Source organism: Streptomyces californicus, assembly GCF_000717645.1.
GTDB lineage: Bacteria > Actinomycetota > Actinomycetes > Streptomycetales > Streptomycetaceae > Streptomyces > Streptomyces californicus.
Window position 1 is genome coordinate 284,646 of sequence record NZ_JNZZ01000003.1, and the last position, 57,671, is coordinate 342,316.

A 57,671-nucleotide genomic window follows, 5' to 3' on the forward strand; every position below is an offset into this window, starting at 1 on the left:
AGACCGCGTTGAGCGCGTCTCCCAGGTTGTTCTCGAAGACGATCTTCGAGCCGTAGGAGGCGGCGACCTTGCGCAGCAGCGGGTAGTTCTGGTTGCCACCGCGCGTGTACACCGGCTCGATGTAGAGGAAGCCGCCCTCCAGCGGAACCGTCAGCAGGTTGCCGTACTCGATGTCCGAGTCGGTGCCCTTCAGGTTCCTCACGAACTCGGCGACGTCGTCGTTGCCGTTGAGCTCACTCTGCACCTGGCCGGGGCCCTTCACCGTGGAGGTGACCCTCAGCAGGCGCATCGTGCCGTAGTCCTTGCTGGCCGCGTCCGCGTTCACCGCCATGAAGGCCCCCAGGTTGGGGCGGCCCCGTGGGGTGAACGTGGTGGTCAGCGAGAACTGCTGCGCGTCCTGGCCCGGCATCTTCATGCTCAGGTAGTACGGCGGAACGGAGCCCGGCTCCTTGTTGGTCGGGTCGTCCGGCACCTGCCACGCGTCGGAACCGCTGTAGAACTGCGCGGGGTCCTCGACGTGGTAGCGGGTCAGCAGCTCGCGCTGGACCTTGAACAGGTCCTGCGGGTAGCGCAGGTGGTCCATCAGCGCCTTGGGGATGTCGCCGCGGGCCTCGACCGTGCCCGGGAACGCCTTGCGCCAGGTCTTGAGGACCGGGTCCTCGGTGTCCCACTCGTACAGCTTGACCTTGCCGTCGTACGCGTCGACGGTGGCCTTCACCGAGTTGCGGATGTAGTTGACCTGGTTCTGCTGGGCGACGACCGCGCGCTGGTTGGTGGTCAGCGAGTCGGCCGTGGTGTCGCCGAGCGTCGTCCGGGACGCGTACGGATAGCCGTTGCTCGTGGTGTACGCGTCGACGATCCACTGGATCCGGCCGTCCACGACCGCCGGGTAGGCGTCGCCGTCGATGGTCAGCCACGGGGCGACCGCCTCGACGCGCTCCTTGGGCGTGCGGTTGTACAGGATCCGCGAGCCCTCGCCGATGGCTCCCGAGTACATGATCTGCGGCTCGCTGAACGAGACCGCGTACGCGGCACGGTTGAAGGTGTTGGAGAGACTGACCCCGCTGTCACCCTTGTAACTGGTGGTCTTCTCGCCGTCCTCCTCGTAGTCGAGCTCCTTCTGGGGCCCGCCGACGATGGAGTACTGCTCGGTCTTCTCGCCGTAGTAGATCCGCTGCTCGTACTTGCCGAACTCACCCGTGGAGGGCAGACCCGACTCGGTGAAGTCCGGGGACCCCGTCGGGTTGGTGCCGGTGGTGGTGCCGCGGGCCGCGATGGCGCCGTAGCCGTGGGTGTACGTGAAGTGGTCGTTGATCCAGTTCCGCTTCGGGATGCCCTCGATGTTCAGCTCACGCAGGCCGATGACCGTGTCCTGCTCCTTGCCGTCCTTGTCCTTGTAGCGGTCGACGTCGAGCGTCCTGGGGAACTGGTAGTAGTTCCTCCGCTGCTGGAGCTGCTGGAAGGCCGGGGAGACGACGTTGGGGTCCATCACGCGGTAGCTGGCGGCGGTGTTGGCCGCGGCCCGCAGCTTGGTGTCGTCCTCGGTGGTCGCCTGCCCGTCGTAGTCGTCCACCTTGGCGTCATCGATGTCGTACGCGTCGCGCGTGGCGTCGATGTTCTTCTGGATGAACGGCGCTTCCTTGGCCTGCTCGTTCGGCTGGACCTGGAACTTCTGGACGATCGCCGGGTAGAGCCCGCCGATCAGGATCGCCGAGAGCACCATCAGGCCGAAACCGATGACGGGGAGCTGCCAGGTGCGGCGCCACAGCGTCGCGAAGAACAGCACCGCGCAGATCACGGCGATGCAGAACAGGATGGTCTTCGCCGGGAGATAGGCGTTGGCGTCGACGTACCGCAGGCCCGTCCAGTTGTCGGTGGCCTTGAAGTCGCTCGACTTCACGGCCAGCCCGTACCGGTCGAGCCAGTACGCCACGGCCTTCAGGGAGACGAAGACCCCGAGCAGCACCGAGAGGTGGCCGGTGGCCGCACCGGTGGCGCGCGCGCCCGGGCTGGTGATGCGCAGCCCGCCGTACAGGTAGTGCGTCAGCGCGGCGGCGATCAGCGAGAGCACGGTCGCCGCGAAGCCGAAGCCCAGCAGGAAGCGGTACCACGGCAGGTCGAACGCGTAGAAGGCGACGTCCAGCTTGAACTGGGGGTCCTTCTGGTTGAACGGCACGCCGTTGACGTACATCAGCCAGGTGCGCCACTGGCCGGAGGAGGAGGCCCCGGCGATCAGTCCGACGAGCGCCGTGACGGCGAGCAGCACCCACTTCTTGTAGGGGGCGATGCTCATGCGGTAGCGGTCCAGGCTCTGCTGTTCCAGGGACATCGCGCTCAGCGGCGGCCGGAGCCGGTGCGCGAGCCAGATGTTCACACCGATGGCCACGGCCATCAGCAGTCCGAAGACGAGGAACAGCCCGATCTTGGTCCACAGGGTGGTGGTGAAGACGGATGAATACGCGACCGACCTGTACCAGAGCCAGTCCGTCCAGAACCCCGCGAACATGACGAAGGCCATGGCGAGGACCGCCAGGACACCCAAAGTCATGAGCAGGGTTCGGGCACGCCGGGACGGGCGGCCGACTCTGATCCGTGGCCCGGTCGGGCCTCCGCCGCGGTCCGGCATCTGGAAAGCCAACGTGCGCACCTCGAAGTTCGCGGTCGTGTGGAACAGGCCCAGGGAACGTAGAGCCCACCTATGCAACTTACTGAGGCTTTACCTAGTTCCCGTTCCCGGGGCGGAAGGAGGCAGGATATTGCCCATGCCCAATGTTTCCCCCGCAGGACCCCCGATGGCCGCGAGTCCACTCACCGTCGCCGTCCTCGAAATCGACGCCTACGCCTCCAACCTCGGCTGGGACCAGCCGGCCCGGCTGTTCGCCCTGGTCGACACCGACCGGCTGCGGGTCCAGGAGCCCGGCCTCGCCGCCCAGCTCGGCCTGGAGGACCCCGGCTCCTCCGTCGCCGCGCTCACCCCGATCGAACAGGACGAGCTGCCCCCGGGCACCGCGCTCGACGAATTCCTCGCGACCATCGCCTGGCCCGACGCCGTCGTCGGCTGCGCGATGACGGTGGAGCGGCTGATGCTGCCGCCGTCCGCCGAGGCGTCCGTCCCAGACGACCTGAGCGACCGGCAGCTGACGAAGTGGGTGGCCAAGCACCCCGACCGGCAGGAGGTGCGGATGACCGTGGCCGTCCTGCGCGACGGGGCCCGCGAGTCCGCCGTACGGCTGCGCGAGAAGGACTCCCCCACCGAGGTGCTGACCGGCGCCGGCCTGGTGCCCGGTCTCGCCGAGGCGCTCGCGGCGACGTTCGAGTCCTGATCGCCGTCACGTTCGCGTCGTGAGCGCGGCGATCTCCGCGCTCTGTGTCGCGGTGACGTCCGCGTGCTGTGGCGCGGTGACGTCCGCGTCCTGATCCGGTCGCTGCCCGGGAGCCGTCCACGGCTCCCGGGCAGCGCTGCGTCAGCCGGTCGAGCAGCTCGCCAGGCCGGCGGTCTTCCCGGAACGGATCTGCTCCAGCGCCTTCGTGGCGTCCTCGATGGTCTTGACCCGTACGAGGGTGAGTCCGTCCGGCGTGTCGGCGGCCGCCGAAGCGCAGTTCTCGTCGGGGGTGAGGAAGTAGCGGGCCCCGGCCTCACGGGCGCCGACCAGCTTCATGTTGATGCCGCCGATCGGGCCGACCTTGCCCGCGTCGTCGATGGTTCCGGTGCCCGCGACGAACTCGCCGCCCGTCAGGTCGCCCGGGGTGAGCTTGTCGATGATGCCCAGGGAGAACATCAGCCCGGCGCTCGGCCCGCCGACGTCGGCGAGCTTGATGTCGATCTCGAACGGGAACGTGTGGTCGGTCCCGGCCCTGATGCCGACGATCGCCCGGTCCTTCCCGCCCTCCTCGCCCTCGGCGGCGGGGGCCTTCACCGTCTTGACGGTGACCTTCTCGCCGCCCTCGGGGGCGCGGCCGGCCTTCTCGGCGGCCGCGGCCTCCTTCTCCGGGACGATGGTGAAGACGACGTTCTCGCCGGGGCGGTGCTCGGTGACGAGCTTCGCCACGTCACCGGGCTCCTCGACCGCCGTGCCGTCGACGGCCTTGATCACGTCGCCCGCGTGCAGCTTGCCCTCGGACGGGCTGCCCTTGACCACGCTGGAGACCACGATCTGGGTGGCGACCGGGATGTCCAGCTCCTTGAGGGCCGCCACCTTGGCGCTCTCCTGGGACTGGCTGAACTCCTCGGCGTTCTCCTGGGTGGACTGCTCCTCGGTCTTGCCGTCGGGGTAGAGCGTGTCGTGCGGCACCACGACGCTGTCGTGGGTGAGCCATCCGTAGACGGCCTCGACGATGTTCATCCGGTACTCCGCCCCGGTGACACGGACCGTCGTCATGTTGAGATGACCGGAAGGCGGGTACGTCTTGCGACCGGAGATCTGCAGGACGGGCTCGCCGCGCGCGTCGCCCAGGGTGTTCACCGTCGGTCCCGGGGACATCTCCGAGTAAGGGACTTTGATCAGCACGCCTGCGCAGAGCAGCGCGATGAGGACGAGAGTGGAGGCGAGCATCGTCGCGGTGCGGCGTGGCATGGAACGACAGTACGGGAAGGGCCTGTCAGTGCACTGCCGGGGCCGGTCCGTACGGGGCGACCGGAGCGCGGCGGAAGGCGGTCACGCGGCGTGCTCCGGCTCTCGGGAGTCCTCGGAACCGGAATGCGATTTCGCCATCGCGTCGCGGAACCGGGCGTAGCCGGCGAGTTCGGTGACATCGCCGGTCGTGCGGTTGCGGGCTGCCCAGCCCGCCCATATCGCGCCGCCGACCGCGGCGATAACGGGAATCAACAGCCAAGCGAGTGCCGCCATCACGACCTCCCTACCATGAGCGACCGGGTACCCCGATCAGCAGATTAACGATCTGGAAGACCAACGCTCATGGCGGGGGTGCGGTTACGCAAATCGGGGCTGATGCGCCTCCGTCCGGTTTGCGATCAGCAGGCTCCGACCCATTCCTCCGTACCGTCCGAGAACCGCTGGTGCTTCCAGATCGGAACCTCGTGCTTGAGGTCGTCGATGAGCTTGCGGCAGGCGTCGAACGCCTCGGCGCGGTGGGGGCAGGCGACGGCGACGACGACGGCCAGGTCGCCCACCGCCAGTTCACCCACTCGGTGGACGGCCGCCAGTGCGCGGACCGGGAAGTCGGCGACGACCTTCTCCGCCACCTTGCGCAGTTCGTCCTCGGCGGAGGGGTGGCAGGAGTACCCGAGGGCGCCGACGTCCTGTCCGCCGTCGTGGTTGCGCACGGTGCCGACGAAGAGGGCGATGCCGCCCGCCGCGTCGTCGCCGACGGCGCGGAACACCTCGTCGACGGAGAGCGGGGTGTCCCGGATCGCCAGCAGCCGGACGGGGTCGTCCGCCGCGTATTCGCCGGGGTGGTCGTGGGTGGGTGCCATGCCTCCATCGTGCCGTACGGCTCCGACAACCCGGAATTGCCTCATCCACCGGCGGCGGGTCGCCCCGTTTGGAGTCTCCTACAGGGCCGCCGGAGGCTCCGGGGACGGTCAGATGCGGCGGCGGGCCTTGCGGGCCCGGCGGACGACGGCGGCGGCGCCGAGCAGGGCGACCGTGGCCCCGGCGGCTCCGGCGGCGGTGGCGTCCTTGCGGCCGAGGCGGCGGCCGGCGACGGTGTGGCGGCCCTCGACCTCTTCGAGCAGCGCGCCGAGCACTGCCTCGTTGGTCCATTTCGGACGCCATCCCGCGTCGTGCAGCCGGCTGACGCTGACCACCCAGGGGTGCATCGTGTACGCCAGGTCGCCCGCCGGGGACGGGGTGAGCCCGATCCGGTGGAGCCGGGCCGCGGCGCCGAGCGCGACGGCGGAGGGCAGCTCCATCCGGCGTACGCCGCTGAGCTCCTCGACCTCGTCCTGTTCCAGCCAGCCGTCGCAGCCCACCGCGAACTCGCCGTCGATCTTCTCCAGGGCGGCGTACTCCAGCGCCGTCACCAGGTCCTCGACGTGGCAGAACTGCCAGGTCGGGCGCGATCCGGCGACCACCAGGAGACGCGGGGACTCGAAGTAGCGGGTCAGGGCGGTGTCGGTGCCGCCGACCAGGATGGTGGGGCGCACGACGGTGACATTGAGCCCGGGGTGGGCGCGCGGGGCGCGTCGGCCGAGCCGCTCGATCTCCAGGAGGTCGCCGACGCCGGTGGCCTCCGCGGTGGCGCGCAGCTCCGCGTCCTCGGAGAGCGGCACGTCGTTGTCGGCGAGCGCTCCGTAGACCATCGCCGAAGTGCACAGGACGACCCGGTGGACCCCGGCCGCAGCCGCTGCCGTGAGCACGGTCTGGGTGCCGCGTACGTTGTACGCGGTGCGGGCGGCGGGGTCTGTCTCCAGGTCGAGGTCGAGGGCGAGGTGGACGACGACGTCCGCGCCGCGCAGCTTCTCGGCGATGGCCGGGTCGCGGACGTCCAGGATGTGCCAGGTCGCCTCGGAGACCTCGCCGCGGCGCTCGTCGATGGCGATGACCTGCTTGACCTCGTCGGACGCGGCGAGGTGGGCGGTCAGCAGTTCGCCGATCCCGGTGGCGGCGCCGGTGACCGCGACGACGGGGCCCCGGTTTCTGCGGCCCCGGGGGCGTTTCTCCTCGGTCGTGCTCGCGGGCGAGGGGTCGGTCAGGTTTCGCGCTGCGCGAACCTGCGGATCTGGGGAACTCACCGGGCGTCTCCAGCGGTTGTCTTCAGTACGTACCCGACGTGACGCGTACGTACCAGGTGGCGTCCATCCTGCCGCAGGCCGGGAGTCGGCGGAGCACTGAGGCCCGAAGCGGGCGTGGTGTCTACGCTGGATGGTGATGTCGGGCAGTCGCCGTCGGTTCGAGCCGGCGGCCCTACGAGCCGAGGAAACCCGTGAGTGACACCCCATTCGGATTCGGCCTTCCGCCGGAGGAGCCGGAGAACGGCGACGAGGGCAAGAAGAAGGACCCCACCGAGAGTGGGCAGAGCGCGGGCGGGCCCGGAAACCCGTTCGGATTCGGGCCGGGCGCGGGCGGGGACAACCCGTTCGCCGCGATGTTCGGCGCGATGAACCCGAACGATCTCGGCGCCGCCTTCCAGCAGCTCGGCCAGATGCTGAGCTACGAGGGCGGTCCCGTGAACTGGGACATGGCCAAGCAGATCGCCCGCCAGACGGTCTCGCAGGGCACGGCGGACGGCTCCAAGGACGCCAGCGTCGGCCCGTCCGAGCGCACGGCGGTCGACGAGGCGCTGCGGCTGGCGGACCTCTGGCTGGACGGCGTCACGTCGATGCCCTCCGGTTCGGTCTCCACCGTGGCGTGGAGCCGGGCGGAGTGGGTCGAGGCGTCGCTGCCCGCGTGGCGGCAGCTGGTCGACCCGGTGGCCGAGCGGGTGGGCCTGGCGATGGGCGATGTGCTGCCCGAGGAGATGCAGGCCATGGCGGGCCCGCTGATCGGCATGATGCGCTCCATGGGCGGCGCCATGTTCGGCCAGCAGATCGGCCAGGCCGTGGGCACGCTGGCCGGTGAGGTGGTCGGTTCCACCGACATCGGGCTGCCGCTGGGCCCGGCGGGCAAGGCCGCGCTCCTCCCGCTGAACGTGGAGAAGTTCGGCAAAGACCTCAGCGTCCCGCAGGACGAGGTCCGGCTGTATCTGGCCCTGCGCGAGGCCGCCCACCAGCGGCTCTTCGCCCATGTGCCGTGGCTGCGGTCGCATCTGTTCGGCGCGGTCGAGGCGTACGCCCGGGGGATCAAGGTCGACACCAGCAAGCTGGAGGACGTCGTCGGCCAGTTCGACCCCTCGCAGCCGGAGCAGCTTCAGGACGCCTTGCAGCAAGGCATGTTCCAGCCGGAGGACACGCCCGAGCAGAAGGCGTCCCTGGCCCGTCTGGAGACGGCGCTCGCGCTGGTGGAGGGCTGGGTGGACGCGGTGGTCCACGAGGCCGCGAAGTCCCGCCTGACCTCGGCGGACGCGCTGCGCGAGACGATGCGCAGGCGCCGTGCGTCCGGGGGCCCGGCCGAGCAGACGTTCGCCACGCTCATCGGCCTCCAGCTGCGCCCGCGCCGGCTCCGGGACGCCTCGCGGCTGTGGGCCTCGCTCACGGACGCGCGGGGGCTGGAGGGCCGCGACGCGCTCTGGGAGCACCCGGACATGCTGCCGACCGCGGGCGACCTGGACGACCCGGACGGATTCGTCCACCACGAGCAGGCCGACTTCTCCGAGCTGGACAGGATGCTCGGCGAGGCCGCGCAGGGTTCGGGGACGGCCGCGCCGGAGAAGTCGAAGCCGGCCGAGGGTGAGGACGGCGAGAACGACAGCGCCGAGGACGGGACGGACGAGGGCAAGGACGGCCGCGACCGGTGACCCTGCACGACGACGCCGTCCGCGTACTGAAGGAGTACGCCCCCGAGGGCGCGGACGGGGACCAGGCCGAGCTGCGCCGGGTCTATCTGGACCATCTGGCCGGGCACCCCGACGGCATGTGGAAGGCGTGCGGGGCCGGGCATGTGACGGCCAGCGCCCTGGTGATCGACCCGTCGCGGGAGAAGGTTCTCCTGACCCTGCACCGGAAGCTGCGGATGTGGCTCCAGATGGGCGGCCACTGCGAGCCGGAGGACACCTCGTTGGAGACCGCCGCGCTGCGTGAGGCCACGGAGGAGTCCGGCGTGACGGGGCTGGCCCTGCTGCCCGGCGGACCGGTCCGGCTGGACCGTCACGCGATCCCGTCCCCGTGCAACTGGCACCTGGACGTGCAGTATGCGGCCCTGGCCCCGGCCGGGGCGGCGGAGCGGATCAGCGAGGAGTCCCTGGAGCTGCGCTGGTTCGCGTACGAGGATGTGCCCGGCGTGGCCGACGCCTCCGTCGTACGGCTGCTGGAGGCGACGAGGGCCCGGCTGTAACGGCCGACCGAGTGGACATGTGTAAGGGGCGGCCTCCCTTGAGGCCGCTCCTTACCGTCGTGTTCCGCGGGTGCCGGTCAGTTCCAGGCGTTGTTCTGGTTCTGGCCGTGGGAGCCGTGCTGGCCCATGCCGAACTGGGCGCGGGCGCCCTGGCCGATCTGGGCGTTCTGCGGGGGCATGACCTCACTCGGCTGGACCAGCGCGAAGCCCTGGCCGAGGAAGCTCAGCTCCCAGCCCTCCCCCGTGTTGCCACGACGCCGGAAGACGCCCGAGGAGTGGGTCTGCGCCTGCATCTGCACGCGCAGGGAGCTGGACCAGGCGACGATCGCGTCCGCGTCGACGTTCACGTACTTCTCGGGCGTGACCTGCATCATCAGCGGCTGGCCCGAGGTCATGAGGGCGACCTTGCCCGTACCGGAGATGTTGAGCTGGTACTTGCCGCTCCCGGAGATGCCGTACTGGCTGTCCACCGCGATGACCTCGGTGTGCAGCGAGGAGTCGAGCGCCAGGACGTAGGAGCTGTCCACGGTCATCCCCTCGCGGTCGACGTCCACGACGTGGATGTACTGCGCGAGGTTGGCGAGGTAGACGGTGCCCTGGCCGGACACGCGCATCAGGTCGAGGCCCTCGCCGGTGCGCGCGCGGGCGTTGCGCTGGCTCCGCGACTGGTACTCCCCGTCGAAGTCCATCAGGCCCTGGTAGGCGACCATCGCGCCCTTGCGAGCGAGGACGTCGTCGTGGCCGTTCAGCGAGAGCCGCAGGAGCTGCGGGTTCTGGATCGCGTACCGGTCCTGGGTCTGCTGCTCGGTGTGGCTGAAAAGCGGACTCTGCATGATGTGTTCTCCCTCCCCGTCAGTTCCGGATCCGCAGACGGTCCGTGCTGTCCTCGCTCGGCTGGACGACGACGATGCCCTGGCCGGAGAAGGCCATCTGGTACGCCTCGCCGCTGCCCCGGCCGATCAGCGAGCCCGCCTTGAAGCTGCGCTTGCCCTTCACCTTGAGGTTCGGCGACCAGGCGACGAGGGCGTCCGGGTCGACGTACGTCTCGTCCTCGCCGCGTCCGCAGTCGACGACGATCGGGGTGCCCCGGGAGGTGATGGCGACCCATCCGGTGCCCTGGACGACGACGTTCCACAGGCCCTGCCCGGCGAACTTGGCGAGCCCCTTGACCTTCTCGACGCCCCAGGTGAGGTGGGCGTCGAAGGCGAGGAGGTTGGTGCCGTTGACCGAGATGGAGTCGTTGTCGAGGTTGATGACGACCACGTCGGCGCCGTAGTCGGCGAGGTAGAGCAGCCCGTCGCCGGAGCACTTCATGACGGGGGCGCCCTCGCCGGTGATCCACTGGGAGGCGATCTGCCGCGCGGCGGGCGGGTTGGGTTCGTACTGGATGAAGCCCTCGTACGCCACCATCGAGCCGGTGCGCGCGTAGAGGTCCTGCCCCGAGGCCATGGCGACCTTGAGCATGGTCCTGCCGTGGTTCTCCATCCGGGCCGTGACGGGGGTCGGGGCGAAGCCCGCGAGTTGCTGGTTCATGACGGGCTCCCTCAGACCTCGTAGGGCTGGACGACGATGAAGTTGCCGGGGGCTCCCCGGAACTGGAGGTTCACGGTCTCGCCGCTGTGCCCGGGGTACGCGTTGCGGCGCAGCCGGACCTGGCTGGAGACGATCACCTGGGAGGCGGCCGACCAGGCGACGACCGCGTTGCAGTCGGCGAACGTGGTGGGCGTGACCGGCAGGACCACCGGGGTGCCGTGCGTCTTCACGACCACGGTGCCGGTGCCCTGGAACAGCATGGTGAACAGCGCGCCGCCGGGGATGCCGTGGCCCTCGACCCTGCGCACCTCGTACTGGAGGGACTCGTCGAAGGCGAGGACGTTCTCGGCGGAGACACAGATGCCGTCGCCCTGCAGCTCGATCGGGTGCAGGTGCGAGCCCTCCTCGGCGAGGAACACCTGGCCGCGGCCGGTACAGCGCATCAACTGCATCTCCTGGCCGGTGGCGTTGCCCACGGCGCGGCCGACGAATCCGGCGCCCTTGTAGCCGAAGTCCACCTTGCCCTGGTACATCACCATGCTGCCCTGGCGGGCCAGGACCCCGGCACCGCCCATGGTCAGGTCGACCCGCATGAGCTGCTGGTTCTGCGGGGTCCAGCGCTGACCGGTCGCGGTCTCCTTGTACGGCTGCAGCGCCGCTCGGAGCCCGGCGCCCGTGGCCGGAACTCCCTGGGGAACGCCCTGCGGGACGCCCGGGGGCTGCTGGCCGTACGGGGACGGAGCCTGCTGACCGAAGGGCGCGGCGGGCGGAACGCCCTGGCCCGGGACCTGGCCGAACTGCGGCTGCTGCGGCTGGCCGTACGGGGACGGAGCCTGCGGGGCCGCGGGGGGCTGCGGGGCCAGGGGGGCCGCGATCGTCGGGGCCGCGTGCATCGGCTGCTGCGGCGCGGGCGGCGGCGTCGGGGCAGCCGGGGCGCCGAAGGACGGTGCCGGCTGCGGGGCCCGGGGCGCGGACGGGGCGCCGAAGGCGGGCGCGGGCTGCGGGGCGGGCGGGGCGCCGAAGGCCGGGGGCGCGGCGGCCTGGGCCGGCGGGGCGAAGCCCGGCGCGGCGGCGGGCGGCGGCTCCTCCTCGGCGACCTCGCCGCCGAAGTTCTTCAGCAGCGCTTCGAGACCGCCGTCGAAGCCCTGGCCGACGGCGGCGAAACGCCAGACGTCCTTCAGGTAGAAGTCGCCGAGCATCACGGCGCGCTCGGTGGTGAACTCCGATCCGGTGAAGGCGTACCGCACCACCTCTTCGCCGCCCGCGACGATCCGGATGTACCCGGGACCGATCTGGGACATCTGCCCGGCGCCGTCGAGCGTCGCGGTGAAGGAGAGCTTCTGGATGGCCGCCGGAATGCGGTCGAGCGTGACGCGGAAGGACTCGGTGTCACCGGACTGCGCACCGAGGAGCTGAATGGATTCCTCGGGCGATTTCGGCTGGTTGAAGAAGATGAAGTACCGGTCGTCGGAGAGCTGCTCGTTGGCGTCGAGACCGAAGCAGCTGATGTCGAAGGTCAGCCCCGGTGCCGCGATCTGCACACCTACGTACAGATCCGTCCCTGCCGTGAGATCACTGATCTTGGCCTTGTGGCCGCGTTGGAATTCCCTGGCCATGCGTAACGACCGTCCCCCATCCGGAAGGTAAATGCGTCGCGTCAGGCTAACCGCAAACGACGACATCGGGCCAAGCCGGTACACACCCGGTACAGAATCGGCGAACGCGTCGGGGACCGGTCACTCCTCGGGCGCGGCCGACGGGCGGGGCAGCCGCTCGGCCGCCACCACGCCCTCCAGGAACCCCCGGGCGCGCTCGGTACGGGGGTACGCCTCCAGCAGTCGCCAGAACTCCGGACCGTGTCCGGGGACGAGCAGATGCGCCAGCTCGTGGAGGAGCACGTAGTCGATCACGTACTCCGGCATGCCCTGCAGCCGGTGCGAGAGCCTGATGCTGCCCTCGGCCGGGGTGCACGAGCCCCAGCGGGTGTTCTGGTTGGTCACCCAGCGCACCGACACCGGGATGGCACGGCCGTCGAAGTACTGGGCGGACAGCTGTGCGGCGCGCTCCGAGAGCTCGGTGTCGCCCGGGACGCGCCTGCTCTCCTGGGCGGCGAGCTTGTCCAGCATCACGCCCACCCAGCGCCGCTCCTCCGCCTGCGACATCCGGGCGGGGATCAGCACGATCGTGCGGTCGCCCTCCCGGTACGCGGAGACCGATTTCCTGCGCCGGGTGCTCCTGCGGACCTCGACCGCGCTCGCCGCCGCGGCGCGGGGCGGGTGGCTCTCCGCGCCGCGCGGAGGGCTTCCGGCTTCGTACGGGGGGCTTCCGGCTTCGCGCGCGGGAATCTCCCCGGCGAGGCCGGGCAACGGGTCGGCAGGCACTCCTCGACGTTACCCGCTGCCCGCGGAAGAAGTCCCGCCCCGGGACGGTCCTCGGAGATGCATGGGTGGGCCGCGCACGGTCCGAGAGGGTGGGCCGCGAACGGTCCCGGCGGCGGGCCGAGCGGTCCGGGGGTGGGTTGCGAACGGTTCGGGGGGGGGGCGAACAGGCCGGGGCGGGCTGCGAGCGGTCCGGGGGGGGTGCGGGCAGGCCGGGGCGGGCTTCGGGAGGCTCGCTCCGGAGCGGGCGGGCGGACATCCGCTCCAGCGGGCGGGCGCGATAGCACGACAATCGGACCCCGCCTGTGGATAACTTCGCGCACAGTTCGATGCGGGACCGCATTCTGGCGGTGGTCCTGCGGAAGGCCGCGTGGATCACCGGACCGGCGGGTGCTTCCGCGCCCATGACCTCATTCGGGGGAGACGTCATGTATCCGATGCTGAAGCCCGCACTGCGACGCGCCTGGCGGGGACGGAACACCGTCCAGTTCGGTGTGACACCCGCGCACGCCGTGGCGCTCGGCCCGGTGGACATCGCGACGGGAAGCTTCCTGGAACTGCTCGACGGGACGCGCGGTCTGCCGCTGCTGCACGAGGAGGCACACGCCCTCGGCCTGTCGGAACATCATGTCCGGTTGCTGCTCGACCGGTTGACGGAGGCCGGCCTGCTCGACGATCCGAGAGCGGCGGGGCCGGAGGCCGATGTGCTGCGTCGACGCGCCGAGGTGATGAGCCGCCAGCGTCCCGACGTGGCCTCGCTGTCGGTCGTCCGGCCCGAGCCGGGCGGCGGGCTGCGCCGGATGGCGGCCAGGCGGGAGATGCGGGTCCAGGTACGAGGCGCCGGCCGGGTCGGGGCGTCCATCGCCTCGGTGCTGTCCGGTGCGGGGGTGGGCCGGGTGGAAGTGCTCGACGGGGGCCGCGCCGAGCTCTGGGACGTGGCGCCGGGGGGCCTCCCCCCGGCGGCTGTCGGGGAACGACGCGATGTGGCGGCCGGACGACTCGTCCGGCGTTCGGCCCCCGGGCCGGGCCCACGGAGCAGAGCGGGCGGGACGGGGCCGCCCGGCGATCTGTCCGGCCCGGGAAGGCGCGGGTCGAGGGCGGAGCCGGGGACGGTCGCGCCGCGGGCGGACAGGGGGGCCGATCGTGCGGGCAGCGGCGGGGAGCCGCCCCTGTCCCTGATCGTCGTCGCGCCCCGGGACGGCCTCGCCGTGTACGCGCCGCCCGTGGACACGGCCGCTCCCTGGATCGCGTCGGGCACTCCTCATCTCTACGCGGGGGTGATCGAGGCCACCGGGGTGGTCGGCCCGCTCGTCCTGCCCGGGGGCACCGGCTGCGCGGGCTGCCTGGAACTGCGTCGCGCGGACCGGGATCCGCAGTGGCCCCGGATGCTGGCGCAGTGGCGTTCCGGGCGGCGGGGCGCGGTGCCCGCCTGCGATCTGGCGCTCGCGACAGCGGTCGCCGGGCTGGCCGCGGCCCATGCCCTGGCGTTCCTGGACGGGGACCTCCCCGCGACGACCGGGTCCCGGTGGGAGGCCGCGCTCCCCCTGCTGGACTGGCGCTCCGAGCCGGTCGGCCCGCACGTGGACTGTTCCTGCGGGGCGGCCGGAGCGGCTGACCGGGATCGGGCCTCCACCCGTGCACAGCCGCAGGACACAATGGCGGGGTGACCGCCGTCGACGGAGCGACACTGAAGACCGGAGCGGCACGGCAGTCTGGGAACTGGAGGGGCACATGTCTGATCTTCCCCGGAAGGCGGTAACGCGTACGGCCAAGCTGGCCGCGCTTCCGCTCGGCTTCGCCGGCCGTGCCACCTGGGGCCTGGGCAAGCGGATCGGCGGGAAGTCGGCCGAGCTGGTCGCCCGGGAGGTGCAGCAGCGCACGGCGGACCAACTGTTCAAGACCCTGGGAGAGCTGAAGGGCGGGGCCATGAAGCTGGGCCAAGCCCTGTCGGTCTTCGAATCGGCCCTCCCCGAGGAGATCGCGGGTCCCTACCGGGCCGCGCTGACCAAGCTCCAGGAGGCGGCGCCCCCGCTGCCCGCACGCACGGTCCACGGAGTGCTCGCCGAACGGATCGGCGAGGACTGGCGGGACTGCTTCCTGGAGTTCGAGGACACACCGGCGGCGGCAGCCTCGATCGGACAGGTGCACCGGGCGGTATGGCACGACGGCCGTGCGGTCGCCGTGAAGGTGCAGTACCCGGGCGCGGGCGAGGCCCTGCTCTCCGACCTGGCCCAGCTCAGCCGTTTCGCCAGGCTGCTGGGGCCACTGGTCCCGGGAATGGACATCAAGCCGCTGATCAAGGAGCTCCGCGAGCGGGTGTCGGAGGAGCTGGACTACGAGCTGGAGGCGCAGGCACAGCGGGAGCACGCGGCGGAGTTCGCGGACGACCCCGACGTGCTGATCCCGCAGGTGGTGCACCAGTCCGACCAGGTGCTGGTGACGGAGTGGATCGACGGGATCCCGCTCTCCGAGGTCGTCGCGGAGGGGACGGAGGAACAGCGGGACCGCGCTGGGCAGTTGCTCGCCCGCTTCCTCTTCTCCGGCCCGGCGCGCACCGGACTGCTCCACGCCGACCCGCATCCGGGCAACTTCCGGCTGCTGCCGGCGGAGGAGGGCGATCCGGAGAGTGAGTGGCGGCTCGGAGTGCTGGACTTCGGCACGGTCGACCGCCTTCCCGGCGGGCTTCCGCAGACCATCGGCGACTCCTTGCGACTGGCTCTGGAGGGTGATGCGGCGGGGGTGTACCGGCTGCTGCGCGAAGAGGGCTTCGTGAAGGAGTCGATCGACCTGGATCCGGACGCGGTGCTCGACTATCTGCTGCCGATCATCGAGCCCACACAGGTGGAGGAGTTCACCTTCACCCGGGGCTGGCTCCGTGAGCAGGCGGCCCGGATAGCCGACCCGCGCTCCCCCGCCCACCAGCTCGGCAGGCAGCTGAACCTTCCTCCGTCCTACGTCCTGATACACCGGGTGACGCTGAGCACGATCGGAGTGCTGTGCCAGCTCGGCGCCACGGTCCGGATGCGCGACGAGCTCGAAGCGTGGCTGCCGGGGTTCCTCGTGGAGGAGGAGCCGGAAGAGTTCCTGGAGGGAGAGGAACCGGAGGCTCTGCCGGCACAAGAGAGCCCGGAGGCGGAGGGCGCGAGGGCAGAGCGCGCGGAGGGGGAGAGCCCGGAGGCGGAGGGCGCGGCTGGTGACAACGAGGCCCTGGAGCATGCCGGGAACGAAGGCGGCTCCGAGCGGAAGGGCGACGCGGTCGAGGCGTAGGAGGCCGCGGCGCGCTGTCGGTGGTCACCACCACAGGGAATCGAGGCGGCTCTCGATCGCGCGGATGTGGAGGCGGGCACAGCCTTCGCAGAAGTGGAGGCGGTGTCCCTCCTCCACGGAGCAGAGCCAGGTGGGTGGGGCGGTGTCACTGGCGGCGACCGTCCCGCAGCGGGCGCACACCACCCGTCCCTCCGGGCTGGGGCGGGCGGGGCCTTCCTTGGCGCCGGGGCTGCCGCCGGGATCCTCCGTGCCGGGGTCGACAGGGCCTTGCTCGGTGCCGGGGCGGCCGGGCTGCGCGGGCCGGTCGGGGCCTTCCTCGGCGCCTGGCAAGCCGGGCGGCTCGGGGCGGCCGGGGCTTTCCTCAGTGCTTGACCGGCCGGGCTGCTCGGGCCGGCTGGGCTGCTTCAGAGCGTCGGGGCGGTCCTGTCGGCCGGGGCTGCCAAACCCCTCCCGGGGGTCGGGGCGGCCGGGCTGTTCGGGGGGATCGGGCTCCTCGTCCACTCTTCGACGATAGCCCCGGGCCCCGGCGACCGTAGGTCCGACGTAGGGCGGCAGGCCCGGGCGACCGTAGGTCCGATGTAGGGGGGCTCGGGTGACCGGGGTCCGACGCCGGGCGGGCCCGGCTGCCGCGAGGGCGGAGCCCGGCGCATCGCCGAGCCGGGCTCGACGCACGGCCGGGCCGCCGATGGCGAAGCCAGGCCAGACGCACGGCGGGGCCGCCCTTGGTCGGGCGGCCCCGCTGGGGTGGTGCCGATGGTCAGTGCATGACCGCCATGGCCAGCGCGCGGCGGGCGCGCAGCGAGGCGCGCTCCGCTCGGCGCTGCATCCGGCGGGCGGTGACCAGGCGAGCCGACCGGCGGTCGTCCTGGGCCTCCCGCAGGCGCTCGTGCATATGCGCACGGGCCAGGGCTTCGGGGATGAGTTGCATTTCGCGGGTCCTGTTCTGACGCGAGTCGTTCGCGCCGGTGATGGTCACGTCGGGGGTGGCGGAGCCGACGGGCTCCTTCGTGGGGGTGCTCATTGGTGCCTGATTCCGAGGGTCATGGGTGTGGGGGTGATCGATCGTTCCGATCCGCAGCCGGCGTGTGGGGGCGGGGACCCCACAGGTCGCGGTCACGCTGCGACCGGGTTCTTGCGCGGACGGCCACGGGGGCGCTTGCGTGCGACGACGACACCCTGGACGAACAGCTCGCCGCCCCAGACGCCCCACGGCTCGCGGCGGTCCTTCGCCCCGGCGAGGCACGCCTCGACGAGCGGGCAGGTGCGGCAGAGGGACTTGGCGTACTCGACGTCGGCGGGCGACTCGGCGAAGAAGACCTCCGGGTCGTAGGAGCGGCAGGGAACCGGTACGCCGAGGTTCTCGATGGCGTCGTCGAGCGCGGTGAGCGTGGTGAGCGGGGTCAAGGTGGAGTCCTCCGTGGAGCCGGGCGGCGCGATCGGGGTGGTGAGCGGTACTGACGGGGCGTGCGTCTCGATGGGCACGGTGGGTGGTGTCCTCGTCTGGTCGTGCCGGCCGGTCGGCCGGTTGGCGGCTGCTGGTACCAGGTCCTGCTTGTCCCGAGGCTCCTTCGTTCCGTCTCGTCCGTTCGGACAAAACAAAAGGGCCGCGGATCCCGAGTGGGGTTCCGCGGCCCTGAAGGCGCCGGCCTGATGCTGGATCAGGCTGGATCGCTCCAGGGTTCAGGCCCACGGAAGGCCCACATGGTGTGGTGCTGCTGCGTCTGCTTGGTGAATCCGGCACCGGCTGCCGCAAAGGCATAGGCCTGAGCCTGCGCTGCCTTCACTCCTGCTGCCGCCGGTGCCTGGATCGGTCGCTCATTACGCTCCCGCGTCACGGGGAGGCTCGTCGGGGCCAGCGGACGGACGGCGGAGACGCCGGACAGACCGGTGGCGTGGAACGAGACAGCCGAGGAGCGGGTGAGGCCGAGCGAGCAGGCGGAGACGACCGAGAGATCGGTCATTTTCTGGGTTCCGATGATGCTGATCACTTCAATCGCCTCCTCTCGGCGTCTAGGGGGACCTGCCGAAGCCGGTCCTGCGTATGCGGATGTGTACAGCCAAGTACAGCACGGAATCCGGGCTTCGGAGAAGCCGCTGTTTCCGTGGTTAAGAACCTATGGTGGCGGCGGGTGCGCGCGCAAACTATTTTCTGGACGAGTTTTCCTCAGGTCTCGTCGGTGTCCTGCGGGGCCTCGTCATTGACGGTCTCACCTGCGCAGATGGCCAGAACATCGGTGCCGAAGCGGTTCAGCTTCCGGTTGCCGACGCCGGCGATGACGACGAGCTCGCCCTCCGTGGACGGGACGGCCTCCGCGATCGCCATGAGCGTCTTCTCGGTGAAGACGCAGAAGTCGGGCTGGCCGAGCAGGGCCGCCTGGGCGGCGCGCCAGTCGTGCAGCCGCTCGTACAGTCCCTCGTCCATGTCCGAGGGGCAGTCCTCGCAGCGCATCAGCTTCATCTCGCCCGCGTCGGTCAGCGTCCGCCCGCAGACCCGGCACCGCACGGGGCTCCTGGGCTTGCGCTCGACCGCCGGGGCCCGGTTCGCCGCGGTCCTGGCGGTGCCCCGGTCGATACCGCCGCCGCCGCCGGTCCCGCCGCGCGCGCCGACGGTCCCCGAGCCCGGCCGCAGCCCGTTCAGGAAGCGGGTGGCCCGACGGCTCGCCCGGCCGCCCGGGGACCGGGACAGCGCCCAGGAGAGCGAGAGGTGCACGCGGGCGCGGGTGATGCCGACGTACAGCAGGCGGCGCTCCTCCTCGACCTGTTCGTCGGTCTTGGCGTAGGCGATCGGCATCATGCCCTCGGTGAGACCGACCAGGAAGACGGCGTCCCACTCCAGGCCCTTCGCCGCGTGCAGGGAGGCCAGCGTGACGCCCTGGACCGTGGGCGCGTGCTGGGCGGCCGCCCGTTCGTCCAGCTCGCGGACCAGGTCGGTGAGCGTCGCCCCCGGCCTGGCCGCCTCGAAGTCCTCCGCGAGCCGGACCAGTGCGGCCAGCGACTCCCAGCGGTCGCGCACGGCGCCGGACCCGGCGGGGGGACGCGTGGTCCAGCCCTTGGTGGAGAGCACCGCCCGCACCTGGGCGGCCAGGTCGTCCGCCCCGTCGAGCAGGGAGTCGTTGCCCCCGGCGCGGGCCGCTCCGCGCAGGGCGGTGCCCGCCTCGCGGACCTCCGCCCGCTCGAAGAACCGCTCGGCGCCGCGCAGCTGGTAGGGGACCCCGGCGTCGGCGAGGGCCTGCTCGTAGACCTCGGACTGGGAGTTGACGCGGTAGAGCACGGCGATCTCGCCGGCCGGGACGCCCGCGGCGATGAGGTCGCGGATGCGGCGGGCGGTGGACTCGGCCTCGGTGGGCTCGTCCCCGTACTCCGTGTAGACCGGCTCGGGGCCCTTGTCGCGCTGCGAGACCAGCTCCAGGCGGTGGTCGGCGGCCTTGCCGCGGGCCTGGCTCAGCAGGCCGTTGGCGAGGTGGACGACCTGGGGGGTGGAGCGGTAGTCGCGGACCAGCTTGACCACGGTCGCCCCGGGGTGGCGGGTGCGGAAGTTCAGCAGGTGGTCGGGGGTGGCCCCGGTGAAGGAGTAGATCGTCTGGCTGGCGTCGCCCACCACGCAGAGGTCGTCCCGGTCGCCGACCCAGAGGTCGAGCAGCCGCTGCTGGAGCGGGCTGACGTCCTGGTACTCGTCGACCACGAAGTGCTGGTACTGGCCGCGCACGTGCTCCGCGATGTCCGCCCGGTCCTGGAGGATGCCGACCATCAGCAGCAGCACGTCCTCGAAGTCGATCACCGAGCGGTCGCGCTTGAGCTGCTCGTACGTGGAGTAGATCTGGGCGAGCTCCGCCGGGTCGCGGGGGGCGTCCCGCTGGGCCTTGACCACGGCCGCCGCGTAGTCGGCGGGGACGGTCTGGGTGACCTTGGCCCACTCGATCTCGCTCGTCGCGTCGCGCAGCTCGGTGCGGTCGAGCCGGATCTGGCAGCGGGCGGCCGCCTCGGAGACCAGCTGCACCTTCCGCTCCAGCAGCCGGGGCAGCTCACCACCGACTGCTTTCGGCCAGAAATACTGGAGCTGCCGGAGCGCGGCGGAGTGGAAGGTCCGCGCCTGGACGCCGGTCGCGCCGAGCTGGCGGAGCCGGCCGCGCATCTCTCCGGCGGCCCGGTTGGTGAAGGTGACGGCGAGCACGGTGGCCGGCTGGAGGATGCCGGCGCGCACCCCGTAGGCGATGCGATGGGTGATCGCGCGGGTCTTGCCCGTACCGGCTCCGGCCAGCACGCACACCGGTCCGTGCAGGGCGAGCGCCACCTCGCGCTGCTCGGGGTCGAGCCCGTCGAGCACGGCGTCCGGGGTGTCGGGAACCTGCGGGAAGAGGGTGGAGTGCGTTGCTGCTGTCACCCCGCCATGCTGCCAGGTCCCCGGGGGCGGATGCGGCGGTTGTCCACAGGGGTGAGGCATTCGTCGTACCGGTACGGGCCGGGCGGAGGGGCGGTGCGGGGTGCGCGCGACGGTCGGCGAACGGCCGGATTCCATGTGCCGGGACCGGCTCCTCGCTGGGGGAAGTCGCCTCCGTTGGGGAATGGGAGCCTCGTCCCGTACGTTCTCTGACCGTGCGGGACGGCCGCGGACAGGGGCCGGGCCGCACGGGACGCTGCCGGCCGCGCAGCGGTACGGACGAGACGAAGGAGCGCCAGCGACATGGCGGGCACTGTGACGATGTACAGCACCACCTGGTGCGGTTACTGCCGTCGGCTGAAGAGCCAGATGGACCGCGAGGGCATCGCGTACAACGAGGTCAACATCGAGCACGACCCGGAGTCGGCCGCTTTCGTCGAGAAGGCGAACGGCGGGAACCAGACAGTCCCGACGCTGCTGATCGTGTCCCCCTCGGGCACCGAGTCGGTCATGACGAACCCTTCGCTGGCCCAGGTGAAGCAGGCGCTCGCCGCCTGACCCGTGGACGGCCGACGCCCCCTGCCCCCGGCACCGCCGGGGGCAGTCGTGCGTCCGGGGGCGAGCGCACCCGTGGGGCCGGGATCCGACCGCCCCGCGCCCGCTGCCGGGCGTCCTGCGGTCAGCCGGTCCGCTTCGCGGCGCCGGGCTTCGGGAGCGGCTTGCCGTACCAGAGCTCGATCAGCCGGGCCGCGATCGAGATGCCGAACGGGGGCATGATCTCGCCGGACTCGAAGGCGGCGGTGAGGTCCTCGCGGGAGAACCAGCGGGCCTCCTCGATCTCCTCGCCGTCGACCTGGATGTCGAAGGTGGTCGCCCGTGCCATGAAGCCGAGCATCAGGCTGGAGGGGAACGGCCACGGCTGGCTGGCGATGTACTCGACCTCGCCGACGGTGACGCCCGCCTCCTCGTAGACCTCGCGGGCCACGGACTGCTCGATGGACTCCCCCGGCTCGACGAACCCGGCGAGCGTGGAGAAGCGGCCCTCCGGCCAGTGCACCTGGCGGCCCAGCAGGGCCCGGTCCTGGTCGTCGGTGACGAGCATGATGACCGCCGGGTCGGTGCGCGGGTAGTGCTCGGCCCCGCAGGCCGGGCAGCGGCGGATGTGGCCGGCCGCCGCGATGACGGTGCGCTCGCCGCAGCGGGAGCAGAAGCGGTGCAGGCGCTGCCAGTTCTCCAGGGCGACGGCGTGCACCATCAGCCCCGCGTCGCGCGGTCCGAGCAGCAGTCCGGCCTCGCGCAGCCCGGCGGGGCGGGCCGACTGGTCCATGCGGCCGGGCAGTGAGTCCTTCTGGAGCGCGAAGTAGCTGACGCCGTCCTCGTCGGTGCCGAGGAAGTACCGGTGGGTCTCGGTGACCGGGGCCTCGAAGGCCGGGGTCATGACGATCTCGGTACCGCCCTCGGGGGTGTCGTCGATCAGCACCTGGCCGCCGGAGACGACGAAGACGCGGGTCGTCGGGTGGCTCCAGGCCACGGACAGCCATGCCTCGTCGAGCCGATGGTGGGCCGCGCGGTCGACGCCGCTCGGCGCGGTGAGGCCGATCGGGCGGTCCGGGGTGGCGTTGTCGAAGGTGCTCACAGGTGCTTCCTACTCCCCCTGGGTGGATCGGGCTGTACGGAGGTGGGGCGGGTTCATCGGCCGAGCGCGGCGGCCAGCTCGCCCCACAGGTACGCGGTCGTCTCCACGCCCTTGAGCAGGAGGTCCAGCTCGACCTTCTCGTCGGGGGCGTGCCAACCGTCGGAGGGCACGGAGATGCCGAGGAAGAGGACGGGGGCGCCGAGGACGTCCCGCAGGTCGGCGGCGGGTCCCGAACCGCCCTCCCGGGTGAAGAGGATCTTCCGGTCGAAGGCGCGGCCCATCGCGCGGGCCACGGCCCGGAGGGCGGGGTGGTCCAGCGGGGTCAGACAGGGGCGGGTGGCGGGCTGGAAGGCGATGGCGTGCCGGATGCCCGCCGGGACGCGGGAGGCGGTCCAGGCGGTGACCGCCTCCTGGATCCGGTCGGGGTCCTGGCCGTCGACCAGCCGGAAGCTGATCTTCACCAGGGCGGAGGAGGGGATGATCGTCTTGCTGCCGGCGCCCTGGTAGCCGCCGCCGATGCCGTTGACCTCGGCGGTGGGGCGGGCCCAGACGCGCTCCAGCGTGGAGTACCCGGCCTCGCCGGCCGCCGCCCCCGACTTGGCGGTGCGCAGCCAGGTGGCCTCGTCGAAGGGCAGCTCGGCGAAGAGGGCCCGTTCGGTGTCGGTGAGGTCGGCGACCCCGTCGTAGAAGCCGGGGATCGCGACGCGGCCGTCCTCGTCGTGGAGGGCGGCGACCAGGCGGGCGATCTCGGTGGCGGGGTTGGGGACGGCTCCGCCGAACGATCCCGAGTGGATGTCCTGGGCGGGTCCGTACAGCTGGATCTCGCACTCGGCGAGGCCGCGCATACCGGTGCAGACGGTCGGGGTGTCCTCGTCCCACATGCCGGTGTCGGAGACGATCACCGCGTCGGCGGCGAGCCGGTCCGTGTGCTGCTCGGCCAGGGCCCGGAAGTGCGGGGAGCCGGACTCCTCCTCGCCCTCGATCAGCAGCTTGAGGTTGACGGCGGGGGTGGTGCGGCCGGTCGCGGCGAGGTGGGCGCGGACGCCGAGCGTGTGGAAGAACACCTGGCCCTTGTCGTCGGCCGCGCCGCGTCCGTACATCCGACCGTCGCGGATCACCGGCTCGAACGGGTCGGTGGCCCAGCCGTCCTCGCGGGCGGCGGGCTGCACGTCGTGGTGGCCGTAGACCAGGACGGTCGGGGCTCCGGGGTCCTCGCTCGGCCACTCGGCGAAGACCGCCGGGGCGCCGGGGGTCTCCCAGATCTCGGCGACCGGGAACCCGGTCTCCTTGAGCTTGGCGCTCAGCCACTCGGCGCTGCGCCATACGTCCCCGGCATGCTCCGGCTGCGCGGAGACGGAGGGGATGCGCAGCCACGCGGCCAGGTCGTCGAGGAAGGCCGCGCGGTGCTGTTCGGTGTACGTGCGGACGGCGCTGTCCGGGGTCTCGCTCATGCTCTTGAGCCTAGCCGTCCTCGGGGGCCGGCTCGTCCAGCAGGATGCGCTCCAGCTCCGCCCGGCCGGGCAGGGACCGGGGGCGGACGGTCTCCCCGGTGCGTACGTAGAGGAAGGTGGCGGTGACCTCGTCCAGCGGCAGACCGTGCAGTTCGGCCCAGGCGAGCCGGTAGACGGCGAGCTGGAGCGGGTCGGCCGTGCGGTGGCGGCTGGTCTTCCAGTCGACGATCTCGTAGGCGTCACCCGTGCGGTAGACCGCGTCGATACGGCCCCGGATCACCCGGCCCGCCAGGGTGATCTGGAAGGGGGTCTCCACGCGGTACGGCGTGCGCCGGGCGTACGCGGTGCGCTCGAACGCCTCCTTCAGCTCGGCGAGGTCGCGCTCGTCGGCGATCTCCGCGTGGCTCCCGTCGCCCCCGGGCAGTTCGTCGGGGCCGAGCAGGGGCAGCGGCAGCTCCTCGTACCGGGACTCCACCCAGGCGTGGAACCGGGTGCCCCGGCGGGCGGCGGGCTGCGGCGGGCGGGGCATGGGCCGGGCCAGCTCCCGGGCGAAGGCGTCGGGGTCCTCGGCCAGGCGCAGCAGCTGGGTGGCGGAGAGCGAGGCGGGGACGACGACCTCGCGCACGGTGGCGCGGGCGCGGCGCAGCTCGCCGGCGAGGGACTCCAGGTCCCGGTCCCAGGAGGCGAGGGTGCGGGCCTCCTCGGGAGTGAGCCGGTCGACGGGGTCGGCGGTTTCCTGGGCGTGGCGGGCCGCCGGGATGTGCGGTGCGGACTCGGGGTGCGGAGGCGCGTCCGCCGGGTCCGGGGCGGACTCGGTGCGCGGGGGCGTGTCCGCCGGGCCCGCGCCGGACTCGGGCGGGCCGGGAGGGCATTCGGTGGGGAGCGCGTCCCAGTCCCAGTCCTCGTCGGCCGGCGGCTCGTCGAGCGGAGGCTCGTCGTCCCAGGGCTCGTGCGCCGGTACGTCGTCGGGTTCGGGGGCGTACGCCGGCTCCCGCTCGTCCTCCCGCCCGGCGAGGTGCTCCAGGTGGGCCAGGACCGTGTCGCGGGCGGCCCGGCGACGGGCGAGGGCGTCGGCGTCGAGCGGGAGCGGCCAGGCGAGGTCCGCGTCGCGCTCGGCGAGGGCCGGGTTCTCCTCGCCCTCGGCGGGCTCGTCCGCCCACGCCTCGATCTCGCCGTACCCGGCGGCGCAGTGCTCGTACAGCGCCTCCAGGAAGGCGGACGGGCCGCGCGTGCGCTTCTGGGACGGGCCCCACCAGTGGCCGGAGCCGAGGAGCAGCGAGCGGGGGCGGGTGAAGGTGACGTAGCCGAGGCGCAGCTCCTCCGTGTGCTGGTGCTCCTTCATCTCCGCCTTGAACGCCTTGATCCCCTTGGCGTCGAGGCCATCGTGCGTGTCCAGGGCGGGGAGCGTCGCCGCGTCGCCGCGCAGGGCGTGCGGGAGCACCTTGGCCTGGGCGGTCCAGGCGTCCCGGGACTGGCCGCTGGGGAACTGGCCGGTGACCAGCCCGGGGACCGCGACCACGTCCCACTCCAGCCCCTTGGACTTGTGGGCGGTGAGGACCTTGACGGTGTTCTCGCCGCCGGGCAGCGCGTTGTCGAGGCCCTTCTCGTACTGGGCGGCGGTCCGCAGGAAGCCGAGGAAGGCGAGCAGCGACGCCTCGCCGTCCAGGGAGGCGAAGCGGGCCGCCAGGTCCAGGAAGTTGCCGAGGGTCTCGCGGCGGCGGGCGGCCAGCGCCTGCGGGGACGCGGACAGCTCGACCTCCAGACCGGTGGTGGCCAGGACCCGGTGGAGCACGTCCATCAGGGGGTCCGCGAGGGAGCGGCGCAGGTCGCGCAGTTCCCGGGCGAGGCGGGCGAAGCGGACGCGGGCCTCGGCGGAGAACGGCAGCCCGTCGTCGGCCACGTCCCCCGCCACCAGGAAGGTGTCCAGCGCGTCCGCGAGCGATATCACCTCGGCCGGGTCCGTCCCCTCGACGGCGTCCGCGAGCCGCTGGTCGGCGTCGGCGCCGTCCGCCTGGCCGGCCCGGTGCACCAGGAGCCGGGCGCGGCGGCCGAGGAGCGCGAGGTCGCGGGGGCCGATGCGCCAGCGGGGCCCGGTGAGGAGGCGGACCAGGGACGCGTTGGCCCCCGGGTCCTGGAGGACCTCGCAGACGGCGACCAGGTCGGCCACCTCGGGCAGGTGGAGCAGCCCGGCGAGGCCGACGACCTCGACCGGGATGTCCCGGGCGACCAGGGCGGCCTGGATCTCGGGGAAGTCCCCGGCGGTACGGCACAGGACGGCGATCTCGCCCGGCGGGGTGCCGGTGCGGACCAGGTGGGCGAGGGAGTCCGCGAGCCAGTCGATCTCCTCCGTGTGGGTGGGCAGCAGGGCGCAGCGGACCACGCCGTCGCGCTCGGCGCCGGGCGCGGGCCGCAGGGCCTCGACGCCTTCGTGCATCGCGCGCAGCGGTTCGGCGAGGCCGTTGGCGAGCTGGAGGAGCCGGCCACCGCTGCGCCGGTTCTCGCTGAGGCTGTAGCGGGTGGCGGGGGCGCCGTCGGCGTGCGGGAAGTGCTCGGGGAAGTCGTCGAGGTTGGCGACGGACGCGCCGCGCCAGCCATAGATCGCCTGGCAGGGGTCGCCGACGGCGGTCACCGCGTGGCCGGTGGGCGCGGGCCGGGGCACACCCGGCTCCGTACCGTCACCGCCTCCCCCGACGCCGCTGCCGCCACTGCCTCCGCCTGCCTCGGTGCCCGCGCCGCCGGCCCCGCCGCTGCCACTGCCTCCGCCGAACAGGGCCGAGAGCAGCAGGCGCTGGGCGACCGACGTGTCCTGGTACTCGTCGAGGAGGACGACGCGGAACTCGTCCCGCAGGATCCGCCCGACCTCGGGCCGGGTCAGCGCCAGCTCGGCGGAGAGGGCGATCTGGTCGCCGAAGTCCAGCAGGTCGCGGGCGCGCTTGGCGGCCCGGTAGCGCTCGGTGAGGCCGAGGAGCGAGCGGCGGGCCTCGGCGGTCTCGGGGATCTTGCGCAGGTCGGCGTTGCTGAGCCTGGCGTCGGCCAGGTCCCGCAGCAGCTCGGTGTCGTACGCCTCCAGCGTCCCCGGCCTCACGAGGTGTTCGGACAGCTCCGCGTCGAGCGCCAGGAGGTCGCTGACCAGGGTGGAGAAGGAGCGGGTGAGCGCCGGATACGGGCCCGGGGCCTCGCGCAGCACCTTGGCCGCGAGCTGGTAGCGGGTGGCGTCGGCCAGCAGGCGGGTGGACGGTTCCAGGCCGATGCGCAGCCCGTGCTCGGTGAGGAGGCGGCCGGCGAACGCGTGGTACGTGGAGATGGTGGGCTCGCCCGGGGGGTTGTCCGGGTCGATGGCGTCGGGGTCGGTGACCCCGGCGGCGATCAGCGCCTTGCGGACGCGTTCGGCCAGCTCGCCGGCGGCCTTGTTGGTGAACGTGAGGCCGAGGACCTGCTCGGGGGCGACCTGTCCGGTGCCGACCAGCCAGACCACGCGGGCGGCCATCACCGTGGTCTTGCCCGACCCGGCCCCGGCCACGATCACCTGCGGGGCGGGCGGCGCGATGATGCAGGCCGTCTGCTCCGGGGTGAACGGGATCCCGAGGAGCTCCTTGAGCTGCTCGGGATCGGTGATGCGCGGGGACACCCGGACAACGGTAACCGGGCGCGCCGACATCCCGGACGCACCGGGGCCCCGGACGGAAGCCGCAGCGGACGCCCCGGGATCCCGGACGGAAGCCGAAGCGGACACGGCGGCTGCTCCACGACCCGGTGCCGGAAGCGGCGGCTACTCCACCACCTGTCGGCCCTCCGGCTGGGCGCTGCACGACGCCCGGAACGTGCAGTGGGCGCAGTGGGCGCCCACGGTGGGCGTGAACCGTTCGTCCAAGACCTTCCCGGCGGCGGTGGCGAGCAGGTCGGAGACCCACTCCCCCGCCAGGGGTTCCTGGGCCTGGACCTTGGGGAAGGCGTCGCCGCCCTCCTTCTTGGGCGCGGGCTGGCGAAGCTGGACCAGCTCGGCGCCGCCCGGCTCGGGCCGCCGGCCGTCGAAGACCTCGTCGACCGCGCCCTCGCGGACGGCGAGCTGGTAGACGGCGAGCTGGGGGTGGGCGGCGACCTCGTCCTTGGTGGGCGCGCCCTTGCCGGTCTTGAAGTCGACGACGTACGCCCGGCCGTCGGCGTCCTGCTCGACACGGTCCATGGAGCCCCGGATGCGGACGGCGTACTCCCCCGCCTCCAGGGTCACGTCGAAGTCGTGCTCGCTCGCGGCGGGGGTCCGGCCGGCCCGGTCCAGGACGTGCCAGTGCAGGAAGCGTTCCAGGGCGGCGCGGGCCTGGTCCTTCTCCTGGTCGGACTTCCAGGGGGCGTCGAAGGCGAGGCCGTTCCAGACGGAGTCCAGGCGCTCCATGAGGACGTCGAGATCGGCGGGGGTCCGGCCGGAGGCGACTTCGTCGGCGAGGACGTGGACGACGTTGCCGAACCCCTGCGCGGCGGTGGCCGGGGCGTCGGCCTTCACCTCGCGGCCCAGGAACCACTGGAGGGCGCACGTGTTGGCGAGCTGGTCCAGCGCGCTGCCGGAGAGGGTGACCGGCTGGTCGCGGTCGCGCAGCGGGACGGCGGACCGGGTCGGCTCCTCCAGGCCCCACCAGCGGTACGGATGGGCCGCGGGCACCAGCGGCTGCCCCTCGTCGTCGGTGAGCGCGGCGAGCCGGGCGAGGCGGCGGGCGGCCGCCTCGCGCAGCGCGTCGGAGGCGCCCGGGTCGACGGTGGTGGCGCGCAGCTCCGCGACGAGCGCGGCGACCGCGAGGGGCCGGCGCGGGCGGCCGGTGACGTCGCGGGGTTCGACGCCCAGTTCGGTCAGGAAGCGGGAGGGCTGGTCGCCGTCGTCGGCGGGGGCCTTCACCGCGGTGACGACCAGGCGGTCGCGGGCGCGGGTGGCCGCGACGTAGAAGAGGCGGCGCTCCTCGGCGAGGAGGGCGCCGGGCGTGAGGGGTTCGGCGAGTCCGTCGCGGCCGATCCGGTCCGCCTCCAGGAGGGAGCCCCGGCGGCGCAGGTCGGGCCAGACGCCTTCCTGCAGCCCGGCGACGACGACGAGCCGCCATTCCAGGCCCTTGGAGCGGTGGGCGGTCATCAGGCGTACGGCGTCGGGGCGGGCGGTCCGCCGGGAGAGGGTGTCGGCGGCGATGTCCTGGGCGTCGACCTCCTCCAGGAAGTTGAGGGCCCCGCGCCCGCCGGTGCGCTCCTCGGCGCGCGTGGCCGTCTCGAACAGGGCGCACACCGCGTCGAGGTCGCGGTCGGCGTTGCGCCCGGCGGCGCCGCCGCGCAGGGCGGCCCGCTCCAGCCGGCCGGGCCAGGGGGTGCCGTTCCACAGGGTCCACAGGGCCTCCTCGGCGGTGCCGCCGCCTTCGAGGAGTTCCCGGGCCTTGCGCAGGAGCGCGCCGAGGCGCTGCGCACCGTGGGCGTACGCCGGATCGTGCGTGACGAGGCGTTCGGGCTCGGCGAGGGCGCGGGCGAGCAGGGCGTCGGAGGGGGCGGGGACCCGGATTCCGGCGGCGCGCTCCTCGTCGCGCAGGGCCCGGCCGAGGCGGCGCAGGTCGGCGGCGTCCATGGAGCCGAGGGGGGAGGCGAGGAGGGTGAGGGCGGTCTCGGTGTCGAGCCAGGGCAGAGTGACGGGGCGGGGCGGGGCGTCGCCGGTCCCGTCGGTGCCGGACTCCTCGACGGGCCCATCGGGCTGCCCGACCGCCTCACCGGACGGGTCGACCGCCTCTCCGGACCGCTCGGCCGGCTCCTCGGAACGGCCCGTACGCAGGGCCGCCTCGACCGCCCCATCGGACTCCTCGGCCTGCCCTGCCGCCTCACCGGACCGCTCAACCGTGTCGTCGGCCAGCCCTGCCGCTCCCTCCGACCGCTCGGCCGCCTCCTCGGACCGGCCCGTGTGCAGGGCCGCCCCGGCCACCGTCCGCAGCGCCGTCAGCAGCGGGGCGACGGCCGGTTCGTGGCGGAGCGCGACGTCGTCACCGTCGACCTCCAGCGGGACCCCGGCGGAGGTGAGGGCACGGCGTACGGCGGGCAGCGAGCGGCCCCCGGCCCGTACCAGCACGGCCATCTCCTGCCACGGCACCCCGTCCTCCAGATGGGCGCGGCGCAGGAGGTCCGCGATGTTCTCCAGCTCGGTGGAGGAGGTCGGATAGGTGTACGCCTCGACGCGGCCGCCCTCCCGGACCGCGGCCGGTTCGCGGTGGGCGCGGACCCGGTCGGCGGGCAGCCGGGTCAGCGGCATCCGGCGGGTCAGCAGCCGGGTCGCGGCGAGCAGGCCGGCCCCGGAGCGGCGCGAGGTGGTGAGGACGCCCACGGGCGCGGGGGTCCCGTCCGCGCGCCGGAAGGCGTCCGGGAAGTCGAGGATGCCGTTCACGTCGGCGCCCCGGAACGTGTAGATCGACTGGTCGGGGTCGCCGAACGCGACCAGCGTCCGCCCGCCCCGGCCCTCCCGCGTACGCCCCCGGTCCGGGGTGGCTTCTCCGCGCCCCGGGTGTACGGCGCGCGCGCCGGGTGCGCGCCCCCGGTTCCCTGCCAGCGCGTGCAGCAGGCGCACCTGGGCCGGGTCGGTGTCCTGGTACTCGTCGACGTACACCGCGTCGTAGCGGTCGGCCAGTTCGGCCGCCACCTCGGGGCGCTCCGCGAGCAGCACCGCCCGGTGCACCAGCTCGGCGTAGTCCAGGACCCCCTGGGCGTCGAGGATGTCGAGGTACTCCGCGAGGAACTGGGCCGCCGCCGACCAGTCCGGGCGGCCGGTGCGGCGGGCGAAGGCGGCCAGCGCGTCCGGGCCGAGCCCCAGCTCACGGCTGCGGGCCAGCACGGCGCGCACCTCGTCCGCGAAGCCGCGGGTGGTCAGGCAGGCGCGCAGCTCGGCCGGCCAGCGGACATGGGCCAGGCCCTCCTTCTCCAGGTCGAGCTGGCCCGCGAGCAGTTCGCGGACGGTGACGTCCTGCTCGGGCCCGGAGAGCAGCCGCAGCGGGTCCGCGAAGAGGTCGGCGTCCTGGTGGGCCCGGACCAGGGCGTAGCAGTACGAGTGGAAGGTGGTGGCCTGCGGACCCCGGGCCGCCCCCAGCCGGGCGGCCATCCGGTCGCGCAGCTCGACGGCGGCCTTGCGGCTGAAGGTGAGGACGAGGATGCGGGCCGGGTCGCCGCCCCGCTCCACGCGGGCGGCGACGGATTCGACGAGGGTGGTGGTCTTGCCCGTGCCGGGTCCGGCGAGGACCAGCAGCGGCCCCTCGGTGTGATCAACCACCGCGCGCTGGCCTGCGTCCAGGAGAGGGGGTTCCACGGAACCGGGCGGCGTGCGCACCAGACGGTACGCACCCGTGGTCCGCTGCCGTGACGCACGGTGCGGACTGTGCCGGGTGGTGGAGGAGCTCACGTGGATCGCCGGTCCTGGTGGGTGCGGTGCGGATGTACGGATGTGCGGTGCGGATCTGCTGATGTGCGGGTGTGCGGTGCGGATGTACGGGTGACGGTCGCGTGCTGGTCGTCGGCCGACGACGGGGAGAGGAAGGGAGCGGAGCGTGCCGAGCGATGACGACGCTACGCCTGCGGAGGCGCGGAAGGCGGTGGCCGTACTGCGTCACTCGTCACGTCCGCCGCGCCCGTCCCCGGCCTGCCCGCCGCTCCCGGCCCCGTTCCCCCCGGGCGCCTCGCCCGATCGGCGGCCGGATTCCGCGTGCTCACGGGGCCTGCGCCCGGCTCCCCGCCGGGTCGGGCCGCCGCCACCGGGAGCCGATGGCGGAAGCTGTCAGGTGTGAGCTTCCTCGCCCTCGCCGCCGGCCCCTCCGGCGCCCTCCACGCCCCGTCCGTCCCAGCGGGCACGGCGCATGTCGAGCTTCGGGATGTGCCCCTCCGCCTGCCGCGACGCCTCGCGGAGCGGGGTGCCCTCGGCGCGGTAGTGCTCCAGCGCCCGCAGTTCGTGGGAGGGCAGCAGCGTCCCGTCGGAGCGGACCACGCGCCACCACGGCACGGCCGATCCGTACAGCGCCATGGCCCGGCCCACCTGGCGCGGGCCGCCGTCGCCGAGCCACTCCGCGACGTCTCCGTACGTCATCACCCGGCCGGGCGGGATGAGATCGGCCACGTCGAGGACGCGCTCCGCGTAGGCGGGCAGCTCCGCGTACTCCGGCGGTCCGCCGCCGGCCGGGGCGGTGCCGGGGCCGCCCCCGCCCGTCTGGTCCTGGCTCATCCGTCCCATCCTGCCGTACGCCACCGACAGCCCTACCGGAACGGTTCACGTCCCGGTACACAGTGTGCGCCCGGGGGCAAAGGAGCGTATGTTGCGCATCCCGCGCGCGTGCGGCGCACCCTGATGCCTCCCCCGGGCCGAAGGCCGTGCCACCATCATGCGAGCGGTGACCGGTGATACCAGAACACGAAGACGAACCAGAGGCGACGAAGGAGCAGGGCGTGCAGCCACCGAAGGCGGCGGACGCCTCCGATGCCGGGGAGCGCCCGCAGGGTGCTTCCGAGACCCCCGTGCGCTCCGACCTCCCGGTGGCCTCCGCACCTCCCGCCGCTTCCGGACCCCCGGTGACCTCGGCGTCCGCCGCGGACCCCGGTTCCGCCGTGCCCGTCGTGTCCGGTGCCGGACACGGTCCGCTCCGCCCCGACGGGCCCACCGTGTCCGGCACCGGGCACCTGGCGGGTTCGACGCTCGCCTCGGCCGACGCCGCGCACTCCGACCGGGTCTCCGGGGACGAGCCGCTGCTCCCCGCCCGGGTGCACCGCCCCTCCGACCTGATGCGGCTGCTCATCGGGGTCCTCGCGATCGCGGTCCTGTTCACGATCGCCGCGTTCGCCCAGGGCACCACCACCGGCCTTGAGGACGACATCTCCAAGGGCACCGAGCAGGCCCCCGACCTGCTGATCAAGCTCGCCGGTCTGGTGTCCAGCATCGCGGTGCTGCTGGTCCCGGTCGCCTTCGCCATCGAACGCCTCATCAAACGCGACGGGCTGCGCATCGCGGACGGCGTCCTCGCCGCCGTGCTCGCCCACGGCGTGACGCTCGCCACCGACCTGTGGGTGTCGCAGGCCGCGCCCCGCACCATCCAGGACGCGCTGACCCAGCAGGCGACGACCGGCGGGCTGACCGACCCGGTGCACGGCTACCTCGCACCGGTCATCGCGTACATGACGGCGGTCGGGATGGCCCGGCGGCCGCGCTGGCGCGTGGTGCTGTGGGTGGTGCTGCTGCTCGACGCGTTCGCGATGCTGGTCGGCGGGTACACCACACCGTTCTCGATCATCCTCACCGTGCTGATCGGCTGGACCGTCGCGTACGGCACGCTGTACGCGGTCGGCTCGCCCAACGTCCGGCCCACCGGCCAGCACCTGATGGCGGGCCTGCGGCACGTGGGCTTCCACCCGGTCGCGGCGATGCGCGCCGACGACGTACCGGACAAGGACAACGCCGACCAGGGCGACCGGGGGCGGCGCTACCTGGTCACGCTGGAGGACGGGCCGCCGCTGGACGTCACCGTCGTCGACCGGGAGCAGCAGGCGCAGGGGTTCTTCTACCGGGCCTGGCGGCGGCTGACGCTGCGCACGCTCACCCAGCGGCGCTCCATCCAGTCGTTGCGCCAGGCGCTGGAGCAGGAGGCGCTGCTGGCGTACGCGGCCATCGCCGCCGGGGCGAACGCCCCCAAGCTGATCGCCACGTCGGAGCTGGGCCCGGACGCGGTGATGCTGGTCTACGAGCACATCGGCGGCCGGTCGCTGGATCAGATGGAGGACGAGGAGATCACCGACGACCTGGTGCGCGGCGCCTGGCGTCAGGTGGAGGCGCTCCAGTCGCGGCGGATCGCGCACCGCAGGCTGACCGGTGACGCGATCCTGGTGGATCGTTCCGGCAGGGCGTTCGTGACGGATCTGCGCGGCGGCGAGATCGCCGCCGGGGATCTGGTGCTGCGGATGGACGTGGCCCAGCTGCTGACGACGCTGGGGCTGCGCGTGGGGGCCGAGCGGTCGGTGGCCGGGGCGCTGGCCGTGCTCGGGCCGGACGCGGTGGCGGACTGCCTGCCGCTGCTCCAGCCGATCGCGCTGAGCCGCTCGACCCGGGCGACGCTGCGCCGGATCGCCCGCGAGCGTTCGCAGCGCGAGCGGGACGCGGTGCTGGAGGCGTCCCAGGCGGCGAAGCAGGCCAGGGCCAGGGACGCGGCGGAGGCCGCGCCGGAGGAACGTGCGGGCTTGGGCGCGGACGCGGCGGCCGAACCGTCGAAGGCGCTGTCCAAGGCCGACGCCAAGGCGGATGCGAAGGCCGACGCCAAGGCCGAGCGCAAGACGCTGCGGAACGAGAAGCAGGCCGAGAAGCGGGCCATCGACGACGCGCTGGAGGAGGCCCGCGAGGAGGATCTGCTCGCCCAGATCCGCCGTCAGGTGCTGCTGATCCGCCCGCAGGCGCCGGTCGAGCCGGTCCGGCTGGAGCGGATCAAGGCGCGCACCCTGTTCAGCTTCATCGCCGGGGCCATCGCCGCGTACTTCCTCATCTCCCAGGTCACCCAGGCCGACTTCACGGTCGTGGAACAGGCCCGGTGGGGCTGGGTGGCGGCCGCCCTGGGCTTCTCGGCGCTGAGCTACGTGGCGGCGGCGATGAGCCTGCTCGGCTTCGTACCGGAGCGGGTGTCGTTCCTGAAGACCGTGCAGGCGCAGGTGGCCGGGTCGTTCGTGAAGATCGTGGCGCCCGCCGCGGTCGGGGGCGTGGCGCTGAACACCCGGTTCCTCCAGCGCGCCGGAGTGCGCCCCGGTCTCGCGGTGGCGAGCGTCGGGGCCTCGCAGCTGTTTGGGCTCGGTGCCCACATCATGCTGCTGGCTCTGTTCGGCTACCTCACGGGGACGGAGAAGACCCCGGACTCGCTGACCCCGTCCCGTACGGTCATCGCCGGTCTGCTCACCGTCGCGGTGCTGGTGCTGGTGGTGACGGCGATCCCGTTCCTGCGGAAGTTCGTGGTGACCCGGGTGCGCTCGCTGTTCGCCGGGGTCGTGCCGCGCATGCTGGACGTGGTGCAGCGGCCGCAGAAGCTGCTCACCGGCATCGGCGGCATGCTGCTGCTGACCAGCCTGTTCGTGCTCTGTCTGGACGCCTCGATCCGGGCGTTCAGCGGCCCGGACGTGCCGCAGCTGAGCTACGCGAGCATCGCGGTGGTCTTCCTGGCCGGGAACGCCCTCGGCTCGGCCGCCCCGACCCCCGGCGGCATGGGCGCGGTCGAGGGGGCCCTGACGCTGGGCCTGATCGCGGTCGGGCTGCCGAAGGAGGTCGCGGCGCCGGCGGTGCTGCTGTACCGCGTGATGACGCTGTGGCTGCCGGTGCTGCCGGGGTGGCTCGCCTTCAACCAGCTCACCCGCAAGGGCGAGCTGTGAGCCGGGGCGGCGCGCGGGGGAGGTAGCGGCCCGCCCGGTTGCGCTGCCACCCGCACGGACCGCGCCCGGCCGCGGTGCCACCCGCAGGGACCCGCCCGGTTGCGCTGCCACCCGCAGGGACCCCGCCCGGTTGCGCTGCCACCCGCAGGGACCCCGCCCGGCCGCGTTGCCACCCGCATGGACCGCGCCCGGCCGCGCCGCCCGGCGGACCGCCCCACGATGGGGGCATGAGGACTCCCCCCGCGCTGCGCTCCGCCGCCCTCGCCGCCACCGCCACCGTGCTGCTGCCGCTGGCCGCCTGTTCGGACGAGGGCGACGGGGGCGGTTCCTCGGCCCCGACCGGGGCCTCGACCGCCTCCCCCACCGCCACCGCCGGCGATCTGGCCTCGCAGAAGCTCGACTGGTCCCGGTGCCCGCCTCCCAACGCCTCGCAGGGCGGCGGGGAGTCGCCGTCGCCCCTGCCGGGCGGGGCGGTCTGGGAGTGCGCCTTCATGAATGTGCCCCTCGACTACGCGAAGCCGGACGGCCGCACGATCGAGCTGGCCCTGGTCCGGGCGAAGGCCAAGGACCAGAAGCGGCGGATCGGCTCCCTGGTGTTCAACTTCGGCGGGCCCGGCGCCTCCGGCGTCGCCACGCTGCCCGCCTTCGGCACCGAGTACGACACACTCCGCACCCGGTACGACCTGGTGAGCTTCGACCCGCGCGGGGTGGGCCGGAGCGAGGGCGTGGAGTGCGCGGACGACGCCCAGCTGGACGCCTTCTACCAGGAGGACTCCACCCCGGACGACGCGGCCGAGGAGAAGGAGTTCGTGCAGGGGCAGAAGGACTACATCGCCGACTGCGAGGACAACTCCGGGGACGAACTCCCCTTCGTGGGCACGACGAACGCCGCCCGCGACATGGACCTGATGCGCACGGTGCTCGGCGACGACAAGCTGCACTACTTCGGCATCTCGTACGGCACCGAGCTGGGCGGCGTGTACGCGCACCTCTTCCCGGACAAGGTCGGCCGGGCGGTCTTCGACGCGGTGGTCGACCCCACGAAGAACGCCGAGCAGTCCGCCCTGGGGCAGGCCGAGGGGTTCCAGCTCGCCCTGGACAACTTCACGAAGGACTGCGCGGAGCGCGACGACTGCGCCCTGTCCGGCGCCACCCAGCAGGAGGTCGAGCAGGGCATCGCCGATCTGCTGGACGCCCTGGAGGAGCAGCCCATCGACGGGCTGGGGGACCGGGCGCTGACCCAGACCCTCGCCACCACCGGCATCGCGTCCGCGCTGTACTCGAAGGAGACCTGGCCGCTGCTGGAGCAGGGCCTGGACGAGGCGGGCGGCAAGAACGGCGGGCTGCTGCTGGCGCTGGCCGACTCGCTCAACGGCCGCTCCGAGGACGGGCGGTACGACAACTCCAACGCCGCCAACATCGCCATCAACTGCGCCGACAGCAAGGAGCGGTTCTCACTCGAGCGGACGAAGGCGGCGCTGCCCGCGTTCCGCAAGGCGTCCCCGCTCTTCGGGGACTACCTGGGCTGGGGCCTGATGAGCTGCACCGGCTGGCCGGTCGCGGGCGCCTGGCAGACCCCGGACGTCACCGCGCCCGGCTCCGCCCCGATCCTGGTCATCGGCAACACCGGCGACCCGGCGACCCCGTACGCGGGCGCGAAGGCCATGGTGGAGAAGCTGGGCAAGGGCGTCGGTGTGGAGCTGACGTACAAGGGCGAGGGGCACGGGGCGTACAACAGCAAGGACGCCTGTGTGCAACGGAACGTGGACGGCTACCTGCTGGACGGGAAGGCGCCCGAGTCCGGGACGGTCTGCGGCTGACGGGAACGCCCCGGAACAGACAGGCAGGCACGAACCGCCACGGCCTGCGGCGGATGACGAGGGACGCCGAAGGGACCGGCGACGGGGAATGCCGAAGGGGGCCGGACCGCGCACCGCGGTCCGGCCCCCTTCGTACGTCCTGCCGAGCGCCTAGTACACCGGCTTCTCGGGCTCGATCTGGTTGACCCAGCCGATCACGCCGCCGCCCACGTGCACCGCGTCGGCGAAGCCCGCGGACTTGAGGACCGCGAGGACCTCGGCGCTGCGGACGCCCGTCTTGCAGTGCAGGACGATGCGCTTGTCCTGCGGGAGGTCCTGGAGGGCGGTGCCCATGAGGAACTCGTTCTTCGGGATCAGCTTCGCGCCGGGGATCGAGACGATCTCGTACTCGTTCGGCTCGCGGACGTCGATGATCTCGATCTTCTCGTCGCCGTCGATCCACTCCTTGAGCTGCTTGGGAGTGATCGTGGCTCCGGCCGCCGCCTCCTGGGCCTCCTCGGAGACGACGCCGCAGAACGCCTCGTAGTCGATGAGCTCGGTGACGGTGGGGTTCTCGCCGCAGATCGCGCAGTCGGGGTCCTTGCGGACCTTGACCTGGCGGTACTGCATCTCCAGGGCGTCGTAGATCATCAGCCGGCCGACCAGCGGGTCGCCCACGCCGGCGAGCAGCTTGATGGCCTCGGTGACCTGGATGGAGCCGACCGACGCGCAGAGCACGCCGAGCACGCCGCCCTCGGCGCAGGAGGGGACCATGCCCGGCGGCGGGGGCTCCGGGTAGAGGCAGCGGTAGCAGGGGCCGTGCTCGGACCAGAACACGGACGCCTGGCCGTCGAAGCGGTAGATCGAGCCCCACACGTACGGCTTGTTCAGCAGCACCGCCGCGTCGTTGACGAGATAGCGGGTGGCGAAGTTGTCCGTGCCGTCCACGATCAGGTCGTACTGCGCGAAGATCTCCAGCACGTTCTCGGCTTCGAGCCGCGTCTCGTGGAGGATCACGTTCACGTACGGGTTGATGCCGAGCACCGAGTCCTTGGCCGACTGCGCCTTGGAACGGCCGATGTCGGACTGGCTGTGGATGATCTGGCGCTGCAGGTTCGACTCGTCGACCTCGTCGAACTCGATGATGCCCAGGGTGCCGACCCCGGCCGCGGCCAGGTACATGAGGGCCGGCGAGCCGAGGCCGCCGGCGCCGACACACAGCACCTTGGCGTTCTTCAGACGCTTCTGTCCGTCCATCCCGACATCCGGGATGATCAGGTGGCGGGAGTACCTGCGGACCTCGTCGACGGTGAGCTCAGCAGCTGGCTCGACCAGGGGTGGCAGCGACACAGGAACCTCAACAATGCAGGTGGTCGGAGTTTACGCGGACCGGCCTCTTACGGTCGGCTACGTACGGTTGTTCTCCTCGTAACACTGCCACGCCCCTTCTCATTCCGAGATACCGGGTCCGATCCGCGAGACGATTTCGTCCCAGTACCTGGGCAGGGTCGCGAAGGGATCGCTCTGCCCGTCCCGGTCGTCCCGGTCGGTGAAGAAGATCGTCCCCGCCCCCTGCCAGCGGGCGACGCGCATGGCCTCCTCCAGGTGGGTGCGCGGGACCCCGTGGACGAAGTGGGCGAACCGCTCCGGCGGGTAGTCGGCGGTCCACTCGGCCACCTGCGACCAGCGGTAGTCGGTCCAGGGGCCCTGGAAGGTGACCAGTTGGTCGGCCGCCTCCGCGTAGCCGGGGTACGGCTGGAAGCCGTGGCCCAGCACCAGCCGGCCCCCGTCGTCCGCGCTGTCGCTCGCGGCGAGCAGCGCGTGGAGCGTGCCGGTGAGCCGACGGACGGCGGGCAGCCCGGAACGCTCTCCGGGGCAGCGGGCGAGATAGAAGCCGCCGACCCGGTACCAGTCGATGAACGACCGGGCGTCCGCGATCAGTTCGTCGAACGGCCGCTCGCCGTGGGCCAGGTCGAGGTGGCCGAGCAGCCTGCCGCCGGAGGCCCGGACGGCGTCGTCCGGGGCCTCCCCGCGCAGGGCCCGCTCACGGGCGTTGCGCAGCCGGCCCGCCGCCTCCAGGCAGTGCGGGTCGGGCCGGGCGCCGGGGCCGTTGGCGATGTTGAGGACGGCCCAGTGCAACGGGGTGCCGGGGCGGGTCAGTTCGGCCCATTCGGCGGGGGCGAGCAGCGGGTGGGCGTAGCCGGGGACGCCGAAGCCGAGCTGCTCGCCGCTCGCGGTCCGGCAGGCGTCGGCGGGGGCGGTCAGATACGGCACGCCGCCTCCATCCAGATGTCCGCGAGGGACTCCTCCAGGTTGATCCGGGGCCGCCAGCCGAGCCGGTCCCGGGCGGTGCGCACATCGGCCTGCTGCCAGGCGCCGCAGCCGTCGGGGTACGGGGACGGGGTGGCGGAGAGGTGTTCCATGACGGACTCGGCGGAGGTGCGCGGGGCCCCGATGGGCAGGCGCGGAGGCGGCCCGTCCAGTTCGTGGAGCGCGCCCGCGTAGCCGGCGACCCGGGCCAGGACGGCGGCCGCGTCGCGGAGCCGGACGGCCCGCCCGGTACCGATGTTGACGACGCCCTGCGCGGCGGAGAGCGAAGCGGCGTGGACGGCCCGCGCCACGTCCCGTACGTCGACGAAGTCCCGCTGCACGCCGAGGCCGCTGAGCTTCAGCTCGCCGTCGCCCGCCTGCATGGCCCGGCGCATCGCCTCGGCGAGCCGGCCGAGCGGGGAGCCCGCGGGGGTGCCGGGGCCGACGGGTGAGAAGACCCGCAGCACGACGGCGTCGAGGCCGGAGCCGAGGACGAGTTCGGTGGCGGCGAGCTTGCTGACGCCGTACGGGCCGCCGGGGCGCGGGACGGCGTCCTCGGCGGTGGAGGAGCCGGGCTGCGATGGCCCGTACTCCGAGGCGCAGCCGACCTGGACGAGCCGGGCCCCGCAGCCGCTGCGGCGCAGGGCCTCGCAGACGGTGGCGACGGCGACGGTGTTGTGGCGGGTGAGGTCGCGGGCGCCGCCGCGGGTGGCGCCCGCGCAGTTGACGACGACTCCGGGGTGGACGGCGTCCAGGAAGCGGGTGAGCGCCCCGGGGCTGCCGCCAGCGAGGTCGAACCGGACGTCGGCGTCGTCGCCGCGTCCGAGGGCCGTGAGGTGGACGGCGGGGTCGGCGAGCAGCCGGTCGGCGACGAAACGGCCGAGGAATCCGTTGGCTCCGAGCAGCAGCACCCTCATCGCGCACCGCCTCGGTGCCGACGACTCACTGCCGGTGCGGGGGATTGGGGGGTCATGGCGGGTTTCTCCTAGGTCACTCAGTGGTCGTACGTGCGGGGAGGCCCGCGGCGTCGGCTCCGCGGGAGTGGTGCGGGTGAAGCGGATGGTGCGGGTGGAGCGGTTCGTGAGGGGGGGTGGTGCGGGGGTCGTTCTCGTGGGGGGAAGTTCAGGGGGCCCGTATGCCGGTACGTCGGCGGCTCAGGTCCGGGGGTGCGTGCGGGCGAGGGCCCGGGAGAGGGCGGAGGGGGCGTACAGCAGGAGGCCGAGCGCGGCCGTCCCGCAGGCGAGGGCGCCCACGGCGCCGGTCCCGCCCACTGAGACGAGGGCGTTCACGGGCTGGGCCACCGGTTCGAGTCCGGGCAGCCGGCCGGAGAGCGCGAGCGCCGGGGCGGCGGCCTCGACGGCACAGGCGGCGGCGAGCGCGACCGCGCCGGGCTCCGGCAGGCCGTGCGCGGCGAGCAGGCGGGCGAGGAAGAAGAGGAGCCCGAGGGCGACGGCCGCGAAGCTCGTGCCGCCCCCGCCGAGGGCCCGGTCGGCCAGGTGGAGCAGGGGCAGCAGTGCGCCGAGGAAGAGGGCGGCGGCGAGCAGGAGGGGGCGCACGCCCGCGCCGAACTCCTCCGGGGTGCGGCTGCCGGCCCGTTCGCGGTGCGCCCGGAGGGTGAAGAGGTGGGCGCACCCGGCGGCCGGGGCGACGGCGACGGCGAGGCCGAGCAGCGGGGCCGGGTCGCCGCCCCACCACCCGTCCGGGCCGCCGGTCATGACCTGGTCGAGCAGGCCCTCGCCGTACACGGCGTAGCCCAGCAGCCAGCAGGCGTACAGACCTGCGCGGCCCGTTCCGCCGGGGGCGCGCAGGGGTCCGTGCGCCAGGCAGGCGCGCAGGGCCAGGCAGGCCAGCAGGGCGCCGACGACGGTGACGAGAGCCCGCGCCCCGTCGCCGAGGACGCCCTCGGTGATCCGGAGCGCCCCGGCGGTCGCCAGGCAGGCGGCTCCGGGGAGCAGCGCGAGCAGGGTCCAGGCGGCCCGCGCGGCGGTGTCGGGGTCGACGCCGGACGGGTCCACGGCCCGTTCGCGCGGGTCCCGGTGGTGGGGCGGCAGGGCCGTCACCGGGCCGGCCGGAACCCGACGGGCGGTGGCGGGACTCCGCCGCGCCGTGGCACGGGGCGCGATCCCGGCGGGCCGCTCGGGCGCTATCGCGGGCCGGTCGGGGACGGCGGGGATCGCCGGGTCGTCCGGACGGGTCATCGAGCGGTCTCCGTGATCGGGGCGGGCCGTGCGGCGTCGGCGGGGTACGGGGGCGGGCTCCGAGCCCGAGAGAGCCACCGGGGCGGGGGCGGGCACGAGGGCCGAGCCCGGGGCGGCCGGGGCGGGCACCGAGCCCGGGGCGGCCGGGGCGGCCTCCGGGCCCGGGGCGACCACCAGGGACGAGCCCAGGGCGGCTGGGGCAGCCGCCGAGCCCGGGGCGACCACCAGGGCCGAGCCCGGGGCGACTGGGGCAGGCGTCGAGCCCAGGACAGCCACCGGAGCCGAACCCGGCGCGGCGGGGGCGGGCGTCGGGCCCTGGGCGGGCGCGGAAGCCGACTGCGGGACCGTCCCCAGGGGCAGAGGCGTCCCGGCGGGCACGACTTCCGCGCCGACCAGCCCGGTGGCCGGCACTGAGGCCGGGGCGGCCGGGGCCGGGGCAAGCGTCGAGCCCGGGGCGGCCACAAGGGCCGGGGCCGGGGCGGCCGGGGCAGGCGTCGAGCCCGGGACGACCACGAGGGCCGAGCCCGGAGCAGTCAGGGCAGGGGCGAGCTCCGAGACCGAGAAAGCCATCGGGGCGGGGGCGGCCCCCGAGCCCAGGACAGCCACCAGGGCCGGGGCAGGCGTCGAGCCCAGGACAGCCACCGGAGCCGGCCCCGGGGCGCCCCCCGAGTCCGTTGCGGCCGGGCCGGCTGAGGGCGGTGGGGTGCCGTACGCGTCCGTCGCGTACGCCTTCCGGTGCGCCGGGGCGTGCGCCATCGGCTCCCGGGGGACGCCACGACATGCCGCAAGGCCCTGTGCTACGGCGGAGCGTGTGCGTGCCGCCGCGCCCGGCCGGTCCTCGGCCGTCAGCGGCGCCCCGAAGAAGCGTTTGGCCAGCGGCCCCGGAAGGGCGGCCGCCCTTCCGGAGACCTCGTGGCGTCCACCGCCGCGCCGGTCCCGCTGCGGCACGGTGCGCATCCGGTTGACCCGGCGCGGCAGGGTGGCCCGGCCCCGGCTCTCCCGGTGGGCGGGGTGGCTCGGGACGGTGAAGGCGGACTCGCGTTGCGTCAGTCCGCGCACCAGTCGGCCGCGCCAGAGCCAGGACTCACCGGTCGCGTACGGGCGCGCACCCTCGGTGAGCAGTCCGATCCGCACGAGTACACCCCCGATCTCCCTTGTGGGCCGCCGCCTTCGACAGGGCGATACGCGGCGGGACGACCGTAAGCGGATCCATCGGTGGTGCGACGGACGGTTGTCCGTCGCACCACCGAAAGGGGTGAACCGTCGTAACTTTCCCGGGCCCGTCGCGTTCTGTCGCGATACGGCGGCCGGCCGTTACGGAGGGTCAGGCTCGGGCCAGCTCCCGCCGGGCCGCGCGGCGGGCCGCCGCAAGCCCGGGATCGAGGGCCGGCACGGCGGCCAGGAGCTGTCGGGTGTACGGGTCGCGGGGGTCCTCGTACACCGCGTCGGCCTCGCCCTGCTCGACGAGAACGCCCCGGCGCATCACCGCGACCCGGTCGCTGACCTGCCGGACAACGGCGAGGTCGTGGGCGATGAAGACCAGGCCGATGCCCAACTCCCGCTGGAGTTCGGCGAGCAGTGCGACGACCTGGGCCTGTGTGGTGACGTCCAGGGCGGAGACCGGTTCGTCGCAGACGATCAGCTTCGGTTCGGCGGCCAGGGCGCGGGCGATCCCGACGCGCTGGCGCTGTCCGCCGCTGAACTCGTGCGGGTAGCGCTCGAAGTGCGCCGGTTCCAGTCCGACGCGCTCCAGGAGTGCGCCCACCCGATCCCGGATGCGCCCCTCGTCGCGTTCCCCGGCGGCCCGGAGCGGGTCGGCCACGGACTCCCCCACCGAGCGGCGGGGGTTGAGGGAGGCCACGGGGTCCTGGAAGACCATCTGGAGCTCGCGGCGGAAAGGCCGCAGCTCCCTCTCCGGCAGGGCGCCGATCTCCCGGCCCCGGTAGCGAAGACGGCCCGACGTCGGGTCGAGCAGCCGGACCAGCATCCGGCCCAGAGTGGTCTTGCCGCTGCCGCTCTCGCCGACGATGCCCAGCGTCTCCCCGGCGCGCACGGTGAGCGAGACCCCGTCCACGGCGGCGACCCGCCCGCTCCCCCGCCCGAACGCCCGCCGCAGGTCCACGGCCTCGATCAGCGGCGCCGCGTCCTCCACTGCGGGCACGAGCGGCGCGCCCTCCACCGCGGATACGGACGCCGTCCGGCGCACTTCCAACCGCGGCACCGCCGCCAGCAGCTCCTTCGTGTACGGCTCGCGCGGCGCGCCCAGGACCCGGGCGACCGGCCCGCGTTCCACCTCCGCGCCCCGGCGCATCACCAGCACGTCGTCCACGCTCTCCGCCGCCACGCCCACGTCATGGGTGACCAGCAGCAGCCCCATGCCCGTCTCGTGGCGCAGATCGTGCAGCAGGTCGAGGATCTGCGCCTGCACGGTGACGTCGAGCGCGGTCGTCGGCTCGTCCGCGACCAGCAGGCGCGGTTCGCAGGCCAGCGCCATTGCGATGAGGGCGCGCTGCCGCATGCCCCCGGAGAACTCGTGCGGGCGCAGCCGGGAGCGGCGGGCCGCGTCCGGGATGCCGACCCGGTCCAGCACCTCCACCGCGCGGGCGCGTGCGGCCCTGCGGTTGACGGGGCGGTGGACGCGGTACACCTCGGCGATCTGGTCGCCCACCGGGTAGTACGGGTCGAGCGAGGACAGCGGGTCCTGGAAGACCATGGCGGCCCGCGCGCCCCGCAGCGCCCGCAGCCCGCGCTCGTCGGCCGCGTTCACGTCCGTGCCGGCGACCAGGACGCTCCCGCCGACCCGGGCGCCGGTGCCCCGGTGGAGACCGAGCAGCGCGTAGGCGGCGGCGCTCTTCCCGGAGCCCGACTCCCCCACCACGCCGAGCGCGCCGCCGGGCTCCAGGGTGAAGGAGAGCCGGTCCACGGCCCGGACCTCGCCGAAGTCGACGGTGAGGTCCGTGACCTCCACCAGGGGGTCGGCGGAGCCGGCCGCACCGCTCGACGACGTGCCGGAGCCGGTGGCCCCGGCGGGGCCGGTCAGGGGTTCGTGCGAGGTCATGACAGGGCCACCCGTCGGTCGGCCAGCGCGTACAGCAGGTCCGCGACGGCGTTGGCGAGGACGACGAAGAACCCGGTCACCAGCACCATGCCGACCACGACGGGCAGGTCGACGACCTTGACCGCGTGGACGAGTTCGCGCCCGATGCCGGGGATGCCGAAGAGGGACTCGGTGAGCACCGCGCCGCCGAACATCGTCCCGAAGTCCAGGGCGCTGAGGGCGATGACGGGGGCCACCGCGCCCCGGAGCGCGTGCCGTCCGATGACGGCCCGCTCGCCGACCCCGTACGCGCGGAAGGTGCGCACATGGTCCTCGGCGAGGGTCTCCAGCATGGCGCTGCGGGTGAGCCGGGCGTACTTGGCGGACTCGATGAGCGCCAGGGACGTCCAGGGCAGCAGCAGCCCCCAGGCCCACTGTTCGGGGTCCTCGGTGAAGGGGACGTAGGAGGGGGCGGGCAGCCACTGGAGGGTGGAGCAGAACAGGATGATGAGCAGCAGCCCGATGACGAAGACGGGGGTGGCGGAGCCGGCCAGGGTCAGCCAGGTCAGGACGCGTTCGGTGAGCCGGCCGCGCCGCCAGGCGGAGAGCACGCCGGTGCCGACGCCGAGCACCAGCCAGCCCGCGAACGCGCCGATCACCAGGGAGCCGGTCACCGGGAGCTTGGCCAGGATGAGCTGGGTGACCTGCTGGTCGGACTGGTAGGAGACGCCGAGGCAGGGCATCGCGCAGTGTTCGGCGCCGGTGCCGGTGGAGAAGTCCCGGCCGGCGACGATGCCCTGGAGGAAGTGCGCGTACTGCACGTACACCGGGTCGTCCAGCCGCAGTTGCTCGGTGACCTGGGCGACCTGGGCGGGCGAGCAGCGCGGTCCGCAGGCGATCTGGGCGACGTCGCCGGGGGCCACGTAGAAGACCGCGTAGAGGACGACGGTGAGGGCGAGCAGGACGAGGACGGCCCCGCCGAGCCGCCGGAGCAGGAAGCCGGTCATGCGCTCTCCTCCTTGCCGCCGGTACGGGTGCCCACCCGGAGCCGGGAGGCGGCGCGCGGGTCGAGCGCGGTGCGCACGCCCTCGCCGAGGACGGTGAGCGCGAGGACGGTGACGAAGAGGAGCCCGGCGGGGATCAGGAGATACGTCGGGGCCGCCTGGTACCAGGTGTCGGCCTCGGTGAGCATCTGGCCCCAGGACGGGGTGGGCGGTTTGATGCCGACGCCGAGGAAGGACAGGGCCGCCTCGACGATGATGTTGGTGGGGAAGGCGAGGGCCGCGTACGTGATGACGGGCGCGGCGAGCGAGGGCAGGAGTTCGCGGCGGGCGACGGACCACGTTCCGCGCCCGCTGAGCCGGGCCGCGGCGACGAAGTCGAGGGACTTCAGGGTGAGTGCCTGGGCCCGCACGATCTTTGACATGCCGGACCAGCCGATGCCGCCGATGACCAGGGCGATCAGGACGGGCCGGGGGAAGGCCGCGGGGACGATCGCCAGGAGCGCCAGGGCGATGACCATGACCGGCAGGGCGACGTTGATGTCGGTGATCCGGCCGAGGAGTTGGTCGAGCCATCGGCTGCCGAGCGCGGCGGCGAGCCCGATGACCAGGCCGAGGGCGATCTGGAGGGCGGTGGCGACGAGGGCGACGCCGAGCGAGACCCGGGCGCCGTACACGATCCGGGCGAACAGGTCGCGGCCGGTCTGCGGTTCGACGCCGAGCCAGTGCTCGCCGCTGACGCCGCCGAAGGAGCCGATGGGGACGCCGCCGGCCGCCGAGTCGACGAGGTCGGGGTGGTAGGTGTTCGGGTCCTGGCCCGCCAGCGCGGTGAGCAGCGGCGCGGCGAGGGCGGTCAGGACGAGCAGGAGGACGACGAGGGCCGCGGCGGAGGCGGCGCGCTGGGCACGCAGCCTCCGCCAGAACGACCGGGCCCCGGAGGCGGGGGCGACGGCCGGCGCCGCTCCCGCCTCCTGGACCAGCAGTGCTTCGGACATGGTTACTTGACCGCGATCTGGGAGACGTCGAGGACACCGGTCCAGTCGCTGATGACGACGTTCTTGACGTCCTCGCCGTACAGCCGCTTGTAGACCGGGTGGAAGAGCGGGACGGTCAGGGCCTGTTCGCCGATCTTCTTGTCGAGCGCGCCCCAGCGGGCGGCGGCGGCCTCAAGGTCGGTGATCTTGTTGATCTCGTCGATCTCCCGGTTGACCTCGGGGTCGTTCAGGAAGCCGGAGTTGAAGTTGGCGCCGTCCCGGACGATCTGCCGGCCGTCGAAGATCGGGGCGAGGAAGGGGCCGCCGGAGGGCCAGTCGGCTCCCCAGTGGGAGAGGAAGAAACCCGGTTCCTTCTTCGCGCTGCGGATGGTGTCGGAGTAGTCGTTGCTCTCCAGGCCCTGGAGCTCGACCGTGATGCCGGCCTTCTTCAGCGCGGCCTGGATCGCGGTGGCGATCTCCGGGCTGGTCTCGAAGTCCTTGTCATTGGAGTGGGTGAGGGTGACGGTCAGCCCCTTGCCGTGCCCGGCCTCCTTCAGCAGTTCCTTCGCCTTGGCCGGGTCGCCCGTCCTCCCGGCCGGGAAGTGGTCGTAGGGGACGTGCCCGAAGGAGTCCCGTTCGGGCAGGAAGGTGGTCGCGGGTTCGGCGAGGGAGGAGCCGCCCGCCGCGTTGACGACCGAGGTGCGGTCGATGGCGTACGAGATCGCCTGGCGGACCTTCGGGTCGTCGAAGGGCTTCACCTTCGGGTTGAAGGCGATGTAGTTGGTGTAGCCGAAGTGGCCGGTGCCGACGCGGGCGGCGAGCTTCTTGTCGTTGCCGACCTTGGCGAGTTCGGCGGGGCCGAGGTTGGTGTCGGTGGTGACGGCGGCGGCGTCCGCGCCCTGGGAGGCGGAGAGGCGCTGGTTGATGACGGCGGCGTCGAGGCCGGAGCGGACGTCGATCCGGTCGGGGTACGCCTTGCGCTCCTCGTCGGTCGCGGCCGACCAGTGCGGGTTGCGCTCCAGGACGAGGCGCTCGCCGTCGTTCTCGTTGGAGACGACCTTGTACGGGCCCGAGGAGACCGGGTGCTCCTCGTACTTCGTGCCGGTGTCCTTGGCCTGCGGCACCGGGGTGGTCTGCGTCTGGGTGGCCAGATAGGGGAACTCGCCCTCGGGCTTGTTCAGGCGGAAGACGATGGTCCGGTCGTCCGGCGTCTCGATGGAGTCGAGGCCCTTCTCGTCCTTGTACGGGCCCTGGTAGTCGGCCCCGCCGATCAGCCAGTCCCGCAGGTAGGGGGCGCCGCCGGAGAGTTCGGCGGCGAACGAGCGCTCGATGCCGTACTTGATGTCGGCCGAGGTGATCGCGGTGCCGTCCTCGTACTTCTGCCCCTCCTTGAGGGTGTACGTCCACACCGTGGCGTTCTCGCTGGGCGTGCCGAGGTCGGTGGCGAGGTCGGGGACGACCTTCGCGCCCTCGGCCCCGTCCTCGCGGTTGCGGGTGGTGAGGGTGCGGAAGACGAGGGAGGGGACGTTGCCGCCGCCGGAGGTGTAGAGCCGGGCGGGGTCGAAGTCCTGCTGCGGATTGCTGTTGAGGACGGTGAGGGTGCCGCCCTTCTTCGGCTCGCCTGCGGCCCCGGAGCCGGCGGCGGCGCTCTTGGTGTCCTCGGGGCCGCAGGCCGCGAGACCCGCGACGAGGGCGAGAAGCGCGGTGGACGCGGCCACGCGGCGGGATATGACGGACGGTTGACGCATCGGAAGACGACCTCTCGGGGTACGGCGTGCGAGGAATGCGGAGAAAACGATGTCCGCGCGGGCGACGACCGACCGGGTCGCGACTCGACGCCCCCGCGACCGAGAGCGGAAACCGTGGACGGAGACCGGAAACGGGGGCCGGGGCGGCAGCCGGGAAAGGAAAAGGCCGCGCCTGCGAACGGAATGCGTCCGGGCGCGGCGGTCAACGGCCCACCGGAGCCGGAAAAGGGCTCACGGGGAGAGGAAAGAAGAGAAAAAGGGGCCGACGCGCGCTCGGACAGGCGTCAGCTACAGAGAACGTCGGCGACGCAGTGCCCGGTCACGCCGAAAAGCGCCAGCTCAAGGGCGGCGATCTCGGAGGGTGCGGGGCTGCGCGACATGCCGAGAAATATGAACGACCGCCCCGACCACTGTCAAAGCGGAATGGGACGGCCGTCTCATCATGCGGACCGGCTCAGCTCAACCCTTCGGATACACCCAGGGGTTGGGCTTGCACGTGATGCCTTCCAGCTCAACGGTCTTGGTCTGCTGCTGCATCACCGGGGCGAGCGCGCCCGGAGTGCGGCAGCTCACATGGTTGTGGCCGAGCCGGTGGCCGACCTCGTGGTTGATGAGCATCTGACGGTACGGCAGCATTTTGTCCGCGCCGAATGTGACCGCGCCCTGCGCCCAGCGATAGGCGTTGATCATCACGCGGTCGGTCGCGGCGGAATCGCAGGAGACGTTGTCGATCGTGGTGTCCAGACCGGATTTGGCGCACCATTCGCCGGTGGTTCCGGGGCTGGCGAGCGTGATCACGAATTCCGGATCGCCCGAGGAGACGCGCTCGAAGGTCATCGCCCCGTTGTGCGCCCAACTCCGGTCGTCGTTGAGCGTCTTCTGCACGGCTTCGGCGAACAGCCCGGCGTCGAGGCCGAGTCCCTTCTCCACGTCGATCCGGTAGGTGTGCTTCTGGCCCTTTCCGGGGGCCTTCGCCATCCCGGGAACCGCCTCGAACTCGCCGCTCCCCTTGAGGTCGGCGGCCAGCGGGAACGGCTGCGCCATCTTGGCCGCGTACGAGAGGGGCTTCACCTCGGACTTCGGCGAGGCGTTGTGCGGGGTCGGGCGGCTGTCCGAGCGGGACGCCTCCGCGTCCTGGCCCTGCCGCTCCGCGTCGGCGGCGCGCGCGGCGGCGGTGCGGTCGCCGGAGTCCTCCGCGACCTGTCCCGCCACCACGACGGCGAGGACCGCGGTCACCGTGGCGGCGGCGATCCCGGTGCAGGTCCGCGCCCGGTTGCCGCGGCGCGCGGGGCGTTCGTCCGGCTCCGGGGCCTGCGCCCCGGTCTCGCCCTCGGGCTCCGCAGCCGCGGGCGGCGGCCCGGCGGGCGCGTCCGCCTGGGTCTCGGCGTCGAAGGCCTCCAGGAACTCCCGGCGCGGGCCCGGCACGGGGGGCCCGTCCGGCGTCGGCCGCTGCGCCGCCCGCCCGTCCGCGGCGCGCTGGGCCGCGCGCTGCGCGGAGACCTGGCGGGCGACGGCCTGCTTACGGGCGTCGGCGTCCCGCGCCCCGGGGCCGCCGGGATGCGGGCGGTCATCGGCGGACCGCTGCTCCGGGCCGGAGTGCGGGCGGGGCGGGTGGGCGTGCGGCGCGGGGGCGTCGTACGCCCGGCCGGGATGGGCCGGGCCGGCTCCCCAGCCGCCGCCGGGCTCGCGCTGTTCGGGGTGGCCGCCGCGCACCTGCGGGGCGTCGGCGGTGAACGGTCCCCGCCCGTCACCGGCCAGCGGGGAGAACACGTCCCGCCGGTCTCCGTCCGGCGCGTTCCGCCGGCGCCGGCCGGTTCCGGACGCGGTGTCCGCCGCGACGTGCTCGCCGCCCGCTCGCGCCGCCTCGTCCGGGCGGATCGCCGCGGAGCCCTTTCGACTGTGTCGTCCCACGCCCCGGATCAGCTCCCGCCGCTCTCGTCCAGCAGTTCCCGGAACGCCTGGGCGACCGCCTCCGGGTACTCCATCATCGCCACGTGCCCGGCGTCGGGCAGCGTCAGCAGCCGGGCGCCGCGGAAGGCCGCGGACGCCCTGCGCGCCATCCGGTACGAGACGAGCCGGTCCCGTCCGCCGTACACGAGCTGGGTCGGTGCGAGCACCCGCTCGGCCTGGCGCCACAGTCCCTGCTGGCCGCCCAGGGTGTACGCGTCCACGATGCCCCGGGCCGAACGCGTCATCGCGTCCCAGAAGTACGGCAGTTCCAGCCGGCGCTCCATCTCGGCCACCGCGTGGCGGAAGGCTTCCTCGGAGACCCGTGCCGGATCGCCGTAACAGAGTGCCATGACTCCGCGCGTCCGCTGTTCCGCCGTCCAGCCCTTCGTCAGCCGGGCGAACAGGGTGGCGACGCCCGGCACCGCCAGCAGGCCGGTCGGAATGGCGGGGCGCTGCACCCGCCACTCCGGCAGCGCGGGCGAGACCAGGGTGAGCGTGCGCACCAGGTCGGGGCGGACGGCGGCGACCCGGGTGGCGACCGCGCCGCCCAGCGAGTTGCCGAACAGGTGGACGGGGCCGCGCTCCTCCGCGTCGAGCAGCCGGATCACCGCGCGGGCGTGCCCGGTCACCGAGTAGTCGCCGTCGTCCGGCGGCGGCGAGTCCCCGAATCCGGGCAGGTCGACGGCTTCCCCGTCGACCACGTCGGACAGCAGGGGCATCAGCGCGGACCAGTTCTGCGACGAACCGCCGAGGCCGTGCACGTACAGCGCGGGAGGCAGTCCGGCGCGGTCGCCCGGCCGGCAGCGGACGGTCAGACCGATCCCCGGCAGGGAGACGGTGCGCAGCCGTTCACCGTCGGCGACCCGGACGGCACTGACGGTGGGGGCCAGTGCCGCGGCGGCGGCCTGGACACCCGGCAGCTCGGTCGAAGACATGCGCCAATGTTACGAGACGATCACGCCATGAATCATGTGTTCGCCGTCACAAGGCCGGATCGCGGGGTAGACGGGTAACTCCTACGCTGCATGGGGAACGACAGGAAGGGAGCGGCACATGACGGTCGACCCGAGCGACCCGGACACCTTCGAGGGCGTCGAGCAGGACGGACCGGGCCCCGAGGCCCCGGAGGCCGACGCCGCCGAACAGCGCGCGGACGTCCGCCCCCAGGACGACGAAGGGGCCGGTGACGTCGACCCGGCCACCGCCAACGAGGCGGATGTGGCGGAACAGCGCCGGGTGATCCCGCTGGACGAGGACGATTACCGGTAGTACGCCCTGGTTTGCGCGCGACCGGGGAGAACTGTGGGTTCCGCACGCGTCCGGTACGTGAAATTCTGCGTCCGCGCCGCGCACACCCGGGTTACCCGAAAGTACGATGGCTGGGCGGCGCAGCGTGCACGGACCGGCTGTGCTGGAACACATATTTGGGAGGCGGCGTGACAGCCATCGAGCAGACAGAGGCGGCGCGCCCGCGGGGCACCCGCCTGCCCCGCCGCGCCCGACGCAATCAGCTGCTGGGCGCCGCGCAGGAGGTCTTCGTCGCTCAGGGGTACCACTCCGCCGCGATGGACGACATCGCCGAGCGGGCCGGGGTCAGCAAGCCGGTGCTCTACCAGCACTTCCCCGGGAAGCTGGAGCTCTACCTGGCCCTGCTCGACCAGCACTGCGAGTCGCTGCTCCAGGCCGTGCGCACGGCGCTGGCCTCGACGACCGACAACAAGCTGCGGGTCGAGGCGACCATGGACGCCTACTTCGCGTACGTGCAGGACGAGGGCGGCGCGTTCCGGCTGGTCTTCGAGTCCGACCTCACCAACGAGCCCGCCGTGCGCGAGCGGGTCGACCGGGTCTCCCTCCAGTGCGCCGAGGCCATCTCCGACGTGATCGCCGGGGACACGGGCCTCTCCAAGGACGAGTCCATGCTGCTCGCGGTGGGGCTCGGGGGCGTCTCGCAGGTGGTGGCGCGCTACTGGCTCTCCAGCCAGTCCACGGTCCCCCGCGACACCGCCGTCCAGCTCCTCACCTCGCTGGCCTGGCGGGGCATCGCGGGCTTCCCGCTGCACGGCGTCGAGCAGCACTGACGCCCGCGAGCGGCGTCCGGCGGACCGTGACCGGGCCCGCCGCCCGCCCGTCCCGGTCCGCCGGGCGGCCCCGCGCGGCCAACGCCCCGCACGTGTTCGCTGCGGGCGTTGCCGGTCGAGCCCTGAGCGCCCCCTCCGCCGGGCTAATGTGGCTGCGTACGGCGCGGTTCGCCGCGCAAGGACTGACCGTCGGAGGGACATAGCCGTGGAGGTCAAGATCGGGGTGCAGCACACGCCCCGCGAGATCGTTCTGGAGAGCGGGCTTTCCGCCGAGGACGTCGAGAGCGCGGTCGCCGCGGCGCTGGGCGGCAAGGCGGAGCTGCTCAGCCTCACGGACGACAAGGGCCGCAAGGTCCTGGTGCCGGCCGACCGCATCGCGTATGTGGAGATCGGTGAGCCGACCACCCGGCGGGTGGGGTTCGGGACGCTGTAGTCCACGGACGCGACGACCACGGGAGCGGCCCGGCGGGAATTCCTTCCCGCCGGGCCGCTTCTGTGCTGGGCGGGCGCGTTCACGTCTGTGCTGGGCGGGCGCGTTCATGCCCGTGCTGTTGCGCACGCCTCTCCGCACCCCCGCTCACGCCCGTGTGCGCGGGCGCGGCGCACCCGTGCGAGCGTCCGCCGTCGCGCGCTGAGCGGTCCGCACGGGCGGGAGGGGGCCGGCGGTCCCGTCGCAGGTCGGGGCCGGATCCCGTACGGGTCGTGGTGGGCGCGGGAGGGTTGCGCGGCATGGGCGGAGGGTAGGACGGCCTACGACCGTTTTGCCCGCCCCGCACACCCCCGCGAGGTGATCCTCTGTGATCTGGGAATCCATCGGCGCCGCCGTACTCGGACTGGCCCTCTCCTGGGCCGCGCTGCGATCACTGGCCGGCCGGCTCCCGTCCGGCCGCGTGGTCGTTCCGACCGGGGCGCTGGGCGCCCTGTTCGGGGCGTGCCTGACGCACGCCGCCCTGGGGTCCGGCCATCTCCTGGCGACGCTGGTCGGCGCCGCATCCGTCGGCGCGGTGACGCTGTCGCTCCTGATCCGGCCGCGTGGCCGCCGCCTCACACGGTCGGCGGCGGCCCAGTAGTCGCAGCGGTTACGCGGCCAGCCCCAGCGCGGCCATGCGCTTGGTGTGGGCCTCGGTGATCCGGGAGAACATCCGGCCCACCTCGGCCAGGTCGAAGCCGTCCGCGACGCCGCCGACGAGCATCGTCGAGAGGGCGTCGCGGTCGGCGACCACCCGCTGGGCCTGCGAGAGCGCCTCGCCCATCAGCCGGCGCGCCCAGAGCGCGAGGCGGCCGCCGACCCGTGGATCGGCCTCGATGGCGGCGCGCACCTTCTCCACGGCGAAGTTCCCGTGGCCCGTGTCGTCCAGCACGGACAGCACGAGGGCCCGGGTGTCGGTGTCCAGCCGGGCCGCGACCTCGCGGTAGAAGTCGCTCGCGATCGAGTCGCCGACGTACGCCTTGACCAGGCCCTCCAGCCAGTCGGACGGGGCGGTCTGGCGGTGGAAGTCGTCCAGCGCCTTGGCGAAGGGCTCCATCGCGGCGGTGGGGTCCTCCTCGACGGCGGTCAGCCGGTCGCTGAGCTGCTCGAAGTGGTGGAACTCGGCGGCGGCCATCTTCGCCAGCTCCGCCTTGTCCCCGAGGGTCGGGGCGAGCTTCGCGTCCTCCGCCAGCCGCTCGAAGGCCGCCAGCTCTCCGTAGGCGAGGGCGCCCAGCAGGTCCACGACGGCGGCGCGGTACTGCGGGTCGGCGGCCGCGGTGGCCCAGTCCTGAGCGGCGATCCCGGTGGCTTCGGCCGGGTCTGCGGGGGTTTCGGTGGCGTGGTCTGGCGTCTCCATGAACGGAACGATAGCCCTCCCGGCGAACGGCGGAAGGGCCTGGTCAGCCAGGGCCGCCCCACCGTTCCGACGAATTCGTCCAACACATATGCGCGAATCCGGGGTACAGTGGTAATGCGCTTACTGAGCACTCTGCTGTGCCCAGGGCGCACCCTTGAATGAGGATGCCCGGTCGGTGGCCCGATCGGCTCCGACCCGACAGCCCTCCACGCGGTGCGTACGCCACGTACGACTGCAGATGAGGGGCCCCCTCAGCGGCACGAGCGCTCGAGCGACGGCAGTGGTCCCGCGCCACCCGGCCCATCCACGGCCGGATGACCAACCCGGCACGGTACGACCCCCAGCGTTCGCCTCGGACCGCGTTTCACAGAAGAGGCAGCACCCTGACTACGTTCCGAGACCTCGGCATTCTTTCCGAGACGGCCGAAGCCCTTGAGGCGGTCGGCATCACGTCCCCCTTCCCCATCCAGGAGCTGACGCTCCCCGTAGCCCTCTCCGGCTCCGACGTCATCGGCCAGGCCAAGACCGGCACCGGCAAGACGCTCGGCTTCGGTCTCCCGCTCCTGGAGCGCGTGACCGTCCCCGCCGACGTCGAGGCCGGGCGCGCCAAGCCCGAGGAGCTGACCGACGCCCCGCAGGCGCTCGTCGTCGTTCCCACCCGCGAGCTGTGCACCCAGGTCACCAACGACCTGCTCACCGCCGGCAAGGTCCGCAACGTCCGCGTTCTCGCGATCTACGGCGGCCGGGCGTACGAGCCCCAGGTCGAGGCCCTGAAGAAGGGCGTCGACGTGATCGTCGGCACCCCGGGCCGCCTGCTGGACCTCGCGGGCCAGCGCAAGCTCGACCTCTCCCACATCCGCGGGCTCGTCCTCGACGAGGCCGACGAGATGCTGGACCTGGGCTTCCTGCCCGACGTCGAGCGCATCATCACGATGCTGCCGGCCAAGCGCCAGACGATGCTGTTCTCGGCGACCATGCCCGGCGCCGTCATCAGCCTGGCGCGGCGGTACATGTCGCAGCCGACGCACATCAACGCCACGTCGCCCGACGACGAGGGCACGACCGTCAAGAACACGGTCCAGCACGTCTACCGCGCCCACAACATGGACAAGCCGGAGATGCTCGCCCGCATCCTCCAGGCCGAGGGCCGCGGGCTCGCGATGATCTTCTGCCGCACCAAGCGCACGGCGGCCGACATCGCCGAGCAGCTGGAGAAGCGCGGCTTCGCCTCCGGCGCGGTCCACGGCGACCTCGGCCAGGGCGCCCGCGAGCAGGCGCTGCGCGCCTTCCGCAACGGCAAGGTCGACGTCCTGGTCTGCACCGACGTCGCCGCGCGCGGCATCGACGTCGAGGGTGTGACCCACGTCGTGAACTACCAGTCGCCGGAGGACGAGAAGACCTACCTCCACCGCATCGGCCGGACCGGCCGCGCGGGCGCCAAGGGCATCGCGATCACGCTGGTCGACTGGGACGACATCCCGCGCTGGCAGCTGATCAACAAGGCGCTGGACCTGAAGTTCCCGGACCCGCCGGAGACGTACTCCACCTCGCCGCACCTCTACGAGGAGCTGGGCATCCCGGCCGGCACCAAGGGCGTGCTGCCGCGCGCCGACCGGACCCGTGCCGGTCTGCGGGCCGAGGAGGTCGAGGACCTCGGCGAGACCGGCGGCCGCGGCCGCAAGGCCGCCGCCCCCGCCCCGGCGCGCGAGGAGCGCGAGCCCCGCACCCGTACGCCGCGCCAGCGCCGCCGCACCCGTGGCGGAGCCGCGGCGGAGGCGGGCGCCGCGACGGTGCCCGCGCCCGCCAAGGAGACCGCGCCGGCCGGGCCGGCGGCCGAGGGCGACGCGTCGTCCGACGCGCCGCGCACCCCGCGCCGTCGCCGCCGTACCCGCGTCAGCAACCCCGCCGAGGCGTCCGTGGCGGTCGCCGAGGCCCCGGCGGTCCCCGCCCCGGTGGCCGAGGCCGAGGCCGAGCCCGTCGCGCAGCCGGTGGCCGAGGCCACTCCGGTCGCACAGCCGGTGTCCGCTCCGGTCGCACAGCCGGTGGCCGAGGACGTCGCGGAGACGAAGCCGCGCCGCCGTCGCGGCCGTGCCGCGAAGCCGGTGACGGAGGAGACCGCCGCACCCGCCGCCGCACCGGCCGCTTCGGCCCCGGTCGCTTCGGCCCCGGCCGAGTTCCAGACCGTGGCGGTCGCCGCGGGCATCACGGAGCCGGCCCCGGAGCCGAAGGCGCGTCCGCGCCGCCGCGCCCGGGTCGTGAAGCCTGCCGACGAGGTCGACTTCCAGATCGCCCCGGCCGCCGAGCCGGAGCCCGAGACGAAGACGCGCCGCCGCCCGGCACGCGCCACGTCGAAGCCGAAGACCGAGGCGAAGGCGAAGGCCGAGGCCCCGGTGGAGGCCGAGCCCGCGGCCGAGTCGAAGCCGAAGACCCGGACCCGGAAGAAGGCCGAGGCCGTGACTTCCGAGGCCGTGACCGCCGAGTCCGCCGCGGCCGAGACGAAGACCCGGGCGACCCGGGCGACGAAGTCGCGCGCGAAGGCGGAGACGGCTTCGGAGCCCGCGGAGAAGGCGACCGAGAAGGCCGCTGCGAAGAAGGCCCCGTCGAAGGCCGCCGCCAAGGCCACGGCCACGACGGTCGCCGCCGAGCAGCCCGGGACGGAGGCCCCGGCCGCCGAGGCGGAGGCCAGGCCGCGCCGCCGTCGGGCCACCCGCCCGGCCGGCGCCGCCACCGCGACCGCGACTCCGGAGGCCGCCGTGGTCTCCGCGGCCGAGGCCGTGGTGAGCGAGGCCGCCGCCGCGCCGAAGACGCGCCGTCGCCGGGCCACCCGCCCGGCCGGTGCCGCGACGGTGACGGCGACCGAGAGCTGACGCTCCCGGCGACACCGCACGACGAACGGCCCCGGCCCCCGCACCCGCGGGGGCCGGGGCCGTTTCGCTGCCCCTGCGGGGTGTCCGGCGCAGCAGGCGCGGACCCGCCGGGCCCGTCCTTCACGCCCCGGCCGGTGGCGGCGGCCCCGGGGTGGCGGCGATAGCCTCGCCGTATGAGTCGTCCGCCCACCTTCGCCCCGCCGCCCTGCGCCCGCTCCCGTGTCCTGCCCACGGAGCGCGGTGACTTCGCCGTCCTGGACGCCGTACCGCGTACGCCGGAACGGGCCACCGCCCTGCTGCTGCCCGGGTACACCGGCAGCAAGGAGGACTTCGTCGCCCTGCTCGAACCGCTGTGCGCGGCCGGCTACCGGGTGGTCGCCGTGGACGGCCGGGGGCAGTACGAGTCGAAGGGGACGGGCCGCCAGGAGGACTACGCCCGGGCGGAGTCGGCCCGGGACGTGCTCGCCCAGGCGGCGGCGCTGGGGACGGGCCCGGGAGAGCTGCACCTGCTCGGGCACTCGCTCGGCGGCCAGATCGCGCGCGCCGCCGTCCTGCTGGACGCCGCCCCGTTCCGTTCGCTGACGCTGATGTCCTCGGGTCCGGCCGAGGTGGTCGCCGCCCAGCGGGAGAAGGTGAAGATGCTGGGCGACGCGCTGGCCGTGCTGTCGATGGACGAGGTGTGGGAGGCGATGCGGGCGCTGGACCCGCCGCAGGACGCGGACACCGGTGACGGCGCGGACCTGCGCCGCCGCTGGCTCGCCCACGACCCGGCCCAGCTCATCGCCACCGGAGCCCAGTTGGCCACCGAGCCGGACCGGGTGGACGAGCTGGCGGCCGTGGGGCTCCCCGTCCACGTGCTGTCCGGGGAGCGCGACGACGTCTGGCCGGTGGAGCTGTTCGACTCCATGGCGCGGCGCCTCGGCGCCCACCGCACGACGATCGCCGGGGCCGAGCACTCCCCCAACAC

The 57,671-nt window shown here is 73.3% G+C and carries 45 protein-coding genes (2 of these 45 cut by a window edge); 14 read left to right on the plus strand and 31 right to left on the minus strand.

Annotation, left to right across the window (positions count from 1 at the left end; genetic code table 11):
* Positions 1-2,626: the 5' portion of a UPF0182 family membrane protein gene (locus IF19_RS0106230; RefSeq protein ID WP_030113641.1), read on the minus strand. Its footprint begins 392 nt before the window's first position; only the first 2,626 of its 3,018 coding nucleotides appear in the window; the start codon lies at positions 2,624-2,626; its stop codon lies beyond the left edge, outside the window.
* A gap of 136 nt (positions 2,627-2,762) precedes the next feature.
* Between IF19_RS0106230 and IF19_RS0106235 the strand changes: the two genes are divergently transcribed.
* Positions 2,763-3,323, plus strand: coding sequence for a PPA1309 family protein (locus tag IF19_RS0106235; protein WP_234307146.1), 561 nt, complete (start codon positions 2,763-2,765; stop codon positions 3,321-3,323).
* Positions 3,324-3,464: 141 nt separating this feature from the next.
* On the opposite strand, the gene IF19_RS0106245 is transcribed toward IF19_RS0106235, so the two are convergent.
* The 4 genes from IF19_RS0106245 to IF19_RS0106260 all read right to left on the minus strand — a co-directional run bounded on the left by IF19_RS0106245 (position 3,465) and on the right by IF19_RS0106260 (position 6,694).
* Positions 3,465-4,574: a YlbL family protein gene (locus tag IF19_RS0106245; protein ID WP_030113643.1), complete on the minus strand. Its 1,110-nt coding sequence runs from the start codon at positions 4,572-4,574 to the stop codon at positions 3,465-3,467.
* Between the two features lie 81 nt (positions 4,575-4,655).
* Positions 4,656-4,847, minus strand: coding sequence for a hypothetical protein (locus IF19_RS0106250; protein WP_030113644.1), 192 nt, complete (start codon positions 4,845-4,847; stop codon positions 4,656-4,658).
* A gap of 125 nt (positions 4,848-4,972) precedes the next feature.
* Positions 4,973-5,434 (minus strand): molybdenum cofactor biosynthesis protein MoaE, encoded by a 462-nt coding sequence (locus IF19_RS0106255; RefSeq protein ID WP_030113645.1) that lies wholly within the window; start codon positions 5,432-5,434, stop codon positions 4,973-4,975.
* A gap of 108 nt (positions 5,435-5,542) precedes the next feature.
* Positions 5,543-6,694: an SDR family oxidoreductase gene (locus IF19_RS0106260; RefSeq protein ID WP_030113646.1), complete on the minus strand. Its 1,152-nt coding sequence runs from the start codon at positions 6,692-6,694 to the stop codon at positions 5,543-5,545.
* 191 nt (positions 6,695-6,885) lie between these two features.
* Between IF19_RS0106260 and IF19_RS0106265 the strand changes: the two genes are divergently transcribed.
* Positions 6,886-8,355, plus strand: a complete 1,470-nt coding sequence (locus IF19_RS0106265) for a zinc-dependent metalloprotease (RefSeq protein WP_030113647.1) — start codon at positions 6,886-6,888, stop codon at positions 8,353-8,355.
* Entirely contained in the window at positions 8,352-8,891 is a 540-nt protein-coding gene (locus IF19_RS0106270; protein ID WP_030113648.1) for an NUDIX hydrolase, read from the plus strand. Before IF19_RS0106265 ends, IF19_RS0106270 begins: the two co-directional genes overlap by 4 nt.
* Before the next feature lie 77 nt (positions 8,892-8,968).
* Here the strand turns inward: IF19_RS0106270 and IF19_RS0106275 are convergent, their stop codons facing one another.
* The 4 genes from IF19_RS0106275 to IF19_RS0106290 form a co-directional block, all read right to left on the minus strand.
* Positions 8,969-9,724, minus strand: coding sequence for an AIM24 family protein (locus IF19_RS0106275; protein ID WP_030113649.1), 756 nt, complete (start codon positions 9,722-9,724; stop codon positions 8,969-8,971).
* A gap of 19 nt (positions 9,725-9,743) precedes the next feature.
* Positions 9,744-10,424, minus strand: a complete 681-nt coding sequence (locus tag IF19_RS0106280; RefSeq protein ID WP_030113650.1) for an AIM24 family protein — start codon at positions 10,422-10,424, stop codon at positions 9,744-9,746.
* An 11-nt stretch (positions 10,425-10,435) separates the two neighbouring features.
* Entirely contained in the window at positions 10,436-12,040 is a 1,605-nt protein-coding gene (locus IF19_RS0106285) for a TerD family protein (RefSeq protein WP_030113651.1), read from the minus strand.
* A 120-nt stretch (positions 12,041-12,160) separates the two neighbouring features.
* Positions 12,161-12,805, minus strand: coding sequence for a M48 metallopeptidase family protein (locus IF19_RS0106290; protein ID WP_030113652.1), 645 nt, complete (start codon positions 12,803-12,805; stop codon positions 12,161-12,163).
* Between the two features lie 425 nt (positions 12,806-13,230).
* On the opposite strand from IF19_RS0106290, the gene IF19_RS0106295 reads away from it, so the two are divergent.
* Positions 13,231-14,469, plus strand: coding sequence for a TOMM precursor leader peptide-binding protein (locus IF19_RS0106295; RefSeq protein ID WP_030113653.1), 1,239 nt, complete (start codon positions 13,231-13,233; stop codon positions 14,467-14,469).
* A gap of 64 nt (positions 14,470-14,533) precedes the next feature.
* Positions 14,534-16,069 (plus strand): ABC1 kinase family protein, encoded by a 1,536-nt coding sequence (locus IF19_RS0106300; protein WP_234313162.1) that lies wholly within the window; start codon positions 14,534-14,536, stop codon positions 16,067-16,069.
* Between the two features lie 24 nt (positions 16,070-16,093).
* Here IF19_RS0106300 and IF19_RS1000000137380 read toward each other — a convergent pair whose 3' ends face one another.
* The 5 genes from IF19_RS1000000137380 to IF19_RS0106325 all read right to left on the minus strand — a co-directional run bounded on the left by IF19_RS1000000137380 (position 16,094) and on the right by IF19_RS0106325 (position 20,510).
* Positions 16,094-16,399 carry a hypothetical protein gene (locus tag IF19_RS1000000137380; protein WP_136975130.1) on the minus strand — a complete coding sequence of 102 codons (306 nt, stop codon included), beginning with the start codon at positions 16,397-16,399 and terminating at the stop codon, positions 16,094-16,096.
* Positions 16,400-16,826: 427 nt separating this feature from the next.
* Complete coding sequence (locus IF19_RS0106310) at positions 16,827-17,186, minus strand: hypothetical protein (protein ID WP_371822380.1); 360 nt, start codon at positions 17,184-17,186, stop codon at positions 16,827-16,829.
* A complete protein-coding gene (locus tag IF19_RS0106315; RefSeq protein WP_030113657.1) occupies positions 17,183-17,551 on the minus strand; it encodes a WhiB family transcriptional regulator in 369 nt (122 codons plus the stop codon). Before IF19_RS0106315 ends, IF19_RS0106310 begins: the two co-directional genes overlap by 4 nt.
* Positions 17,552-17,727: 176 nt before the next feature.
* Positions 17,728-18,057 (minus strand): hypothetical protein, encoded by a 330-nt coding sequence (locus IF19_RS0106320; RefSeq protein ID WP_030113658.1) that lies wholly within the window; start codon positions 18,055-18,057, stop codon positions 17,728-17,730.
* 176 nt (positions 18,058-18,233) lie between these two features.
* The gene (locus IF19_RS0106325) at positions 18,234-20,510 is read right to left on the minus strand and encodes an ATP-dependent DNA helicase UvrD2 (RefSeq protein WP_078580425.1); all 2,277 of its coding nucleotides are present in this window, start codon (positions 20,508-20,510) and stop codon (positions 18,234-18,236) included.
* A gap of 240 nt (positions 20,511-20,750) precedes the next feature.
* On the opposite strand from IF19_RS0106325, the gene IF19_RS0106330 reads away from it, so the two are divergent.
* A complete protein-coding gene (locus IF19_RS0106330; RefSeq protein ID WP_030113660.1) occupies positions 20,751-21,005 on the plus strand; it encodes a glutaredoxin domain-containing protein in 255 nt (84 codons plus the stop codon).
* A 121-nt stretch (positions 21,006-21,126) separates the two neighbouring features.
* On the opposite strand, the gene nudC is transcribed toward IF19_RS0106330, so the two are convergent.
* The 5 genes from nudC to IF19_RS0106355 all read right to left on the minus strand — a co-directional run bounded on the left by nudC (position 21,127) and on the right by IF19_RS0106355 (position 31,746).
* A complete protein-coding gene (gene nudC / locus IF19_RS0106335; protein WP_030198546.1) occupies positions 21,127-22,083 on the minus strand; it encodes an NAD(+) diphosphatase in 957 nt (318 codons plus the stop codon).
* 53 nt (positions 22,084-22,136) lie between these two features.
* On the minus strand, positions 22,137-23,534 hold the full coding sequence (locus IF19_RS0106340; RefSeq protein WP_030113663.1) for a dipeptidase: 1,398 nt from the start codon (positions 23,532-23,534) through the stop codon (positions 22,137-22,139).
* Positions 23,535-23,544: 10 nt separating this feature from the next.
* Complete coding sequence (locus IF19_RS0106345) at positions 23,545-27,162, minus strand: ATP-dependent helicase (protein WP_030113664.1); 3,618 nt, start codon at positions 27,160-27,162, stop codon at positions 23,545-23,547.
* A gap of 141 nt (positions 27,163-27,303) precedes the next feature.
* Entirely contained in the window at positions 27,304-30,933 is a 3,630-nt protein-coding gene (locus IF19_RS0106350) for an ATP-dependent helicase (protein ID WP_030277700.1), read from the minus strand.
* Positions 30,934-31,305: 372 nt separating this feature from the next.
* A complete protein-coding gene (locus IF19_RS0106355; RefSeq protein ID WP_030113667.1) occupies positions 31,306-31,746 on the minus strand; it encodes an MGMT family protein in 441 nt (146 codons plus the stop codon).
* A gap of 221 nt (positions 31,747-31,967) precedes the next feature.
* Here IF19_RS0106355 and IF19_RS0106360 point away from each other — a divergent pair, with 221 nt between their 5' ends.
* Together IF19_RS0106360 and IF19_RS0106365 are read left to right on the plus strand one after the other, a co-directional pair.
* On the plus strand, positions 31,968-34,916 hold the full coding sequence (locus IF19_RS0106360) for a lysylphosphatidylglycerol synthase transmembrane domain-containing protein (protein WP_030113668.1): 2,949 nt from the start codon (positions 31,968-31,970) through the stop codon (positions 34,914-34,916).
* Positions 34,917-35,143: 227 nt separating this feature from the next.
* Complete coding sequence (locus IF19_RS0106365; protein WP_030113669.1) at positions 35,144-36,736, plus strand: alpha/beta hydrolase; 1,593 nt, start codon at positions 35,144-35,146, stop codon at positions 36,734-36,736.
* Positions 36,737-36,886: 150 nt separating this feature from the next.
* On the opposite strand, the gene moeZ is transcribed toward IF19_RS0106365, so the two are convergent.
* The 11 genes from moeZ to IF19_RS0106420 all read right to left on the minus strand — a co-directional run bounded on the left by moeZ (position 36,887) and on the right by IF19_RS0106420 (position 50,868).
* The gene (gene moeZ, locus IF19_RS0106370) at positions 36,887-38,065 is read right to left on the minus strand and encodes an adenylyltransferase/sulfurtransferase MoeZ (protein ID WP_030113670.1); all 1,179 of its coding nucleotides are present in this window, start codon (positions 38,063-38,065) and stop codon (positions 36,887-36,889) included.
* Positions 38,066-38,164: 99 nt separating this feature from the next.
* Positions 38,165-38,989 (minus strand): spherulation-specific family 4 protein, encoded by an 825-nt coding sequence (locus tag IF19_RS0106375; protein ID WP_030121997.1) that lies wholly within the window; start codon positions 38,987-38,989, stop codon positions 38,165-38,167.
* Entirely contained in the window at positions 38,977-39,942 is a 966-nt protein-coding gene (locus IF19_RS0106380) for an NAD-dependent epimerase/dehydratase family protein (RefSeq protein ID WP_030277704.1), read from the minus strand. The genes IF19_RS0106375 and IF19_RS0106380 overlap by 13 nt, the downstream gene beginning before the upstream one ends.
* A gap of 237 nt (positions 39,943-40,179) precedes the next feature.
* Positions 40,180-42,357 (minus strand): hypothetical protein, encoded by a 2,178-nt coding sequence (locus IF19_RS1000000138885; protein ID WP_418952751.1) that lies wholly within the window; start codon positions 42,355-42,357, stop codon positions 40,180-40,182.
* Positions 42,358-42,547: 190 nt separating this feature from the next.
* Positions 42,548-44,281 (minus strand): dipeptide ABC transporter ATP-binding protein, encoded by a 1,734-nt coding sequence (locus IF19_RS0106390; RefSeq protein WP_234310509.1) that lies wholly within the window; start codon positions 44,279-44,281, stop codon positions 42,548-42,550.
* Positions 44,278-45,267 (minus strand): ABC transporter permease, encoded by a 990-nt coding sequence (locus IF19_RS0106395; protein WP_030119490.1) that lies wholly within the window; start codon positions 45,265-45,267, stop codon positions 44,278-44,280. The genes IF19_RS0106390 and IF19_RS0106395 overlap by 4 nt, the downstream gene beginning before the upstream one ends.
* Entirely contained in the window at positions 45,264-46,256 is a 993-nt protein-coding gene (locus IF19_RS0106400; RefSeq protein ID WP_030119489.1) for an ABC transporter permease, read from the minus strand. Before IF19_RS0106400 ends, IF19_RS0106395 begins: the two co-directional genes overlap by 4 nt.
* 2 nt (positions 46,257-46,258) lie before the next feature.
* Positions 46,259-47,983, minus strand: coding sequence for an ABC transporter substrate-binding protein (locus IF19_RS0106405; protein WP_030119488.1), 1,725 nt, complete (start codon positions 47,981-47,983; stop codon positions 46,259-46,261).
* Between the two features lie 284 nt (positions 47,984-48,267).
* Entirely contained in the window at positions 48,268-48,363 is a 96-nt protein-coding gene (locus tag IF19_RS1000000138800) for an Ms4533A family Cys-rich leader peptide (RefSeq protein ID WP_317992276.1), read from the minus strand.
* A 79-nt stretch (positions 48,364-48,442) separates the two neighbouring features.
* On the minus strand, positions 48,443-49,894 hold the full coding sequence (locus IF19_RS0106415) for a DUF3152 domain-containing protein (protein WP_030119487.1): 1,452 nt from the start codon (positions 49,892-49,894) through the stop codon (positions 48,443-48,445).
* 8 nt (positions 49,895-49,902) lie between these two features.
* On the minus strand, positions 49,903-50,868 hold the full coding sequence (locus IF19_RS0106420; protein WP_030277707.1) for an alpha/beta fold hydrolase: 966 nt from the start codon (positions 50,866-50,868) through the stop codon (positions 49,903-49,905).
* A gap of 118 nt (positions 50,869-50,986) precedes the next feature.
* Between IF19_RS0106420 and IF19_RS0106425 the strand changes: the two genes are divergently transcribed.
* From IF19_RS0106425 to IF19_RS0106440, 4 genes are all read left to right on the plus strand, one after another.
* Entirely contained in the window at positions 50,987-51,202 is a 216-nt protein-coding gene (locus tag IF19_RS0106425) for a hypothetical protein (protein ID WP_030119484.1), read from the plus strand.
* A 167-nt stretch (positions 51,203-51,369) separates the two neighbouring features.
* On the plus strand, positions 51,370-52,011 hold the full coding sequence (locus IF19_RS0106430) for a TetR/AcrR family transcriptional regulator (RefSeq protein ID WP_030119483.1): 642 nt from the start codon (positions 51,370-51,372) through the stop codon (positions 52,009-52,011).
* 205 nt (positions 52,012-52,216) lie between these two features.
* Positions 52,217-52,444, plus strand: coding sequence for a DUF3107 domain-containing protein (locus tag IF19_RS0106435; protein WP_003966467.1), 228 nt, complete (start codon positions 52,217-52,219; stop codon positions 52,442-52,444).
* A 364-nt stretch (positions 52,445-52,808) separates the two neighbouring features.
* A complete protein-coding gene (locus IF19_RS0106440; RefSeq protein WP_030119482.1) occupies positions 52,809-53,081 on the plus strand; it encodes a hypothetical protein in 273 nt (90 codons plus the stop codon).
* A 9-nt stretch (positions 53,082-53,090) separates the two neighbouring features.
* On the opposite strand, the gene IF19_RS0106445 is transcribed toward IF19_RS0106440, so the two are convergent.
* On the minus strand, positions 53,091-53,837 hold the full coding sequence (locus IF19_RS0106445; protein ID WP_030119481.1) for a ferritin-like fold-containing protein: 747 nt from the start codon (positions 53,835-53,837) through the stop codon (positions 53,091-53,093).
* 314 nt (positions 53,838-54,151) lie between these two features.
* On the opposite strand from IF19_RS0106445, the gene IF19_RS0106450 reads away from it, so the two are divergent.
* Positions 54,152-56,704, plus strand: coding sequence for a DEAD/DEAH box helicase (locus IF19_RS0106450; protein WP_078580426.1), 2,553 nt, complete (start codon positions 54,152-54,154; stop codon positions 56,702-56,704).
* A gap of 173 nt (positions 56,705-56,877) precedes the next feature.
* A protein-coding gene (locus IF19_RS0106455) for an alpha/beta fold hydrolase (protein ID WP_030119478.1) crosses the window boundary here: on the plus strand, positions 56,878-57,671 show its 5' portion. The gene runs 64 nt beyond the window's last position; only the first 794 of its 858 coding nucleotides appear in the window; the start codon lies at positions 56,878-56,880; its stop codon lies off the right edge, out of view.

Bases quoted from the DNA above. Each gene is read 5' to 3' on its own strand.
- IF19_RS0106295 (WP_030113653.1), top strand. From the start codon at position 13,231: ATGTATCCGATGCTGAAGCCCGCACTGCGACGCGCCTGGCGGGGACGG.
- IF19_RS0106340 (WP_030113663.1), bottom strand. From the start codon at position 23,534: ATGAGCGAGACCCCGGACAGCGCCGTCCGCACGTACACCGAACAGCAC.
- IF19_RS0106445 (WP_030119481.1), bottom strand. From the start codon at position 53,837: ATGGAGACGCCAGACCACGCCACCGAAACCCCCGCAGACCCGGCCGAA.
- IF19_RS0106365 (WP_030113669.1), top strand. From the start codon at position 35,144: ATGAGGACTCCCCCCGCGCTGCGCTCCGCCGCCCTCGCCGCCACCGCC.
- IF19_RS0106330 (WP_030113660.1), top strand. From the start codon at position 20,751: ATGGCGGGCACTGTGACGATGTACAGCACCACCTGGTGCGGTTACTGC.
- IF19_RS0106405 (WP_030119488.1), bottom strand. From the start codon at position 47,983: ATGCGTCAACCGTCCGTCATATCCCGCCGCGTGGCCGCGTCCACCGCG.
- IF19_RS0106450 (WP_078580426.1), top strand. From the start codon at position 54,152: ATGACCAACCCGGCACGGTACGACCCCCAGCGTTCGCCTCGGACCGCG.
- IF19_RS0106380 (WP_030277704.1), bottom strand. From the start codon at position 39,942: ATGAGGGTGCTGCTGCTCGGAGCCAACGGATTCCTCGGCCGTTTCGTC.
- IF19_RS0106395 (WP_030119490.1), bottom strand. From the start codon at position 45,267: ATGACCGGCTTCCTGCTCCGGCGGCTCGGCGGGGCCGTCCTCGTCCTG.
- IF19_RS0106255 (WP_030113645.1), bottom strand. From the start codon at position 5,434: ATGGCACCCACCCACGACCACCCCGGCGAATACGCGGCGGACGACCCC.
- IF19_RS0106420 (WP_030277707.1), bottom strand. From the start codon at position 50,868: ATGTCTTCGACCGAGCTGCCGGGTGTCCAGGCCGCCGCCGCGGCACTG.
- IF19_RS0106325 (WP_078580425.1), bottom strand. From the start codon at position 20,510: ATGCCTCACCCCTGTGGACAACCGCCGCATCCGCCCCCGGGGACCTGG.
- IF19_RS0106355 (WP_030113667.1), bottom strand. From the start codon at position 31,746: ATGAGCCAGGACCAGACGGGCGGGGGCGGCCCCGGCACCGCCCCGGCC.
- IF19_RS0106285 (WP_030113651.1), bottom strand. From the start codon at position 12,040: ATGGCCAGGGAATTCCAACGCGGCCACAAGGCCAAGATCAGTGATCTC.
- IF19_RS0106235 (WP_234307146.1), top strand. From the start codon at position 2,763: ATGCCCAATGTTTCCCCCGCAGGACCCCCGATGGCCGCGAGTCCACTC.
- IF19_RS0106425 (WP_030119484.1), top strand. From the start codon at position 50,987: ATGACGGTCGACCCGAGCGACCCGGACACCTTCGAGGGCGTCGAGCAG.
- IF19_RS0106400 (WP_030119489.1), bottom strand. From the start codon at position 46,256: ATGTCCGAAGCACTGCTGGTCCAGGAGGCGGGAGCGGCGCCGGCCGTC.
- IF19_RS0106245 (WP_030113643.1), bottom strand. From the start codon at position 4,574: ATGCCACGCCGCACCGCGACGATGCTCGCCTCCACTCTCGTCCTCATC.
- IF19_RS0106250 (WP_030113644.1), bottom strand. From the start codon at position 4,847: ATGGCGGCACTCGCTTGGCTGTTGATTCCCGTTATCGCCGCGGTCGGC.
- IF19_RS0106390 (WP_234310509.1), bottom strand. From the start codon at position 44,281: ATGACCTCGCACGAACCCCTGACCGGCCCCGCCGGGGCCACCGGCTCC.
- IF19_RS0106300 (WP_234313162.1), top strand. From the start codon at position 14,534: ATGTCTGATCTTCCCCGGAAGGCGGTAACGCGTACGGCCAAGCTGGCC.
- IF19_RS1000000138800 (WP_317992276.1), bottom strand. From the start codon at position 48,363: ATGTCGCGCAGCCCCGCACCCTCCGAGATCGCCGCCCTTGAGCTGGCG.
- IF19_RS0106275 (WP_030113649.1), bottom strand. From the start codon at position 9,724: ATGCAGAGTCCGCTTTTCAGCCACACCGAGCAGCAGACCCAGGACCGG.
- IF19_RS0106280 (WP_030113650.1), bottom strand. From the start codon at position 10,424: ATGAACCAGCAACTCGCGGGCTTCGCCCCGACCCCCGTCACGGCCCGG.